The sequence below is a fragment of the Nonomuraea sp. NPDC048882 genome (genome assembly GCF_040649755.1).
Lineage (GTDB): Bacteria > Actinomycetota > Actinomycetes > Streptosporangiales > Streptosporangiaceae > Nonomuraea > Nonomuraea maheshkhaliensis.
Genome location: NZ_JBEZGB010000015.1, coordinates 1 through 56,537 on the forward strand (window position 1 = coordinate 1; position 56,537 = coordinate 56,537).

A 56,537-nucleotide genomic window follows, 5' to 3' on the forward strand; every position below is an offset into this window, starting at 1 on the left:
GTGATCGAGTCCCTGACCCCCGAACGCCTGCACAAGGTCCTGGCATCCAAGGCCGTCGCCGCCTGGAACCTGCACGAACTGGCCGGCGACGTGGACGCCTTCATCCTCTACTCCTCCGCCGCCTCCCTCCTCTCCCCAGCAGGCCAGTCCGCCTACTCGGCCGCCAACGCGGCCCTGGACGCCCTCGCCGCCCACCGCACCGCCCGCGGCCTGCCCGCGCAGTCCCTCGCCTGGGGACTCTGGGAGGAACGCAGTGGTATGACCGCACACCTGGGAGACGTCGAGATCGACCGCATCGGCCGCTCCGGTCTCGGCACGCTCACCACCGACAAGGCACTCGCCCTCTTCGACGCCGCCTGGAACGTGGCCGAGCCGCTCCTCGTGGCCACCCCGCTCGACCTGGCCGCCTACCGTTCCGGGCCGGGCCCGCTGCCCACCCTGCTCGCGGGCCTCGTCACCGCCCGCGCCGCCCGCGCCGCCGCCGGATCCTCCGCCGTACGCGACCTCGCCGCGATGAGCGAGGCCGACCTCACCCGGCTCGTGTGCGAGCAGGCCGCCGGAGTGCTCGGGCACACGGGCCCCGACGCGGTACGGCCGGATCGGGCGTTCAACGAGATCGGGTTCGACTCGCTCACCGGCGTGGACCTGCGCAACCGGCTCAACGCCGCCACCGGCCTGCGGCTGCCGTCCACCCTCGTCTTCGACCACCCCACACCCCGCCTGCTCGCGGCCCGGCTCCTCGCGGAGCTCGCGCCGGAGACGCGCGCCGACCCGGCGCAGGACGTACTGGACGAGGTGGACCGCCTGGAGTCGGCCCTGGCCGCGGTGCCCGGCGACGACGCCGCCCGCGTGATCGCGCGGCTGCGGATCCTGCTGCGCCGGTGGAGCGACGCCCACGAGGCCGACGCGGACGACGTACAGGAGTTCGACCCGGACAACGACGAAGAGCTGTTCGGCATCCTCGACGACGAGCTCGGCATCCAACCATGAGGCAGGACAGCATGGCCAACGACGACAAGCTCCGCGACTACCTCAAGCGCGCAACCGCCGACCTGCGCCGCGCCAACCGCCGGCTGCGCGAGTGGGAGGAGCGGGCGCACGAGCCGATCGCCATCGTGTCCATGAGCTGCCGCCTGCCCGGCGGCGTGCGCAGCCCCGAGGACCTGTGGCGGGTGCTGGAGTCTGAGCGGTCGGTCATCACGCCGTTCCCCGCCGACCGAGGCTGGGACCTGGAGCGCCTGTCCGACCCCGACCCCGACGCCACCGGAACCACGTACGTCACCCGAGGCGGATTCGTCGAGGACGTCGCCGGCTTCGACGCCGAGTTCTTCGGCATGAGCCCGCGCGAGGCGCTCGCCTCCGACCCGCAGCAGCGGCTGCTGCTGGAGAGCTCGTGGGAGCTGTTCGAACGGGCCGGCATCAGGCCCGGCGCGCTGCGCGGCAGCGACACCGGCGTGTTCATCGGCGCGGCCTCCAGCGGCTACGGCCTCGGCGCCGCCCCCGCCGGGGTCGAGGGCCACCTGCTCACCGGCGCGTCCACGGCCGTCATGTCCGGACGGCTGGCGTACGCGTTCGGCCTGCGCGGCCCCGCTGTGACCGTCGACACCGCCTGCTCGTCGTCGTTGGTGGCGTTGCATCTGGCGTGTGAGGCGTTGCGGCGCGGTGAGTGCTCGCTGGCGTTGGCGGGCGGGGTGACGGTGTTGTCCACGCCTGAGGTGTTCGTGGAGTTCTCGCGGCAGCGTGGGCTGGCGGGAGACGGGCGGATCAAGGCTTTTGCCGAGGCTGCTGACGGGACGGTGTTCTCAGAGGGCGCGGGCATGGTGCTGGTGGAGCCGTTGTCGCGGGCTCGGGAGTTGGGGCATCGGGTGCTGGCGGTGGTTCGTGCTTCGGCCCTGAACCAGGACGGCGCCTCCAACGGGCTGACCGCCCCCTCCCAGGTGGCGCAGCGGGAGGTGCTGACCACCGCGCTGGCCAAGGCCCGGCTGAGCGCAAGCGAGGTGGACGTGGTCGAAGGTCACGGGACCGGCACGATGCTGGGGGATCCGATCGAGGTGCAGGCGTTGCTGGGGGTGTACGGGCAGGGGCGGCAGGTGCCGCTCTGGCTCGGCTCGGTCAAGTCGAACATCGGCCACACGCAGGCCGCCGCCGGTGTCGCCGGGGTGATCAAGATGGTGCTGGCGCTGCGGCACGGCGTCATCCCCGCGACGCTGGGCGTCGACGAGCCCACCACTCACGTGGACTGGACGCGGGGCGACATCCGGCTGCCCGAGCACGCCGTGGAGTGGCCGGAGCTGGGGCGCCCGCGCAGGGGTGGGGTGTCGTCGTTCGGCATCAGCGGTACCAACGCGCACATCATCCTCGAACAGGCGCCCCCTGAGACACCTGCCGAGCAGCCGCAGCCTGTGGGGGACGCGCTGGTGCCGGTGGTGCTGTCGGCTCGGAGCGAATCCGGTCTCGCGGCCGTCACCGAGCAACTACGCGCGGCATTGTCCGAGGTGTCGTTGCGGGACGTGACGCCTGCCGACGTGGGGTATTCGCTCGTGACCAGCCGGGACGTGCTGGAGCGGCGCGGTGTGTTGGTGGCCGCTGATCGTGGGGAACTGGGGTCGGCTCCGGTGGTGGTGGAGTCGGTGGTGGAGGGGAAGACGGGGTGGCTGTTCGCGGGGCAGGGGAGTCAGCGGCTGGGGATGGGCCGGGAACTGGCGGAAGCGTTCCCGGTCTTTCGGGACGTGTTCGAGGAGGTGCTGGCGGGCTTCGGCGATGAGCTGGTGCGTGAGGTGATCTGGTCGGATCCGGAGCGGGTGGATCAGACGCGGTTCGCACAAGCCGGGTTGTTCGCGGTGGAGGTGGCGTCGGCGCGGTTGCTGGAGTCGTGGGGGATGTCGGCGGATGTGCTGCTGGGGCATTCGATCGGCGAAGTAGCAGCGGCGCATGTCGCAGGGGTGTTGTCGTTGCGGGATGCCTGTGCTCTGGTGGCGGCTCGGGGCCGGTTGATGCAGGAGCTTCCTGCTGGTGGGGTGATGGTTCAGGTGTCGGCTGGCTTGGAGGCGGTACGTCCGCTGCTGGGCGCGGGGGTGGAGCTTGCCGCGATCAACGGCCCGGCGGCGCTGGTGCTGTCCGGTCCCGAATCCGAGGTGCTGGCCGCCGCCGACCGGCTCACCGCGCAAGGGGTGCGCTGCCGTCGCCTGTCGGTGAGTCATGCGTTCCATTCGGCGCTGATGGAGCCGATGCTGGACGAGTTCCGCGCGGTGGCCGAGACGCTGACCTTTCACGCCCCTCGCATTCCGGTGATCTCGAACCTGGATGGGCAACCGGCCGGGGAGCGGATGGCTGATCCGGAGTATTGGGTGGCGCAGGTGCGGCAGACGGTCCGCTTCGCCGACGGGATCTCGGCTTTGGAGCAGGCCGGAGTGGTGACGTGTCTGGAGTTGGGTCCGGGCCGGGTGTTGTCGGGTCTGGGTCCGCAGATCTCCGGCGACAAGGTCGCATATATCCCGACTTCGGGCCGCCGTGACGATTCCCAGGCACGCGCGCTGGTGGCGGCGGTCGGTCGGGCTTACGCCCGGGGCACGGACGTGGACTGGGAAGCCTTCTACGCTCCGCTGCGGCCCAGACGGGTCGATCTGCCGACATATCCGTTCCAGCACCGTCGCTACTGGCTGACCCCGGAACCCACCGGCACAGGCGAGGTCGCGAGTCTGGGCCAGGTGGCCGGCGGCCACGCGCTGGCGGGAGCGCTGGTCCCGGTTCCCGACGGCGATGCGCTGGTCCTGACCGGCCAGGTGTCGCTGAAGAGCCATCCGTGGCTGGCCGATCACGCCATCATGGGCACGGCGTTGCTGCCCGGGACCGCGTTCGTCGACCTGGCCCTGCACGCCGGTGTCCAAGCAGGCAGCCCGGCTTTGCGGGAGCTGACCCTGCACGCGCCACTTCCTGTCACGCACGAGGGCACGGCTCTGCACGTGTCGGTGGCGGCAGCCGACGAGGACGGCAGCCGTCCCTTGGCCATCCACTCCCGCACCGGCGACGACGTCTGGACCCGCCACGCGACAGGAATCCTGACCGCAGAAGCCGCACCGCCAACCCCGATCGGATCCTGGCCACCGCCCGAGGCGTCCCCCATCGATCTGGACGGCTTCTACGACCGTCTGGCCGAACAAGGCGTCGCCTACGGACCGGCATTCCGGGGCGTGACGAAAGCGTGGTCAGCCTCCGACGGCAGTGTCTACGCCGAAGTGGACCTGCCTGACCAGGCCGGGGAAGGGTTCGGCATCCACCCGGCGCTGCTGGACGCCGCCCTGCACGGCATCGACCTCGCCAACCCGAGCATCGACGCCGTCGAGCTGCCGTTCGCCTGGACCGACGTCACCCTGCACGCCACCGGCGCCACCAAACTCCTCGTCCATCTCACCCCCGGCCCCCACGCCGTGAGCATCGAGGCGGCGGACGAGGCGGGCAACCCCGTGGTGTCGATCGGCTCGCTGGCCCTGCGCGAGGTGTCGGCCGACCAGCTCACCAGGCGTCCGACCTCCCTCTACCACCTCGAATGGGTCCCCGTGCTCCCCGCCCAGCCCGGCGGCGGGCACCGCTGGATCTCCGCCGGCGACGGCATTCCGTCCGATCCGGCCGAGAACGAGACGCTCCTCGTACGGGTGGACGGCGACCTGCCACGGACGCTCGCCCTGCTCCAGACCTGGATCGCCGCGGACCGCCCGCAAGGAGCCAAGCTGGCCATCATCACCGGCGACAGCGCCGATCCGGACATCGCCGCCGTGTGGGGCCTGATCAAATCAGCCCAGGCCGAGCATCCCGGCCTGTTCCTCCTGGCCGAGCACTCCGAACCCGGTGACGCCCCCGGCGAACACCTCGACGCCGAACCGCTGCTGTCCGCGTTCGCCGTAGGAGAGCACCAGATCCGCATCCGCGAAGGCAAGGCACAGGCGGCCCGGCTCGCCCGTGTGCCCGCCGCACTCACCGTTCCGGCCGACGCGTGGCGGGTGGACAGCGAGGACAAGGGCAGCCTCGACCGCCTCACCGCCGTACCCGCCCCCGAAGCGATCGCGCCGCTGACGGACGGCCAGGTACGGATCGCCGTCCGCGCGGCGGGAGTCAACTTCCGCGACGTGCTCAACGCCCTCGGCATGTACCCGGGGGAGGCCGGCCCCATGGGCCTGGAGGGCGCCGGCGTCGTCACCGAGGTCGGCCCAGGCGTGACCGGCGTGGCCGTGGGCGAGTGGGTGATGGGCATGTTCGACGGCGGCGCGTTCGGCCCGCTGGCGATCACTGACCACCGTCAGCTCGCGTCCATCCCCGAGGGGTGGTCGTTCGCGGAGGCGGCGGCGGTGCCGGTGGCGTTCCTGACCGCGTACTACGGCCTGGTGGACCTGGCCGGCCTCCAACCAGGGGAGAAGGTGCTGATCCACGCGGCGGCGGGCGGCGTCGGCATGGCGGCGGTGCAGATCGCCCGCCACCTCGGCGCGGAGGTCTACGGCACCGCCGGCCCCGCCAAATGGCCGGCCACCGGCCTGGACGAAGACCACCTGGCAAGCTCCCGCACCCTGGAGTTCGCCGACCGCTTCCCACAGATGGACGTCGTCCTGAACTCCCTGGCCGGAGACTTCACCGACGCCTCACTCAACCTCCTCAAACCCGACGGCCGCTTCATCGAAATGGGCAAAACCGACCTCCGCCCAAGCACCCCCGGCTACACCGCCTTCGACCTGGGCGAGGCCGGGCCGGCCAGGATCGGCGAGATGCTCCGTCACCTCCTGGAGCTGTTCGCCGACGGACACCTCCGCCACCACCCGCGCACCTGCTGGGACGTCCGGCAGGCCAAGGACGCCTTCCGGCACATGCAGCAGGCCAGGCACATCGGCAAGGTCGTCCTCACCGTCCCCGCCCCGCTCGACCCCGACGGCACCGTCCTCATCACCGGCGGCACCGGCGGGCTCGGCGGCGCCGTGGCCAGGCACCTGGCCGGCACGCACGGCGTACGGCGGCTGCTGCTCACCAGCCGCTCAGGCCCCGACGCGCCGGGCGCGCAGAAGCTGCTCGCCGAGCTGTCGGAGCTGGGCGCCGACGCCGAGATCGCCGCCGCCGACGCCGGCGACCGCGAGGCGCTGGCCGACCTCATCGACGGCCGCGAACTCACCGCCGTCGTGCACTGCGCGGGCGTACTCGACGACGGCGTGATCGCCGCGCTCACCCCCGAACGCCTCGACCGCGTCCTGCGTCCGAAGGCCACGGCCGCGCGGCACCTGTACGAGCTCACCCGAGGCCACGACCTGCGCGCCTTCGTCCTCTTCTCGTCCCTGGCCGGCACGGCGGGCAGCACCGGCCAGGGCAACTACGCCGCCGCCAACGCCTACCTCGACGCGTTCGCCCGCCGACACCACGCCGCCGGGCACCCCGTGCGCTCCCTGGCCTGGGGGCCGTGGGCGGGCGGCATGCTCGACGGGCTCGACGAGAACGAGCTGGCCATGATGGCCCGCGAAGGGCTCGTACCGCTGCCGGTCCAGGACGGGCTCGCCCTGCTCGACGCCGCGCTGGCCCGGCCGGAGCCCGTACTCGTGCCGGCCGCGTTCGACGTCAAGGCGCTGGCCGCGCGCGGCGACGCGCTGCCGCCGCTGCTGCGCGCGCTGCCGCCCGGCAGTCGCACCCGCAGGGCCGCCGCCGTCCGCCGCGACCAGGCCGGCCTCGCGGACCGGCTGGCCGCGCTGGGCGAGGAGGAACGCCGTGCGCTCGTCCACGACCTGGTGCTCGGCCAGGTCGCGGTGGTGCTCGGGCACGGCTCGGCCGAAGAGGTGGCGGCGGACCAGACGTTCGAGCACCTCGGCGTCGACTCGCTCACCGCCGTCGAACTGCGCAACGGGCTCAGCGCGGCCACCGGCAGGCAACTGCCGTCCACGCTCGTCTTCGACCACGCGACCCCCGCCGCCCTGGCCGAACACCTGCTGGGCGAGCTGGCGCCCGCCGCGCCCAAGGGCGAGCAGGTGCTGCGCGAGCTGGACCGGATCGCCGTCCTGCTGGCCGGGCTCGACGCCGACGCGGAGACCAGGTCCATCGTCACGGACCGGCTCGACGGCCTGCTCACGCGCTGGCGCGGGGAACGGCCCGCCGCCGCGGGAACCGGCGCCGGCATCGAGACCGCCAGCGCCGACGAGTTGCTCGCGCTGATCGACAAAGGGCTCTGAACCTCTCGGAAGGTGAGACGACGTGGCGGATGAACAGCGGCTCCTCGACTACCTCAGGCGGGTCACCGCCGACCTCCAGGGCGCCAGGCAGCGGCTGCGCGAGATCGAGCAGGAAAGCCGCGAGCCCATCGCGATCGTGGCGATGAGCTGCCGCTTCCCCGGCGGCGTACAGGACCCTGAAGGGTTGTGGCGGCTCGTCGCGGAGGGCAGGCACGCCATCGGCGCCTTCCCCGAGGACCGCGGCTGGGACCTCGACGCCCTGTACGACCCGGACGGCCGCGCCCCCGGCACCAGCTACACCAGGGAAGGCGGCTTCGTGCACGGCGCGGGCGACTTCGACGCCGGCTTCTTCGGCATCTCGCCGCGCGAGGCGCTGGCCGCCGACCCGCAGCAGCGCATGCTCCTGGAGGTGGCGCACGAGACGTTCGAACGCGCCGGGCTCGACGTGGCCGCGCTCAAGGGCGACCAGGTCGGCGTGTTCGTCGGCGCCTTCGACAGCGGGTACGGCACCGCCGCCGGCGCCGAGGCCGAAGGCCACCTGCTCACCGGCAACGCCACGTCGGTCATCTCCGGCCGGATCTCGTACGTGTTCGGGCTCAAAGGCCCGGCCATCACCATCGACACCGCCTGCTCCTCCTCACTGGTGGCCGTCCACCTGGCCTGCGAGTCGCTGCGCCGAGGCGAGAGCACGATGGCGCTGGCCGGCGGCGTGACCGTGATGTCCACACCGGACGTGTTCGTCGAGTTCAGCCGCCAGCGCGGGCTGTCGGCCGACGGCCTGTGCCGGGCGTTCTCCGACGACGCTGACGGCACCGGCTGGGGCGAAGGCGCCGGCCTGGTGCTGCTGGAACGCCTCTCCGACGCCCGCCGGCACGGCCACCCCGTGCTGGCGCTGGTCAGCGGCACGGCGGTCACCCAGGACGGCGCCAGCAACGGCCTGTCGGCGCCCAACGGCGTGTCCCAGCAGCGGGTCATCCGCCGCGCCCTGACCAACGCCGGGCTCGGCCCCGCCGACGTCGACCTGGTCGAGGCGCACGGGACCGGCACGACCCTGGGCGACCCGATCGAGGCGCACGCGGTGCTGGCCACGTACGGGCAGGACCGGCCCGAGGACCGGCCGCTCTGGCTCGGCTCGATCAAGTCCAACATCGGTCACACCCAGGCGGCGGCCGGCATCGCCGGGATCATCAAGACCGTCCTCGCGCTGCGCGCCGGGGTGCTGCCGCCCACGCTGCACGTCAGCGCGCCGTCGTCGCACGTGGACTGGTCGGCGGGGCACGTACGCCTGCTCACCGAGGCCCGGCCCTGGCCCGACCTGGACCGGCCGCGCCGGGCGGGCGTCTCCTCCTTCGGAGTCAGCGGCACCAACGCCCACCTCATCCTCGAACACCCCGACCCCGCGCCCGCAGCCGTGGTGGCGAACGGGCCCGCCGGCGAGGCCGCGGACCGGCGCTCCGACGGGCGCCTCGGCGGGTTCGCAGCCGAGCAGGCCGAGGGGCTCATGGCGGGACCTGTCGTGTGGATGTTGTCAGGCAAGACCGAACAGGCGCTGCGCGACCAGGCCGGGCGGCTGGCCGACCATCTCGATCGGCACCCGGAGCTCTCTCCGGCCGACGTCGCCCACACCCTGGCGACCAGAACCCCGTACCGTCACCGCGCCGTCCTCATCGCCCCGGAACCGCCCAGCCCCACCACCGACCTCCTCGCCGGCCTGCGGACGCTCGCCGAGGGCGGAGAGGCGGGTGTACGCGGCACCGCCGACGCTCGCGGCAAGATCGCGCTCGTCTTCCCCGGCCAGGGATCCCAATGGACGGGCATGGCCGCCGAACTGCTCGACCGGTCGCCGGCCTTCGCCGAACGGTTCAAGGCCTGCTCGCGGGCGCTGGAGCCGTACGTGGAGTGGGGCAAGGTCGAGGACGTACTGGGCGACGAGGAGGCGCTGCGCCGGGTCGACATCGTGCAGCCCGCGCTGTGGGCGGTCATGGTGGCACTGGCCGGTCTGTGGCGCTCGTACGGCGTGCGCCCCGACGCGGTCGTCGGCCACTCGCAGGGCGAGATCGCCGCCGCTGTCGTCGCCGGCGCCCTGTCCTTGGAGGACGGCGCCCGCGTGGCGGCCCTGCGCAGCAAGGCGATCCGCGACGTGCTCGCCGGACGCGGCGGCATGGTCTCGGTAGCCCTACCTGCAGAGGAACTGGCGCCCAGACTCGGCGGCCTCTCGCTCGCCGTCGTGAACGGCGCCCGCTCGGCCGTGGTCTCCGGCCCGCCCGAGGCGCTGGACCAGCTCGTCGCCGACCTCACCGCCGAGGGCGTCAGGGCCAGGCACGTGCCCGTCGACTACGCCTCCCACTCGGCCCAGGTGGAGGAACTCCGCGACCGGCTGCTCCGCGAACTCGCCCCCATCCGCCCGCGCGTCACCACGCTGCCGATGTTCTCGACCGTCACGGGAGAGTGGTGCGACGGCACCGGCCTGGACGCCGCCTACTGGTACGAAAACCTGCGCCACACCGTCCGCTTCCACGAAGCCGTCACGACCCTGGCCGGCCAGGGCTACGGCGTCTTCATCGAGTCCAGCCCCCACCCGGTGCTCACCGGCAGCATCCAGGAGACCTTGCACGAACTGGGCCAGGACACCGCCGTGGTCACCGGCACCCTCCGCAGAGACGAAGGCGGCCCCACCCGAGCCCTCATCTCCGCCGCCACCCTCCACACCAACGGCGTCAACCTAACCCTCCCACCCACCGCCTCCGCCCTTGGTGCCACCGCCGGTCCCGCCAACGGGTCCACCAGCGGCTCGACCAGCGAGTCCGCTGTTGGGCGAGCCGTGGGCCGGCTGGTCGAGCTGCCGACTTATGCCTTTCAGCACACCCGCTACTGGCTCACCCCCGCCAAACCGCAGGCGGCGGCCGAGGGGCCGGGGGATGCGGAGTTCTGGGCCGCCGCCGAGCGTGGCGATCTCGAGGTGGCGCTGGAGCCGGAGATCGTCGGCAAGGTGCTGCCCGCCCTCACCGACTGGCGCCGCCGTCGTCGTGAGGCGGACGTGCTCGGGTCGTGGCGTTACCGCACGTCCTGGCGCCTGCTCCAGGACCGGCCACCCACCCCGCTCACCGGGCACTGGCTCGTCATCACCCCCTCCGGCGAGGCATCGGGCCTCGGTGCCAGGCTGGCTGCGATCATGGGGGAACGCGGCGCCACCATAACCGTCGCGGAGGCCCCTGCCGAGCCCACCTTGCACGCGCGTGCCGAAACCGCCAGGGTCACCCTCCCGGACGCGACCGCCGAGTCCGTCCCAGCCGCCCTCCGGGACGCGGTGCGCGACGGTGTCTTTGACGGGGTGCTGTCGCTGGTCGCCATGGACGACCGGCCCGACCCCGCGCATCCCGTGCTCGCCCGTGGCACCGTCGCCACGCTCGCCGTCGCCCAGGAGCTCGCCGGCGCCGGTGTCACCGCCCCGCTCTGGGCCGTCACCGGTGGTGCCGTCGCCACCGAACGCCCCGGCGAGGTGACGGCGCCGTACCAGGCCGCCGTCTGGGGGCTCGGCACCGTGCTGGCCCTCGACCACCCCGCCACCTGGGGCGGCCTGATCGACCTGCCCGCCGCCCCCACCGCCGCCGACATCGACGCCCTGGTCACCGCTCTCACCGGCGACGAGGACCAGCTCGCGCTCAGGGACGGCAAGGCGTATGGCAGGCGTCTGATCCGTGCCGGCACCACGGCTCACGCGGGCGACGCAGTTCGCTCCCGCGACGCAGGTCCGGCGAGCGACGCCGGGCGTCTGCACGGCGCAGGCTCGACGGGCGGCGCCAGTCGCTCTCACGGCGCAGGCTCGGTAGGTGAGGCCCGGCACCCCTACGACGCTGGCCCGGCCGGGGATGTCTGGCGGCCCCACGGCACGGTCGTCGTCACTGGTGGCACCGGTGGGGTCGGCGCTCACGTGGCGCGCCGCTTGGCCGAAAGTGGTGCTGGGCACATCGTGCTCCTTGGTCGCCGGGGCCCGGCGGCTCCCGGGGCCGCTGAGCTGGAGGCCGAGCTGGTCGACCTGGGTGCCCGTGTCACGATCGCAGCCTGCGACGTGGCCGACCGCCCCGCCCTGGCCGCCGCGCTCGACGGTCTCGCGCCCACCGCGGTGTTCCACGCCGCCGGAGTCGTGCACGACAGTGCCGCGCTCGCCGACCTCACCCCCCGCGAGCTCGCCGCCGTGGCCGACGCCAAGGTCGCGGGCGCGGCCAACCTCGACGCCCTGTTCCCCGGTGACGCGCTCGAACGGTTCGTGCTGTTCTCCTCGGGCGCGGCCGTCTGGGGCCAGGCCGGGCAGGCGGCGTACGCGGCGGCCAACGCCGTGCTGGACGCGCTCGCCGACGCCCGCCGCGCCAGGGGCGGCCACGCGCTGTCGATCGCCTGGGGCGCCTGGGACGGCGGCGGGATGGCGGACGGCGAGATCGGCGAGTGGCTGCGCCGCCTCGGCCTGCGCGCCATGGACCCGGGCCGGGCCACGGCCGTGCTCGAAAGCGCCCTGGGCCACGACGAGACGCACCTGGTGGTGGCCGACATCGACTGGGCCAAATTCGCCCCCGCGTACACGCTGGCCAGGCCCCGCCCGCTGCTGCGCGCGTTGCCCGAGGTGCGGGAGATCCTCGCCGCGGAGGCCGAGGGCGACGACGGCGGGGACGGCGACTCCGGGCTCGCCGCGCTGCCCGAGGAGGAGCGCCTGCCCAAGCTGCGCGACCTCGTCAGGACCCACGCGGCCAGGATCCTGGGCCACGCCGGCCCCGAGGCGCTCGACGCCGGCCAGAACTTCCTGGAGGCCGGCTTCGACTCGCTCACCTCCGTGGAGCTGCGCAACGCCCTGAGCAAGGCGATCGGAGTGCGCCTGCCGACCGCCGTCGTCTTCGACCACCCCAGCCCGTCCGCGCTGGCCGCCCACCTGTCCGGCCGGCTCGGACGGACGGGGGAGCAGGGCGGGCTCAGCACGCTGCTGCGCCGGGCGATGCGCGACCATCGCGTCCACGAGAGCCTGGTGCTGCTCGAAGCCGCCGCCGGCCTGCGCGACTCGTTCGGCTCGCCCGCCGAGCTGCCCGCGCTCCCGGCCGCGCTCAAGCTGGCCGAGGGCCCCGGCGGGATGCCGCTGTTCTGCATGAGCACCCCCATGGCGCTCGGCGGCGCGGCCCAGTTCGCCCGGCTCGGCGCCGCCTTCCGCGGCATCAGGGACCTGTACGCGCTGCCGGTGCACGGCTACGCCGAGAACGAGGGCCTGCCGGCCGATGTCGAGGCCGCCGTCTCCCTGTGGGCCGAGATCGTGGCCGCGAACGTCCCGCCCGGCGGCCCGTACGCGCTGCTCGGCTACTGCGCCGGCGGCAACTTCGCGCACAAGGTGGCCACTCTCCTGGAGCGGCGCGGCCTCCCGCCGACGGGGCTCGTGCTGCTGGACACCTTCCTGCCGGACGACGCCCTCATCGACGATCTGGGCGAGGACATGATGCGGGGCATGTTCGACCGGGAGGAGAAGTTCGGCCCGTTCTCGGACGCCCGGCTGTCCGCCATGGGCCGCTACTACCGGCTCTTCCGTGAGACGACGTTGGAGGAGGTGGCGGCGCCGATCCTGTTCATCACCCCGGACACGCCGCTGTCACAGCCCGCTCCCGAACGGTGGCGGTCGTCGTGGCCGGCCGCCCAGTGCGCCAAGGAGGTCAAGGGCGACCACTTCACCATGCTGGAGGAGATGGCCCCGTCCATGACGGAGGCGATCGAAGGCTGGCTGGGCACCCTCGGCCGCTGACAACATCCGACGAACCGACCGACCGACGCTGCCGCGCGAGAAGATCGCGCGGCCGGCGAAACGATGGGTTACTCTCGTTTTGAGGGGACGCGGTCTTACGGGAGGCGGTCGACGAAGTCCGTCCGGGGCCGGTTCCGCACGGGAGATGACATGAGCGAACCTCTGACGTTGCCCCTGCACATGCGGCGCGACGTGTTCGATCCCGACCCCGAGCTGTCGGCGGTGCGCGACGAGGAGGGCGTGCGGCGCATGCCCACCCCGTTTGGCGTCGACGCCTGGCTCGTCAGCCGCTACGCCGACGTCCGCGAGGTGCTCGGTGACGCCGCGCGCTTCAGCAACGCCCAGAACATGGCGTTCCGGCTGGGCTCCGCCGCGCAATACAGCGAGGAGCAGCTCCGGCGGCTGCGGGCGGGCAACCTGCTGGCCTTCGACCCGCCCGAGCACACCCGGCTGCGCCGCTTCCTGACGCCGGAGTTCACCATGCGCCGGATGCGCCGCCTGGAGCCGCGCATCCACGAGATCGTCAAGGAGCACCTCGACGCGATGGAGCGCGCGGGCTCCCCGGCCGATCTGGTCACCGCCTTCGCCCTGCCGATCCCCTCGCTGGTCATCTGCGAGCTGCTCGGCGTCCCGTACGCGGACCGCGACGGGTTCCAGCGGCGTACCGGCAAGGTGCTGGACATCTCGCTCCCGGTCGAGGAGCGGACGGCGGCCAACCTGGAACAGCGCGCCTACATGACCGAGCTCGTCGCCCGCGCCAAGGCCGAGCCGGGCGACGACATGCTCGGCATGCTCGTACGCGAGCACGGCGACGACCTGGCCGACGAGGAGCTGGTGGGCATCGCCGCCCTGCTGCTGCTGGCCGGCCACGAGACCACCTCCAACATGCTCGGGCTCGGCACCCTGGCCCTGCTGCGTCACCCCGACCAGCTCGACCTGCTCAGGAAGGACCCCGAGCGGATCGGCGCCACGGTGGAGGAGCTGCTGCGCTGGCTCAGCATCGTGCACTCCGGCACGGGCAAGGTCACCATGACCGACGTCGAGCTGTCCGGCGTCCGCATCCCGGCCGGCGAGCTGGTGATGTGCGCGCTGCCGGCGGCCAACCGCGACCCGGCGTTCATCTCCGAGCCCGACCGCCTCGACATCACCCGCGGCGACCTCGGCCACGTCGCCTTCGGCCACGGCGTGCACCACTGCCTGGGCGCGCCGCTGGCCAGGATGGAGATGCGCATCGCCTTCCCGGCGCTGTTCGAGCGCTTCCCCGAGCTGCGCGAGACCGGCACCTCGCCCGAGTTCCGCGCGTTCAACGTCGTCTACGGTCTGACCTCCTTCGAAGTCGCCTGGTGAGTGTGCAGGAACAGCGGCAGCGGGCCGACGCGGTACGCAACGCCGACAGGATCGTCCGGGCCGCGATCGAGATCTTCCGCGAACGCGGCCCGGAGGCCCCCCTCGACGAGATCGCCCGGCGGGCGGGAATCGGCAGCGCCACCGTCTACCGGCGCTTCGGCGACCGCGACGGCGTGATCAGAGCGGCCTTCCAGACGTACTTCGCCGAGGAGGTCGAGCCCCTGGCCCTGACCGCCGGCGACGCCCCCGACGCCGGGGCCGCGCTGGCCGGGGCGCTGGCGGGGGCGGTCGACACCCTGGTCGCCCATCAGGGGCTGCTGAAGGCAGTCAAGCAGTCGGGCGTGTTCCCCGTCGACATCGTGGAGCGGTTCATGGGGCCGCTCAGCGCCGTGCTGGCCCGCGCCCAGGAGGCGGGCCAGGTGCGGGACGACGTGTCGGTACGGGACCTGGCGGCCATCGTCATCATGGCGCTGGCCACCGCCCATCCGGGCGATCCCGACCAGCGCGACCCGCGCCGCTACCTGACCCTGCTGCTGTCGAGCCTGAGGCCGACCGATGACCGCCTGCCCGAGCCGTCCTGGCAGCACTTCATCGACCGCGCCTCCGGGGGCTGCTAGCCCGGTGCCCGGCCTAGCCCTGGGGTTCTTCGGCCGGGCAACGGGCGTCCGGCGCGGGCACGGTCAGCGAGATGAGGTACGCGTCCATGGCGGCCGTGGTGCAGGTCGTCATGCCGTAGACGCCGTGGCCCCAGCCCTCGTACGTGAGCAGCGTGGCCTTGCCGCCGAGCTGGCGGGCCACGTTCGCCGACCACCCGTACGGCGTCTCGGGGTCGTGCAGGGAGGTGGCGACCAGCAGTGGCGCGTCACCCGTGTACCGCAGCGGATGCCGCGGGTTGCCGGGCCGGCGGCCCTGGCAGATCGGCATGTCGCCCATCGGCATCGGGTTGTAGCGCATGTCGGGAGCCACCGCGTTCGCGGCGCGCATCACCCCGGCGTACTCGGCGTAGTCCCGCAGCGACAGGTCGAAGTCCTCGCAGAGGATCGCGGTCGGGAGCTCGGCGAACTCGCCGTACGCGGGCCCGTTGCCGGGAGGATCCGGCATGTCGCCCGGCACAGGACCACCGGCCAGGGCGCGCAGCACCGCGGCCAGCCGCCGCCAGGCGGGCGCCTCGTTGAGCACCACGCCCAGCCAGAGCAGGTCGTGGGCGCTCACCGCGCGGCCGAACAGGCCCGGCCAGGTCAGCTCGCCGCGCCCCGCCCGCTCCAGCAGCCCTCGCCACAGCGCCCGTACGTCCCGACCGCGCAGGACGCAGCCGGCGTCCCGCGCGCACCAGGCGACGAACTCCTCGAAGCTGTCCTGGACCGCGGCCGCCTCGCTCACCTGGAACTCCTCGACGGTCAGGCTGTGGTCCATGTTGCCGTCCAGCACCATGGCCCTGACCCGGCCGGGGAACAGCTCGGCGTACAGCTGCTGGGCGAGCGTGCCGTAGGAGACGCCGTACGAGGTCAGCCGCTCCTCGCCGAGCGCCGAACGGATCGCGTCCATGTCGCGCGCGACGTCGGCCGCGTCGAGGTGGTCGTACAGGGGGCCGGTGAGCTCGCGGCAGCCGGCGTGCAGCCTCTTGCCGTACGCGACCCACGCGCGGAAGGCGGCCTCGCTCGTCACGACCGGGTCGGGCATCTCGTTGTAGACCGAGGCCAGGCAGGTCACCGAGCCGCTGCGGGCGACACCCCGGGGGTCGTGGCCGACGATGTCGAACCGCCGCCTGACCTCCTCGCTGAAGCCGGAGGGGTTGCGCAGGACGTCGTCCACGCCGGAGTTGCCCGGCCCGCCCGGATTGGCCAGCAGGGCTCCGATCCGGGCGGCGGGGTCGCCGGCCCTGCGCCGGGCGAGCGCCAGCCTGACGACGGGCCCGTTCGGCCTGGACCAGTCGATCGGCACGGCCAACGTGCCGCACTCGACGTCCGGCTCTCCCTCGCACGGCCGCCAGGTGATGCCGCGCCCGCCGACCTCGTCCGTGACGTCGGGCCCGGTCACGAACGCCCGCGCCACATACGCCGCCGGGGCGGTCAGCAGCGTGGCCGCCAGCATGAGGGCGGTGGCGATCAGAGAGATTCTTCGTGGCACGCCGCTCCTGCCGTCGATCGGCCGCCGGAGCCGCTCACCCGGCACCCGCCCGGCCCCACCGCGACGCCTTTCTCGATCATGACCTCGAAATCCTACCGGCGGCCGCCGCCGAGGCCGGGCCAGGGGAGGGCGGCGGCCGCGCGAGGTCAGGCGATCGACCTCCAGAAGGCGCACTGGTGATCGGCGGTGTAACCGACGGGCTTGACGGCGTCCGGCACCAGGCTCAGCACGGGCCCCTGCCCGGTGAAGCGGGACCAGCGCGGCGCATCCTTCACGTTGGGGTCGCCGGTCCTGGCGAACGCGGTCCAGTAGCCGACCATGCGCGCGCCGAGCCGCTGCTGCGCCGGCGTCGGGAGGGCGTACACGCCGCCCAGGTCGAACAGGGACGGCAGATCCGTGGCGTGGGTCGCGCCCAGGGGGAAGCCGGGGACCTCGATGCCGTTGACGTTCGGCGCGTCGGGGTCGCCGAACTCGTAGGCGTAGACGTCGGCGCGGCGGGCGAGCAGCCGGTCGCCCTCCAGCGTGGGGCAGGCCCAGGCCCCGTCGGTGATCACGGCCGCCCACGCCAGCGCCGGCGAGGCGTACGCGGAGAGCGGATAACGGGCCGCCATCGCCGCCGCCTTCTCGCCGAACGCCTCGCGCAGCAGCTCAGGGTAGCGCTCGGGGGTGAACTTCTGGCCGGCCATGATCGCGCCGCCGATGAAGGAACGCATCTCGTCGCGGGTGCCGCCGGAGATCACCGGCACCCGGTGGAACGTTCCCTTCCGCAGCGCGGCGGCGTTGCGCCGCGTCCAGCGCAGCGCGGCGATCTGGTCGGCCATGGCGAACGTGCCCGAGCCCGCCAGCTCCTCGTGCCCGAAGTAGCCGAACACGCCGAGCCGGTAGTTCACCGTCACCACGATGACGTCGCCCTGCGTGGCCAGGCGCTTGGCGTCGTATTGGCTGCCGGCTCCGGTGGTGAACCCGCCGCCGTGGAGCCACACCATCACGGGCAGCCGCCTGCCGCCGGTGTCACGCGGCATGGTGACGTTGAGGTACAGGCAGTCCTCACTGGTCGGGGGCACGCCGGGGAGCTGCGCCTGGGGGCAGGCGGCGCCGGGCTTGGTGGCGTCGGCCACGCCGGGCCACGGCTCGGGGGCCTTGGGCGGTGCCCAGCGCAGGCGGCCGACCGGCGGCTGCGCGTAACGGATGCCGGAGAACGTACGGACCGCGCCCTGGTCGAGGCCGCGGACGCGCCCGGAGGACAGGCGCACGACCGGCGAGCCGGTCGCGGACGCCGAAGAGCTGGGCGTAGGGGTTGACCGCCCGGTCAGGTGTCCGCGCGGGTGGCCGCTCGAACAAAGTCACCAGCTCCCGGGCGTAGGCCCGCAGATCGAGCGTCGCGTCGCCGGCGAGCAGGAAGTTCGGCCCCTCGACCGAACGCTGCACGCTCGTCGCCATCACCCGGACGTCGAAGCCGCGGAACTCGCCCGACTCCTGCCCCCAGCGCAGGATCTGCTCCAGGGGCGACACGGCGGTGCGCTCCTTCGACTCGTCGTAGTCGATGCCGCCGTTGACGAAGATGTCGAGCAACGCCTTCATCTGCACCGGGTGCGTCGCGGAGAACTCGACGTTTCCCTCGATGTAGGCGCGCAGGGCGGCCGAGGCCGTCGTGTGCCCTTCCATCCGCTGGGTCATGAACGCGGTGATCTCGCCGTAGATCTGCAGCACAGCCTGCTCGAACAGCTCGGCCTTGCTCGCGAAGTGGTACGAGATCAGGCCCGTGCTGGACAGGCCCGCGCGCTTGGCGATCTGGGCGAACGAGGTACGGTGTACCCCAGATCGGCGATCGTCTCGATCGCGGCGGCCACGATCTGCGCCCGGCGCCCGACCTCCGTGAAGGTCCGGCCGGGCTCACGCGGCGGCGTGTTCGCTGGCATGAGCGAACAATGGCTTACTCAAGCAAATCCCGCGACACGGGCGTCCTGACCGCCCCTGACCGGCGGCTTTCAGCTGAACCGGTCAGGGGCGGTCAGGGGCGCCGGCGGTCACGTAAGCGCGTCAGCGCCGGCGGCCCCCTCCCACGTGCGCAGGTACGACTCGGCGCCCGCCGCCAGGTCCCGCACCAGGTCAGGGCCGGCCAGCAGGCGCATGTCCTCGATCCAGTCCGGGACCAGGCCGTAGTTGGCCACGCCGTCCACGTTGACGTCCCAGGTGCGCTGCCCGGTCCGCAACCGGTCCATGATCTGGGAGCCGTCGTGGGAGGTGAACGGGTACGTCACCGGGTTCGCGGCGTTGCCAGGACGCGGCGCGGGCAGCCGGCCCAGGCCGTTGGCGTCCAGGCCGTAGCCGTACCCCGGCACCTGGTACTGCTGCCGCAGCGGCGCCGTGCGCCGCCACTCCGCGACGAAGTGCTCGGCGTCGTGGCCGTACTGCGTGACCATGCCGCCCAGCGCGTAGATGCGCGCCAGGAACGCCGGGTCCGACCAGCTGTGGGAGGAGACCACGCCCGGATAGCCCGCCGCCTCCAGCAGGTCGAGCGTGCGGTCGGCGGCCTTGACGCTCATGTGGTCGACCTCGACGAGCATGCCGCGCCGCATCATGCCCCGCACCGTGTACTCGCCCAGCGCGGTCAGCCCCCGGGTGTTGCAGTGCGGCGCCGGGGGATAGAGCGGCAGGGAGACGCCAGGGGGCAGCAGCCGCGCGATCTGCGACGGGAGCACGCCGGCCGGGTCGATGGTGTTGTCGTGCTCGGGTCCGGTGCAGGTGCGGGCCTGCCAGAACGAGCCGGTGGCGAGCAGGTTGCCGACGTTGACGACGGCGCCCTGGGTGCCGGAGTCGAACCGGACGCCGCACAGCGCGTTGTCGTACTTGTGGCAGACGAACATGCTGCGCACGCCGAGCGCGTGCAGCTCGTCGAGCCCGCGGTCGATCTGGGCCCGCGTGCACGCGGGGATCCCGAGGACCTGCCGGCAGCCGAACGGCTCCGAGGTCTCGACCCCGAGCACGACGGCGAGCTTGCCCGCCCCGATCACCCGCCGGGCCTCGGCCGGATCGGCCACGATGCGGAACCAGCCCAGACCGGGCCCGCCGGCTTCGGCGTCGATGTGGTCCTGCAGCTCGCGGGCGCGCTGGGCCTGCCGCCTGATGGCGGACATCTCGTCGCAGCCGTACCTGCGCAGCGGATAGATGGCGCACAGCTGTCGGTTGGCCACCAGATGGTTGACCAGCACCCGCAGCCCGCCCCGCCAGGCCCGCTCGACCCACGTGTAGTACGTCTGCTGGTGGGTCAGCGAGTCGTGCGCCGGCCAGTCGCGGAACGTAGGCCAGCCGGTCGGGTCGTGGGTGCCGGTGGGGGAGCCGGTGCGGGTGAAGTTCTCGAACCAGGCCAGCTCGCCGTTGGGGTAGTGGTCGGGGCAGTCGGTCAGGGCCGCCTCGATGCCGCCGGGGTCGAACGGCTTGCCGCACAAGAGCCTGCCGCCGAAGGCCTCGTACGAGAAGAGATGACTGTGACCGTCCACGAACCCGCTCACGGGAGCGCTCGTGGGAGCGGCGTTCGTCGGGACGGCTGCGTGTGCGGTGGGCGGCGCGATCAGGACGCTGGACAGCACGAGGACGGCCGCGGCCGCCCTTCGGGTGAGGTGGAGGAGCACGGGACGACCTCCCAGCCTGCGGTACCGGGGTTGCCGCCAGCATCCACCGCCTGGGACGCCGCATCAAGACCGAACATGAGCCGATCTCATCTCAGTGGCTCCCTCGGCGCGGAGGCTCGCCTCAGTGCGGATGCTCACCTGAGTGCCGACGAAGCCGCGCCGAAGCCGCCCGTGGGTAGAGTCACGCCTTGTGGAGGTCTACCTGCTGATCCTCGGGGATCACCTGCCGGATCCACGCACCGGTCGCGCGCCCTCCGAGCCCGAGCGCGTCCGCGCCATGGTCGACCAGGCGTACGCGTCGTTCGCCAGCCCGTGGCGCGGCGACGGCCGGGCGATCGACGTCGACGCGCTGATGGAGGGCGCGGCGATCTGCGGCGAACCCAGCGAGGTGGCCGACCGGCTCAACGCCCAGCAGAAGCTGCTCGGGCTCGACGCGCACCTGGTGCTGATCGACATCGGCGGCCTGCCCCCCGACGAGGTGCTCGCCGCGATCCGGCTGTTCGGCGAGAAGGTCATCCCCCAGCTCACCGGCTGACGCCCCGCGACCCGGCCGGTCACGACCTCGCCGCCGGCTCGGGCCGGTCAGGACCAGGTGACCGGCAGCGAGCGCACGCCGAAGATCAGCATCTCGTCGCGTACCGGCACCTGCTCGGCCGGCACCGCCAGCCGCAGGCCAGGCAGGCGGGTGATCAGCTCGCCCAGCCCGATCCGCAGCTCGATCCTGGCCAGCTGCTGCCCCAGGCACTGGTGCACCCCGTGCCCGAACGCCAGGTGCGCGGCACGCGGGCGGCGCAGGTCGAGCACGTCGGGATCGGACCACTGCCGTGGGTCCCTGTTCACCTCCGGCGTGGCGATCACGACCGTCGCGCCGGCCGGAAGCTCCACCCCGCCCAGCGTCACCGGCTCGGTGGTGACCCGGCTGACGCCGAGCTGGATGATCGACAGGTAACGCAGCAGCTCCTCCACCGCGCCGTCGATCAGGCCGGGGTCGGCCCGCAGCTCCGCGAGCCGAACCGGGTGCTCAAGCAGCGCGAACGTGCTCAGGCTCAGCATGTTCGCGGTGGTCTCGTGGCCCGCGTTGAGCAGGCCGAGCGCGATGTCGGTCAGCTGCCTGTCCGTGAGGGGCGGGTCGGCGTCGTGGACCAGTCCGGACAGCAGGTCGACGGCGGGGTCGGCGGGGTCGGCGCGCTTGAGCGCGACGAGGCGGCGCATGAACGCGTACAGCCCGGCCCGCGCCGCGCCCTGCTCCTCCGGGGTCGCGCTCGCGTTGAGCGCCACCGCCGTGCGCTCCTGGAACTCCGCGCGGTCGGCGTAGTCCACCCCCAGCAGCTCGCAGATGACCAGCGACGGCAGCGGCAGCGCGAACGCCGGCACCAGGTCGGCCTGCGGGCCCGCCGCCCGCATCGCCTCGACGTGCTCGACCGCGATCTCCCTGACCCGCGACTCCAGCCGCCGCATCCGCCGCACCGTGAACTGGCCCGTCAGCGCCCGCCGCAGCCAGGTGTGCTCGGGCGGGTCCATGAACACGAACATCCCGTCCTCGCGCGCCGCCGTCCCCGTCCCGGCCGGCGCGGGCGGCCTGGGCGAGGTCGCGTCGTGGTGACGGAGCTTGTCGGCGCTGAACCGCGCGTCCGACAGCACCGTACGAGCCTCGTCGAACCCCGTCACCAGCCACGCCCGCGTGCCGTTGAGCAGGTCCACCGGCCGCACCGCGCCCTGACCGCGCAGGCCCGGCGGCGGATCGAACGGACAGCGCCCCCGCTCCACCAGGTCCACCGGCAGGATCCGCCGCATCGCCATAGTGCTCACGCTCGCCGAGCTGTCGGCTGCCATCAGCATGTCCCGCTTTCTCATAAAGTACGCGACTGTATCTAATGGTGGTCACCGTAGATCACCGCGATAAGATACGCAAGTGAATCTCAACCGCACCCGTCCGCCGTCCGAAGGCTCGTCGCGGGACGGCGGTGCGACGCGGCGGCGCGGTGCGAAGCTGGAGGACGCGATCCTCGACGCCGCAGGGGAGGTGCTGACCGAGCACGGCTACCACGGCTTCACCTACGAGGCCATCGCCGCCCGCGCCGGCACCAGCCGCCCCGTGCTCTACCGGCGCTGGCCCCGGCGCCAGGACCTGCTGCTGGCCACGCTCAGCAAGTTCTGGCGGCTGATCGACGTGCCCGACACCGGCAGCCTGCGCGAGGACGCGATCGGCTTCCTGCGCAACGCCGACGCCGACCGCGCGGGCATGATCACGCTGATGAGCGTGCAGTTGGAGGAGTACTTCCGCGACACGGGAACGAGCCTCGGCGAGCTGCGCGACACCCTCCTCCCGCCGGGCCTGCCGAGCGCGTTCGAGACGATCGTCGCCCGCGCGGTCGAACGCGGTGAGCTGCCGGACGAGCCGCGCTCGCCCCGCGTGCTGAACCTGCCGCTCGACCTGCTACGCCACGACCTGCTGCTGACGATGCGCCCCGTGCCGGACGAGACGATCACCGAGATCGTGGACGAGGTCTGGCTGCCGCTCCTCGGTCGTCCGGCTCAGGCCAGCCCGGGGAAACGTCCGACGGGGAACGTCTCCACCTGAGGGCTGCGCTGCTGCACGAGCACTCCGCCGTCCACCACGAGCGTCGCGCCGGTGACGTACGCGGACTCGTCCCCGGCGAGGAAGACGGCCGGCCCGACCAGGTCCTCCGCCACCCCGCCCCGCCCGAGCGGGACGGTCTCGTCACGCAGCCGCCGCGCCTCCGGCTCGAAGTGGGCCGGCCTCGTCGCGATCAGCCCGGGAACGAGCGCGTTGACGCGGATCCCGTACGGGCCGAGGTCGAGCGCCATCGACCGGGTGAGTCCCTCCACGCCCCCCTTGGAGGCGTCGTACGCGACCATGCCCCGGTGCGCCCGGGTGGCCCCGCCGCTGGACATGTTGATGATGCTGCCCGCCCGCCGGGGCGCCATCACGGCGGCGGCGCGCCGGCCGCACAGGTACTGGCTCTTGAGGTTGGTGTCCAGGAAGTGGTCCCACCACTCCTCGTCGGAGTCCAGGAAGTGCCGCTGAACGGTCACGTCGCCGGCGTTGTTGACCAGGATGTCGAGGGCGCCGTGGGCGGAGAGCGTGGCGTCGAAGAGCCGGTCCACGTCCGCGGCACGGCCGACGTCCGCGCCGAGCCCGACGGCCGTGCCGCCCGCCGCGACGACCTCGGCGGCGGCCTTCTCCGCGGCGGCGCCGTCGAGGTCCGCGATGACGACGGCGGCCCCCTCGGCGGCGAACCCGCCGGCGATGGCGCGGCCGATCCCGTGTGCGGCGCCGGTGACGATCGCCACCCGGCCCGCGAGCCGCCCCGCTCCGCCACTCATGCGACCCGGCCCTCCGTCACGGTGAAGTGGAGGGCGGCGCCGTCGGCGTGCTCGGCGTAGCGGCGTGCCCCCTCAGGGGTGGCGGACGCCTTCCAGGCTCTGGCGATCATCGACGCTCCTCTTCCACTGCTCAGATCACGAACTTCTCGGGACGTACGGCGCCCGCGCCGAACCGCCCGGCGGAGAACGGCGACAGGTCCAGGCTCACGGGCAGGCCGAGCACCCGTTGCGCGAGGTGCTCGCCGACGGCCGGCGACTGCTGGAAGCCGTGGCCGGAGAACCCGGTCGCGTAGTGGAAGCCGTCCACCGGGCCTGAGCCGATCATCGCGTTGTGGTCGGGGCTCATGTCGTAGTAGCCCCACCACGACGACTCGATCGGCAGCCCGGCCAGCACGGGCAGCCGTCTGGTCGCGGGCTCGCCGAGGTCTTCGAGCTCGCGCTGCCGGCCGCCGAAGACCATCCCCGGGCCCTCGCGGTGGAAGTAGAACCCCGACGCGAAGTCCACGGTGAGCGGGGCCGAGCCGGGGACGCCGCCGTCGCGGCCGGTGTAGTGCATCGCGCGGGCCTCGCCGCGTACCGGAAGCTCGATCCCGATGCCGCTCGCGAGCCCGGCCGAGTGCACCCCGGCGGCGCAGATGACGGTGGGGGCCGCGATCGGCCCTTCGGCGGTGTCGACGCCGGTGACCCTGCCGTTCTCGGCGCGGATGGCGGTGACCGCGCGCCCGGTCTCGATGCGGACGCCGAGCCGCCGCGCCGCCGTCGCGTAGCCCTGCACCACCGCCTCCGGCGTCGCGTACCCCTCGCTCGGGCAGAACGTGGCGCCGACGAGGTCGTCCGTGGCCAGTTGCGGGACGAACTCGCGCACCGCCGCCACGTCCACCATCTCGCTCGGGATGCCGAGGCCCTGCTGGACGCGTACCGCCCGGCGGAAGGCGTCGAGGTCGGCGGTCGAGCTGAGCACGAACAGGTAGCCCACCTGCTTGAAGCCGATCGGTACGCCGGTGAGCTCCTCGAAGCGCAGGAACTCCGCCAGCGAGCGGCGTACGAGCAGGGAGTTGAGCTCGTCGGCGTGCTGCAGCCGGATTCCTCCCGCGGCCTTGCCGGTCGAGCCTGAGCCCAGCGCGTCCGCCTCCAGCAGGACGACGTCCGTGCACCCGGACGCGGCCAGATGGTAGGCGACGCTGGTTCCGACGCAGCCGCCACCGATGATCACGACCTCGGCTGTCCGCATCCGGCCCTCCTCATCGGATCCGAAAAGGCATGATTGAGCCTAGATCGTCCACATTCGTCGTGTAAAGCGGGAAATATGGGATCCGAGAATTCAGTATCGTGACCTCAGCCCGACCCCGATCGGAGGCACGGCGATGAACGGAGAGCGGCGCGTGACGGCGGACCGGACGCGGACGGACGCCGGCGGGGAGCCTCCGGAGCCTGACCTCGGCCCGCAGACGGTGCCGTCGGGCGGAGCCGGCGATGTGGCGGTCACCACGAAGGCCGACCAGATCGCGCAGGCCATCGAGGAGCTGATCATCGCCGGCCGACTCGCGCCCGGCACGGTGCTGCGCCAGGACGAGCTGTCGCGCCGCTTCGGCGTCAGCCGCACCCCGATCAGGGAGGCGCTGCGGCAGCTCGCGGCGGTGGGCCTGGTGTCGTTCACGCCCAACAGGGGCGTACGGGTGCGGGCGCTCGACCGTGACGAATGGACGCAGACGTTCCTCGCCAGGGCCGCGCTGGAGGGCGCCGCCGCCGAGCTGGCCGCGCGACGCCTGACGGACGCGCAACTCGCCGAGCTGGACGCGGCCAACGCCGAGTTCGGCCGCCAGACCGCCGTCTTGCGCGACCCCGGGGCGCCGGCGATCGAGCGGGAACGGGCCTCGTTCGCCTGGATCGCCGCCAACGAGGACTTCCACACCACGATCATCAGAGCCGCGGGCGCGCCCCTGTTCGAGCGGCTGATCGCCGGCCTGCGGCGGGTCTTCTCCGGCGAGGCCCTGTGGGCCCCCGGCTCGCCCGCCGACCGGCTCTACGAGATCAACCTGCGCCAGCACGAGGCGATCCGCCAGGCGCTCGCCGTACGCAACGGCCCGGCCGCCCGCATCCTGGTCCAGGACCACATCATGGACTCCTGGCGGCTGCTGCAGGCCGTCCTGGACGAGCCGCGCGCATAGACCGGGGCGCGTCAGACCGAGGGAACGCGGATCACAGGGGAGAGACGCCGGCCTTCAGCTTCCGATGCGCGCGGTTGATGTCGATGATCACGTCGAGGGCCTGGCGAGCCTGGGCCAGCTCCCGCATGTGCCGGTCGATCCGCTCCCGCTCCTCCATCAGCCGTTCGAACGCCTCGTCGCTGGTCTTCTCACTGGGCGAGTCGACGCACGGCAGCACCTCGGCGATCGTCCGGCTGGACAGCCCGGCCGCGTAGAGCCGCTGGATGAGCCGTACCCGGTCGACCTCCTCGGCGGTGTAGCGGCGCTGCCCGCTGGCGCTGCGCGTGCTGCTGAGCAGGCCCTGCTCCTCGTAGTAACGCAGCGACCGGACACTCACCCCGGCCTGCGACGCCAGCTCGCCGATCCGCATCGCCCGTCCCTTCCAGAGGGGATCTCCGCCAGACACTCACGTCTGACGTCAAGGTCAGCATCCAGCGTACGGTCTCAGCCGGTGGCGTCGGTTCGCGCCGCGCCGCCGACGTGGTCGCCCACCTGCGCGCCGGCGCCGACCCCGAGGACGGGCGCCTGCACGCGCTGATCGGCGAGCTGTCGCTCAAGAGCGAGCGGTTCCGGCGGCTGTGGGCGCGGCACGACGTGCGCACGGCTCGTCCCGGCGTGTTCTCGATCCGGCACCCCCGGGCCGGCGACCTGGAGCTGATGGTCGAGAAGTTCGCCGTGACCGGCACGGACGGGCTGGAGGTGCTGCTCCTGCACGCCGAGCCCGGCTCACGTTCGGCTCGCGCGCTGGAGATGCTGGGCGAGCGGCCCGCTTGCTTGAGCGGCGCCGGGCCGCTGACGCGCGTCCCTCTCAGGCGCTGGCCGCCGACCGCCAGCGGTCGAGGATGGCCGCGTCGTCGAGGTCGCCGCGCCAGGCCACCTCTTCAGGGACGGCGAACGGCAGCCAGTCTCCGTAGTCGGGGGCGCCGGGCGTGATGTCGCGGGTGCAGTCGACGCGGGTGCCGTCGGGCAGGGTGATCGGCTCGATGACGCGAAGAACTCCGCCGGTCAGCATGAGGGCGGTCATGAGGGGAATCCCTTCCGTCTCGCACGTCACCTTTCCCCGCTCAGCATAGCGCGGGCCCGTGAACGTGGGGGAGTGGCGGGCCATCAGCCGATCCCGTACCGGCCGGCCAGCCAGGTGTAGGCCTGCTGGGCGGCGTGCTCGTCGCCGAACAGGCCGATCAGCCGGCGGGCCCGGCGGGTGAGCACGCAGGCGAAGGCCTCGGCGAAGAGCTCGGCGGCGTCCTCGCGGTACGGCGGCGGCAGGTGGCGGGCGCGTACGGCGTGCAGCCTGGCCCAGGTGTCGCCCCGCGACGGCATGCCGTCCAGGTGGTCGGTGGCGTGCCCGAGCTCGTGGCCGGCCACGCTGACGGAGGGGGAGGGCGTGCTGCCCACGCCGATGCGGCGCCGGTGCGGGTCGTAGACGCCGGCGCTGCGCTCCCAGCCGCCCTGCTGGACCGGCAGGGGCACCCCGCGTAGCGCCTCGAACCCGGGCAGGTCCGGCACGGCGCCGGGCCCGACGACGATCCCGCCGTCGAGGTGGGCGGCCAGGCGGGTGCCCAGCGGGCGCGGCACCGCGCTGAACGTCATGATCGCCAGCAGCACGGCGGCCGGAGGGAAGGTGCCGGGGAACCAGGCGCGGGTGAGGCGGTGTTCGAGCGCGCCGACGTGCAACCAGCCCGGCCGTCCTCTGCTCTGGCTGGCCACACCCGTCTCCCTGATGAGTCGCTGGGACGGCGGCCGGACCGGCTCCGTCCGCCGCCCGGTCGCACGACGTAAATCTACAAAGTAAAGGCGCTCGATTTCTACGGTTTGCCCTTTTTCGCCCCTCAAAAGACCACCCATTTCGTCGACGACACCGGATGATCATCTCAATCCGCGAGAGCGGTCGCGACGCGAAAGCGGCCGGCGGGGGCGCCGCGAGCCCCCGCCGGCCGCGTGCGCTGAGTGATGCCGGGGCTGGGCGACACCTGCGGTGAGTTGAGCATTCCGCTGTGCTCGTCACTCTCCGTGCATATACGTTTCCCCAATGGAGTTGTTCACCCCGACGCTGGACTGGAGTTCCGAGGTCTGGGCATCGCTGGTGTGGATCGCCACGGCGTGGGTGATCGCGGCGGTGTGCACCTTGGGGGTCCTGGCGCTGGTCGGGTTCTTCACGGAGTGGGGCAGGCAGTTCTGGCGCATCACCGGCGACTACTTCACCGGGCGCGGGAGTGTCAGGGCCTGGCTCTGGCTGTCGGCCCTGCTGCTGTCGGTGATCGCCGGTGTCCGGCTGGACGTGCTGTTCAGTTATCAGGGCAATGACATGTTGTCCAGCCTTCAGGTGGCGGTGCAGGGCATGGCCGTGAACGAGCCGGCGGTGCGGGCGTCCGGTGAGGGCGGGTTCTGGACCTCGCTGGCGGTCTTCTGTGTGCTGGCGGCGATACACATCGCCCGGTTGTTGCTGGATCTGTTCCTGTTGCAGCGGTTCGTGCTGGCGTGGCGGGTGTGGCTGACCGACAGGCTGACGGGGGATTGGCTGAAGGGCCGGGCGTATTACCGGTCGCGGTTCATCGACGACACGATCGACAACCCGGATCAGCGGATCCAGTCCGACATCGATGTGGTGACCGGCGGCTTCGGGCCGTTGCCGAATCTGCCGAGCAATGGGGGGACGGGCAACACGCTGTTGTTCGGGGGGATTTCGGCGGTGGCGTCGATGGTGTCGTTCACGGCGATTCTGTGGAGTCTGTCGGGGACGTTGTCGATCTTCGGTTTGGATATTCCGCGGGCGATGTTCTGGATCGGTCTGGTCTATGTGGTCATCGCGACGGTGGTGGCGTTCTGGATCGGGCGGCCGATCATCTGGCTGGCGTTCCGTAACGAGAAGACCAACGCGGCGTTCCGGTATGCGCTGGTGCGGTTGCGGGATGCGGCGGAGGCGGTGGCGTTCTATCGGGGTGAGGTGGCCGAGCGGTCGGGGTTGCGGCGGTTGTTCGCGCCGGTGGTGCGGAATTACAAGCGGTATCTGAACCGGACGATCGGGTTCAACGGCTGGAATTACGCGATCAGTCAGAGCATCGTGCCGTTGCCGTATGTGTTGCAGGCGCCGCGGTTGTTCGCGGGGGAGTTGCGGCTGGGTGATCTGACGCAGTCGGCGTCGGCGTTCAATGCGATTCAGAACGGGTTGTCGTTCTTCCGTAATGCTTACGACGCGTTCGCGGGGTATCGGGCGGCGATCATCCGGTTGCACGGGTTGGTGGTGGCGAATGAGGAGGCGCGGGCGTTGCCGGTGGTGACGACGTTGCCGTGTGTCGATGGGGCGGTGGCGTTGAAGGATGTGGAGGTGCGCACGCCTGATGGGCGGCAGTTGATCAAGCCGTTGGATCTGCGGTTGGAGGTGGGGGACACGTTGGTGGTGACGGGGCCGTCGGGGAGTGGGAAGACGACGTTGTTGCGGAGTCTGGCGGAGTTGTGGCCGTTCACGAGCGGTACGTTGACGCGGCCGTGCGGGCCGGAGGAGACGATGTTCCTGTCGCAGTTGCCGTATGTGCCGCTGGGCGATCTGCGTGCGGTGGTCTCTTATCCGGGTGGTGAGGGTGCGTTCGGTGACGAGGTGCTGCGTGGTGTGCTGGACCGGGTGTCGCTGCCGCATCTGGTGGATCGGCTGGACGAGGTGCAGGACTGGGCGAAGGTGTTGTCGCCGGGGGAGCAGCAGCGGGTCGCGTTCGCGCGGATTCTGCTGACGCGGCCGAAGGTGGTGTTCATGGACGAGTCGACGTCGGCGTTGGACGAGGGGTTGGAGTTCGAGCTGTATCGGCTGGTGCGGACGGAGTTGCCGGAGACGATCGTGGTGAGTGTGAGTCATCGTTCGACGGTGGAGCGGCATCACACGCATGAGCTGCAGTTGCTCGGCCGGGGTGAGTGGCGTTTCGGCGCGTTGGGGGACGGTGCGCAGGAGCCCGCTCCGGCGTGACGGCCCTTGGGGCCCTGGCGTGTCGGGCCGTTGTCCGGTACGGGTGGTGCATGACGTTCGAGATTCGTCCCGTCGCGGTCGTGGAGTCGTCGCTGACGGATCCGGGGGGTGCTCCGAAGCAGGGGGTGGAGGGTGCGCCGGATGCCTGGTTGCGGTTCGATCCGGCGGTGGCCGAGGGGATCGGTGATCTGGCGGCGGGCGACGAGGTATTCGTGCTGACGTGGCTGCATCTCGCCGATCGGTCCGTGCTCGCGGTGCATCCGCGTGATGACGTGCGTAATCCGTTGACGGGGGTGTTCAGCACGCGTTCGGCCGATCGGCCGAATCCGGTCGGGTTGCATCGGGTGCGGGTGCTGGCGGTCGAGGGGTTGCGGGTGCGGGTGGCCGATCTGGAGGCGGTGGACGGTACGCCGGTCGTGGATGTGAAGCCGGTGCTGGACGCGGCGCGGTGAGCGGGGGCGCCGGCTGGTCGGGGGTTATGAGGGTTTCTGGTCGATGAAGGCGGTGATCTTCGGCCGGTCGCGGGCGAAGGCTTCGTAGGTGCGCCGTCCGAGCAGCAGGGCGATCTTCATCGTGTGGTGGCCTCGGTGAGTGCGGCCAGTTGGGCGGTGACGGTGCCCCAGCCGTCGGCGAAGCCGAGTTTGTCGTGGTGGGCGCGTGATTCGGGGTCGCCGTGGCGGACGAGGACGCGGTAGTCGGTGCCGTCGGGGTGGTCGGCGAAGGTGATGGTGGCGGTCATGGCGACGGGGGCCGGGTGGGCGGGGCGCCAGTCGCTGGTGATGGCGTTGGTGAAGACGATGCGTTCGAGATCGTCCACGGCGAGGAAGCAGGCGTCGAGGTGGGGGGCGAAGTCCGCGCCGCCTTCGCTCATGCGGGTCACGAACGCGCCTCCCGGTCGCGGGTCGAGGCGGTCGACCCGGCAGGCCAGCGGGGCGGGGATCCACCACCGTTCCAGGCGGGCGGGGTCGGTCCAGGCGTTCCAGACGGTGGTGCGGGGGGCGCGGATGACGCGCTCCACGGTGAGGTCGAGGTCGGGGTTCACGGGGTGTTCTCCTGTGGGTCGGTGACGAATCGTTCGAGGCGGTCGGTGTGGTCCTCCCAGAGGCGGCGCTGCTCTTCGAGCCAGTCGCCGAGGAGGGTGAGGCGTTCGCGGTTGAGCACGCAGGTGCGGACCCGGCCGGACTTCGTGGTGTGGATGAGTCCGTTGGCTTCGAGGGTTCGTACGTGCTTCATGAACGAGGGGAGGGTCATGGGGAATTCGCGGGCGAGGTCGCCGACGCTGGTGGGGCCGTGGCCGAGGCGGCGGACGACGGCGCGGCGGGTGGGGTCGGCGAGGGCGACGAAGACGCCGTCCAGCTGCGCCGAATGGTGTGCCATGCGGCTAAGTGTTGCGGATGGGTGATGGTTAGCGCAAGGGCTAAGTTTTGGCTGGGGTGCGGTGCGGGGCTGAGCCGGTGAGCTGCGGTGCTGCCTGATGGCGGGTGCGGGCGTTTGCGTAGGGTGGGCGGCGTGAGCGAGACAGTGAGCGTGCGGCGTGTCGGCATCATCGGGGTCGGGGAGATCGGCCGGGCCATCGTGACGGGCCTGTGCGAGGGGGCCGGTGAGCCGCTCGAGGTGTTCCTGTCGCCCCGTGGCGCCCGTACGGCCGCCGAGTTGTCCGCTCGTGATGACAACGTGCGGGTGTGTGCCGGTAACCAGGAGGTGGTGGACCGGTCCGAGCTGGTGATCATCGCTGTGCGTCCTCGTGACCGGCACGAGGCGCTGGCGGGACTGCGCGTGGACGACGACACGATCGTGGTGAACCTGATGGCCGGGGTCGGTGACGACGAGCTGCGCCGGATCCTGGGCACCGGTGCTCCGCTGGTGCGGGCCATCCCGTTGCCCGCCGTTCGTGAGCGCGACTCCGTCACGGTGACGTGCCCGGCCCATCCTGCGGTGGAGGCCCTCTTCGCGCGCCTGGGCGGGACGCTGCCGGTCGGGGACGAGGCGGCGTTCAACGTGTTCTCCGCCCTGACGGGGACGCTGACCACCCATTTCGGATATCTGGCCGCGCTCACGTCGTGGGCCGTCGGTCACGGCGTTCCGGCCGAGGTGGCCTCGCGTTATGTGCGCGGCCTGTTCCAGGGCGTCGGGCGTGCGCTGGGTGATGAGAGCCGGTCGCTGCAGCAGCTGGCCGCCGACCATGAGACGCCGAACGGGAGCAACGAACGCGTGCGCACCACCTGGTTCTCCCCGGCCAACAACGCGGCTCTGGACCGCGTGCTCGACGACCTCCTCGCCGACCTCGCCCGGCCCGCGCCCCAGCCTGGGGACGAGCCCGAGGACAGGCCCGGTCATGCGGCGGACGGTGAGGCGGCGGACGGTCAGGAGAAGCGGCGGCCCTCGTCGCGGCGGTAGGCCCAGGCGGCGGCGGCCGCCATGGCGACGGTCCAGCCGGCCAGCATGACCAGCGAGATCGCGCTCGGCCGGGCGTCGGCGACGGCCCACCAGATCAGCTCGGCCGCGCCCCTGGTCGGCACGTACGAGGACACGTCCTGCACGAACTGCGGCAGCACCTGGGGCGGGAGCAGCAGCCCGCCGAGGATGGCCATCGGGAAGAACAGCAGCTGCGACACCGCCATGGCCGCCTTGGAAGCGAGCCTGAAGCCGACGAACAGCCCCATCAGCATGAACGGCACGACCCCGGCGATCAGCGCGCCGAGCCCCAGCAGCAGCCGGGCCGGGGTGATCGCGGCCTCCGTGAACAGCGTCGCCACCACGAGCACGGGGATCGTCGAGAAGAGCATGACGGCGAGCGTGGACAGGATCCGCCCGGCGAACCGCGGGAGCGGGCCGGCGGGCAGGGTGCGCAGGTACGGGTTCCAGGGCAGCTCGCGCTCCTGCGAGACCGAGGTGCCGAGCCCGATGAGCGCGGCCGACATGGCGCCGAAGAACATCAGCGAGCCCGTCGCCGTCGTGGCGGCCACCGGGTCCTGGCCCGCGAACGGCACCACGAACGCCAGCATCGAGATGGCCGGGAAGAACGCGCTGGCCAGGATGGCGATCGGCACCCTGATCTGCTCGATCAGCAGGTAGCGGGTGTGGGCGAGGACCAGGCTGGACATCGAGGTCTCCTTCGGGGCGGGGGCTGGGGGCGCGCTCTTCGCCGAGGTGGGGGATGGGCGAGCGGGCGCGCTCTTCTGCGAGGTCGGGGCCGGGCGTGCGGGCGCGTTCTTCTCCGGGGTGAGGCCGGGGACCGGGTCAGGCATGCGCGGGTGTCTTCGAGGTGAGGGCGAGGAGGGCTTCCTCCAGGGTGGCGGGCCTGATCTCCAGGCCGGAGAACGGCGCCCCGCTGCGTACCAGCTCCACGACCAGCCGGTCGGGATCGTTGACGACCAGGTCGAACCGGTCGCCCGAGCGTTCCGTGGCGAGCACGCCGGGCAGCTCGGGCAGGTGGCCGGCGACGAGGGAGACGCGGCGGGTGCCGACCAGGCCGCGTACGGCGCCGACGGTGTCGTCGGCCAGGAGGCGGCCGGAGCCGACGACCACGACCCGCTCGGCCAGCGCCTCGATCTCCTCCAGGTAGTGGCTGGTGAGCAGCACGGTGCCGCCCTCCGCGTGGAAGGACCTGATGCCGTCCCACAGCGCCCGCCGCGCCTCGACGTCCAGGCCGGTGGTCGGCTCGTCGAGGAACACCAGCTTCGGCCGGCCGGCGAACGCCAGCGCCACGGCCAGCCGCCGTCGCTGCCCGCCGGACAGCCCGCCGACCTGCCGCCTGGCCAGGTCGTCCAGGCCGAACCTGGCCAGCAGCTCCGTCGTTCCGACCGGGTCGGGGAAGTGCGCGGAGACGAAGCGGGTGATCTCGCCGACGCGCAGCGACTCGGGCAGCCCGGTCTCCTGGGGCGTGACGCCGATGCCGCGCCGCATGACCGGGTTCAGCGGCGAGCCGCCGAACAGCTCGACCGTGCCCGACGTAGGCCGGCGCAACCCGGCGAACAGGTTGATCAGAGTGGACTTGCCGGCGCCGTTGGGGCCAAGCAGGCCGACCAGTTCGCCCGCCCGGATGTCGAGTGAGACGTGGTCGAGCGCGAGCACGTCGCCGTAGCGGCGGGTGACGTCGGTCGTTCGGGCGAGGACTGTCATGTCAGCTCTCCTGTGGGGGTGGCGTGGGTGAAGGGCGCGTGCGGGGGGCGTTCAGCGCCGGGTCAGGCCCAGGACGACGACGGAGCCGACGACCAGGTGCATCAGGAGCAGCACCAGCGTCGCGGCGGTGCCGGTGGCGCTGCCGAGGGGGCCGGTCAGGGACAGGGCGAGCACGGCCAGGGCGGTGATCGTCCAGATCCGGCGGGCCTTGGCGGTGAAGCGTTCGAGCACGGCGAGCAGCGCCCAGCCGGCCAGCCCGGCCGCCAGGCTCGCGAGCACGACCATCACCGGCCCGACCGGCTGCGGGCCGGCGCCCATCCGCGCGCTCAGGTCGGTTCCGGCCACCGGGACCGCCAGGGCCCAGACGGCGAGAGCGGCCGCGGCGGCACCGATCACGGTGAGCAGCCGCTCCACACGGGACCGAGCGGGGGACTGGGCGCGCGACTGGGTGGGGGACTGGGCGGCGGTCGGCTGGGAGTTCGGGGTGGTGTTCATGCCGCCAAGCCTCGCCCGCCGGCCTGCCCGGCACATCGGGCGCACGGTCGCGCCGTGTCCTTCCCGGGTGGGGTACGCCTCCGACTTTGGTAGGTGATGGGCCCGCCGTACCGGCGGTTAGCCTGGGCCGATGAGCCAGAGCCGACGCCCGCACCCCTTCGCCGTGGCAGGCGTGATCCTCGCCATGGGCGCGCTGACCGCCCTGGCGCTGTGGGGGCAGGCGGGCCGGTCCAGCTGGGGGCTGGACGTGGCGCTCGCGGTGGTGAGCCTGGCCGCGGCACTCGCCCAGCTGTGGTGGCCGGTCCACGGCGCGCTGGTCGCCACGGTGCTGGCCACGCTGTCCCCGGTGGCCACCCCCGCGGCGACCATGGGGGCGCTGCAGGTGTCGCTGCGCAGGCGGTTTCCCGTCGCGGCCGCGGTGACCGCCGCGGGCATGGCGGCTCATGTGGTGCAGGGGTGGTGGCGGCCCAACTCCGGCATCTCGCTGTCATGGTGGCTGCTGCTCATCTGCGCCTCCTACGGCGCGCTGCTCGGCTGGGGCTCGTGGGCCCGCTCCCGCCGCGCCCTGCTCATCTCTTTGCGCGAACGGGCCCGCCGCGCCGAGGCCGAGCAGGGCAGGCGGGTGGCCGAGGCGCGCATGGCCGAACGGCGGCGGCTGGCCAGGGACATGCACGACGTACTGGCTCACCGGCTGTCCCTGGTGGCCACCCACGCGGGGGCGCTGGAATACCGTCCCGACTCCTCACCCGACCGGCTCGCCGCCGCCGCGGGCGTGGTCCGCGCGGGCGTGCACCAGGCGCTGGAGGAGCTGCGCCAGGTGATCGGCCTGCTCCGCGAGCAGGACGACGAGTCCGACGAGCTCGCGCCCCGGCCGGGCCTGGCCGACCTGCCCGACCTCGTCGCCGACGCCCGCCAGGCGGGCCAGCCGGTACGACTGGACGAGCGGGCCGGCGACACCGCCGCCCTGCCGCCGGCCGTGTCCATGACCGCCTACCGGGTCGTCCAGGAAGGGCTGACGAACGCCCGCAAACACGCCCCCGGCGAGCCGGTCGAGGTGACGCTGAGCGGCGCGCCCGGCGACACCCTGCAGATCGACGTGCGCAACCCGGCGCCCCCGGCGGACGCCGCCCCGCTCGTGCCCGGCAGCGGACTCGGCCTGGTCGGGCTCACCGAACGGGTCCGGCTGGCCGGCGGGCAGCTCGACCACCAGGAGACCGGGGGTGAGTTCCTGCTGCGGGCCCGGCTACCATGGCCCGGGTGATCCGCGTGCTTCTGGTCGACGACGACGCCCTGGTCCGTGCCGGGCTGTCCATGATGCTCGACGGCTCCGGCGGCATCAGCGTGGTCGCCGAGGCGGCCGACGGCCAGGAGGCCATCACCGCCACCGACGCCCACGCGCCCGACGTCGTCCTGATGGACCTGCGCATGCCCCGCGTCGACGGCATCACCGCGACCCGCCGGCTGCGCGCCCGTGCCCGGCCGCCCGAGGTGATCGTGCTGACCACGTTCGACACCGACGAGAACGTGCTGCACGCGCTCCGCGCCGGCGCCGCCGGGTTCCTGCTCAAGGACACCTCGCCGGCGCAGATCGTGGAGGCGGTCACCCGGGTCGCCGCGGGCGATCCGATCCTGTCGCCGCGCATCACCCGGCGGCTGATGGAGCGCACCGTCGCCCAGGCCGGCGCCTACGAGCGCGCCCGCGCCGCCCTGGCGGCCCTCACGCCGCGCGAGCACGAGGTGGCCCTGGCCATCGCCCAGGGCAGGACGAACGCCGACATCGCCGCCGACCTCACCATGGGCGTCACGACCGTGAAGGCCCACGTGTCCAGCATCCTGACCAAGCTCGCCCTGGACAACCGCACCCAGATCGCCCTCCTGGCCCACGACGCCGGCCTCACCTGACCCCGACGCCTCAGCCCTCCGCCCCACGCCTCAACCCCTGGGCCATCCCTCATCGGGGTCAGCCCCCGCCCGATCCTTCACCCCTCGTCCGGCAGGCCAGCTCCCGCCCGGTGCTCCGTCCGGCGAGTCGGCCGCGCCCCGCCCGACGTCCGGCAGGTCAGCCCCCGCCCGGTGCTCCGTCCGGCGAGTCGGCCCGCCCTCCGGAGGGCCAGCTCCCGCCCTGCCCTTCGGCCCTCGCCCGGAGGGTCAGCCTCCGCCTCCTCCTTCGCCCGGGTTGGACGGGTGGCCGGTGATGGCCTCGTCCTGGCGCTGGAGGATCTCCAGGAAGTCCGGCAACTCGTCGTAGTTGCTGAGGACGACGCCGGTCCAGCCGGAGTCCAGGTAGACGGTCCAGCTCGTGGAGATGCCGCCGCTGCCGCCGCCGCGGTTGAACTCCCACTGGCCGCCGCTGATGCGGATCGGGCCGGCGTACGAGGCGAAGGACGGGCTGCCGAGCCGGTCGCCGGGGCCGGGGCGCTTGGCCCCGGTGTAGAGGTCGGCATAGGGCGGCTCCAGCACCGTGCCGCCGCTCAGCGCGTGGGCGAACCTGGCCAGGTCCGGCGCGGTGGCGAAGACGTTGCCGACGAAGGCGCGGCCCGGGTTCTCGCCCGGCCCCTGCCGGCTCATGCTGTCCTTGTCCAGGTTGCGGACGCCGTCCACCCGGCCGCCGTCCGGCTGGCGCATGTAGGGGTGGGCGATGCGCTCGTCGGCGAGCCACTGCGTCCTGGTGTAGTACGCCGAGCCGCGCATGCCGGCGCGGGCGAAGACGTGCTCGTGCATGTAGTCCCAGTACGTCGTGCCGGTGACGGCCTCCACGATCTGCGCGGTGACGGCGGAGGCGGCGCCGCCGCCGGCGGTGTGGCCGTTGGCGGCGTCGTTCGAGCCGGGGGCCGCCCTCAGCGTCGCCTGCCCGGCCCACTGCCGGTGGTACTCGCGCACCTCTTCCCGGCTGGTGAAGACCCGGTGCACGTCCGGTGCCGGCGCGTCGATCCCGGACATGCCGGTGAGCAGGTGGTGGATGCTCACCTGCGCGGCGAGGTCGGCGGCCAGGCCGTTCAGGTGGGTGCCCACCGTGTCGGAGAGTTTCACCTGGCCCCGCTGCACCAGTTGCAGGACGGCCACGGGCAGGAACGGCCCGCCCGCCGAGGAGAGGTTGAACGCGACGTTCTCGTGATTGCGGATCCCCTTCTCCTTGTCGGCCATGCCGTGGGCGCGCGACAGGACCGTCCGGCCCCGGTACGACAGCAGCACGACGCCGGAGAACCTGTCCTGGGCGGCCAGTTCCGCCACGAACCGGTCGTAGGCGCCGCCGGGGAGGGTGTCCGGCGGGAGCCGGTCCTGCCAGGACGCCCCTGCCGCTGATGCCCCTGCCGCTGATGCCTCGGCCGCTGACGCCTCGGCCGCGGTGGCGGGGGCGCTGCCGAGCACGACGCCCGCCAGCGGCCCGCCGGCCGCCACCGCACCGGCGGCCAGCCCGCCCCATCCGAGCAGCCGCCGCCGCCCGACCTTTCGCACGGAATCGGTGTCCATTCCGCCTGCGTGGTCCTGGTCCCTGTCGTGCCCGGTCATCGCGCTCCCTGGGCGAGGCGGGAGGCGGGTGTTCGGAGAAGGGCGCGTTGATCGCGCGCGCTGTTGGTCATGGCTGCGATGTTTCAGGGCGAATGTCACCGGCTCGTACGCATGACGCGACCGTTCGTCGACGGACCGCTGCTCCTGGCTGGGTCGACGGGCCTCCGCTCCCGCCCGCGCCGACGGACCTCCGCTCCGTGCCGGAACGCCGCGACCAGCGGTGTCGGCTGGAGCGTCGCGACGAGCGGTGCCGCAGCCGTCCCGGGATGCGGGCGCGCGGGTTGGGCGACGGCCGTCTGGGGTGCGGGCGCGCGGGTAGGGGCATCGGCCATGAAAAAGACACGTGCCACCACCCTGCTCGCCACCGCCCTGGCCACCGCGGCCACCGCCGCCGCCTGGCCACCACGTCGGGTTCCGCCTGGTACCGGCGGCTCAGCAAACCCTCCTGGCAGCCGCCCGCCCGCGCGTTCCCGCTGGTGTGGACGCCCCTGTACGGGCTGATCGCCTACGGTGGGGCCAGAGCGCTGTCACGCGCGGACGAGGAAGACCGGGCCGCGCTCGGCCGGGCGCTGGCGGTGAACCTGGCAACGTGCGACCGGCCCGCAACAGACTCGGTGCCCGGCCGAGCGCCCGGCCGAGCGCCCGGCCGGACGAGCGGCCGGGCGGGAGGTCGCGGGGTCAGCCGGAGGTGCGTTCCGAGGCGGCCTGGCGGAGCTGGACGGCGCGGACCCGTTCGATGTCGAGCTTGGTCGTCCGGTCGAAGCGGTAGATGCCGTTCTCCTCCTGGAACACGTCGGTCAGCTGGGTGTAGCAGTAGCCGAACATGCCCGGATCGTCCAGCAGTGCGTCGGTCAGGCCGGCGAAGCGGGCGTGGAACTCCTCTTCGCTGCGCACGCGCTGGCCGTACCCCCAGGAGCTGACCCGGGCGGCGTCCTGCGTGGTGCCGGCGAGCTCGGGGTTCCACCAGATGCCACCGTACTCGCTGACGAAGTACGGCTGGCCGCGGTAGGGGACGGAGATGTCCTGCCCGGATTCGTCGTTGACGTACGGTTCGTCCTTGGCCAGGCCGCTGAGCTGGCCGGCGAACTCGGCGGGTTCCTGCTCGTAGTTGTGGGAGTCGTAGATGTCGGTCTCGGGGACGCGGTGGCTGTAGCCGGAGGCGTCGATGACCGGGCGGGTGGGGTCGGTGAGCTTGGTGGCCAGGAACATGCCGCGGGTGACGTCGTCGAGCTGGGTGAGGTGGTCGTGGATGGGCTGGCGGGTCTCGTTGAGCGGGCACCAGCCGATGATCGACGGGTGGGAGACGTCGCGTTCGAGGACCTCCAGCCACTGGGTGATGAAGGAGGCGGAGGGCTGCTGCTCGCGGCCGTCGTGGGCGCCCCAGTCGCCGAACTCGCCCCACACCAGGTAGCCCAGCCGGTCGGCGTGGTAGAGGAAGCGCTCTTCGAACACCTTCTGGTGCAGGCGGGCGCCGTTGAAGCCGGCTTGCACCGACAGTTCGATGTCGCGCAGCAGCGCGGCGTCGGTGGGGGCGGTCATGAGGCCGTCGGGGTAGTAGCCCTGGTCCAGGACGAGCCGCTGGAAGACGGGGCGGCCGTTGATGAGCACGCGCTTGCCGTCGATGGCGATCGAGCGCAGCCCGGCGTAGCTGTCCACGGTGTCGGTGACGGCGCCGGAGGCGTCGAGCAGTTCGATCGTGACGTCGTAGAGGAAGCCGTCGCCCGGCTCCCACAGGCGTACCCGGTCGGCCGGCAGCTCGACGCGCAGTGAGGGGGCGAGGTCGACGTCGGCGCGGGTGGTGGCGGTGGCGACGGTTCCGGCGCCGTCGGAGACGGTGACGCGGACCGTGTCGCCGGGGCGGTTGCCGGACAGCGGGGTGACGACGGTGAAGGAGGAGGTGGCGACGTCAGGGGTGATGCGCGGGCGGCGCAGGTGCACGTCGGGGACCGGCTCCAGCCAGACCGTCTGCCAGATGCCGGTGGTGCGGGTGTAGAGGCACTCGTAGTTGTGGTACCTGGCCGACTGCTTGCCGCGCGCCTGCGGGCCGCGCCGGGAGTCGCGGGCGCGGACCACGATCGTGGCCTGCTCGCCGGGCCGGGCCGCGGCCGACAGGTCGGCGGTGAAGGGGGAGAAGCCGCCGCGGTGGCGGGCCACCTCGACGCCGTTCACCCAGACCGTCGCGTCGTGGTCCACGGCGCCGAAGTGCAGCAGCGTCCTGCGGCCCGTCCACGCGGCCGGGATCGTCACGGTACGGCGGTACCACACCGCCTCCATGAAGTCGGTGTGCCCGAGCCCGGACAGGTCGGACTCCGGCGCGAAGGGCACGGTGATGGTGCCGGCGAGCTCGCGTTCGCGCAGTCCGCGCTCCAGGCCGGAGTCCGAGGCGTCGATCTCGAACTGCCAGGGGCCGTTGAGGGTGAGCCAGTCGGGGCGGACCATCTGCGGGCGGGGATATTCCGGGCGTGGCACGTCAAGGGGAACGGTGCTCATCAGACAACCTAACAATTCGCAAGTTTCGGGAGAAGTCAAGTCCTTTTGCTACGTAGCAGAGTGTGCCACACTCCCTCCAACCGGAGCCAACATCCGGCTACCCACCGCTGTGCGGGCCGCCGGATCCTCTGCAAGGAACCACTAATGAGCAAGTCGCCCAATATCCGGCTCTCCCGCCGTAGGGTGCTGCAAGCCGCAGGCCTCTCGGCGCTGCTGGCCGGTTGCGGCACGGGGCCCGCGAGCCGAAGTTCGCAGGAGATCACGTTCTGGCATCTGCTCACCGGCGGTGACGGCGAGCGCATGAACGCGATCGTGAACAAAGCCGACGCGGAACTGCCGGACGCGCATATCAAGCAGATCGTCCTGTCCTGGGGCGCCCCCTACTACACCAAGCTCGCCATGTCCGCCGCCGGCGGCCGGGCGCCCGACCTGGGCATCGCGCACATGTCGCGCCTGGCCGGATACGCGCCCGGCGGCCTGCTGGACCCCTGGGACCTGAACCGGCTGGCCCGCTACGGCATCACGGAGCAGTCGTTCACCGCCCCGGCCTGGAAGAGCTCCATGGTCGACGGCAAGACCTTCGCCCTGGCCCTGGATTCGCACACGTTCGTGGCGTTCTTCAACACCGAGCTGGCCGGCAAGGCCGGGGTGCTCGAATCCGGCGACAAGCTGCCGGAGATCAAGACCCTGGAGGACATGAAGAACCTCGGCCGGGAGTTCAAGAAGGTCACCGGCAAGCCGTACGGGCTGTCCTACGGCTTCCTCGGCGACGGCGCCCAGGTGTGGCGGCTGTTCTGGACCTTGTACACCCAGCACGGCGCCACCTTCGACCTGACCGGCGACAAGTTCGTCTACGACGCCGAAGCGTTCGGCGCGTCGGTCGAGGCGATGCGCAGCCTGGTCGACGGCGACGTGGCCTCCAAGAGCGCCGACTACGCCACCGCCAGCTCCACCTTCCTCAACGGGGACTCCGGACTGGTCTTCTCCGGCGTCTGGGAGCTGCCGCAGTACCAGGACGCCAAGGTGCCGCTGGGCGCCATGCCCATCCCGAACATGTTCGGCACCGGCGTCAACGCCAACTGGGGCGACTCGCACACCTTCGTGCTGCCGCACCAGGACAACCCGGACGAGCACCGGCGCGAGCTGGCCTACCAGGCGGTGGCCGCCATCCTGAAGAACTCGCTGCCCTGGGGCGGCGCCGGGCACACCCCCGCCTACCAGCCCGTCGTCAACAGCCCGGAGTTCAAGGCGCTGCGGCCGAACAGGGACTACGCGGTCACCGCGACGTACCTGCACTACGACCCGCCGTCCTCCTTCACCGGGGCGGCCTCCAGCTTCATGACCCAGTTCGGCAGCATCGTGCAGAACGTGCTGATCGGCCAGACGTCGGTCAAGGACGCCGTCGCCGCTTTCGCCGAGAGAGTCAGCGTCCTCATGTCCAAGGCGGTGCAGCGATGACGTCGGCCACCCTCAGCAAACCGGGCGCCGTGGGCAAGACCGCCGCGACCCGCGCGAAGACGACCAGGAGCCGGGGCGGCCTGCTGTACGTGCTGCCGTTCTTCGTGGCCTTCGCCCTCTTCCTGCTGTGGCCCCTGGTGTACGGCCTGTGGATGAGCTTCACCGACCGCGACCTCGCCGCCGGCGCCTCGCCGCGGGTGGTCGGGTTCGCCAACTACGCCGAGGCCCTCACCGACCCGATGGTGTGGACCACGTTCGGCAACACCGTGCTGTTCACCGTGATGACCACGATCCCGCTGGTCGTGCTGGCCCTGGCGGCGGCGCTGCTGGTCAACATGGGGCTGCCGGGGCAGTGGGTGTGGCGGATGGCGTTCTTCCTGCCGTACCTGCTGGCCTCGACCGTGGTCAGCCTCTTCTGGGAGTGGATCTACAACCCCGAGCTCGGCCTGATCAACGCGGTGCTCGGCGTGTTCGGCATCGAGGGGCAGTCCTGGCTGCAGGACCCCGACTTCGCCATGGCGGCCATCGCGGTGGCCACCACCTGGTGGACGCTCGGCTTCAACTTCCTGCTCTATCTGGCCGCGCTGCAGAACATCCCCGCCACGGTCTACGAGGCCGCCTCGATCGACGGGGCGGGCAAGTGGCGGCAGCTGTTCTCCGTCACGCTGCCGCTGCTGCGCAACATCACCATGCTCATCCTCGTGCTGCAGGTGCTGGCCTCGCTGAAGGTGTTCGACCAGATCTACCAGATGACGGCCGGCGGCCCCGACAACTCCACCCGCTCGATCCTGATGTACGTCTACGACACCGGCTTCACCGGTTACCGGCTCGGCTACGCCTCGGCGATCTCGTACGTCTTCTTCGCCATCATCCTGATTCTGTCGCTGCTGCAGCTGCGGTTCGCCCGGAGGTCCGACCAGTCATGAGAACCAGCTTCGCCGGGCGTGCCGTGGCCCTCGCGGTATTGGCCCTGTTCAGCCTGCTGATGCTGGCGCCGTTCCTGTGGGCGGTGAACACCTCGTTCAAGACCGAGGCGGACGCTGGCGCGAGCCCCGTGACGATCCTGCCCAAGACCGGCTACACCTGGGACATCTACGCGAACCTGTTCCGGCTGGGCAGCATCCCCACCTGGATGGTCAACAGCGTCCTCGTGGCCGCCGCGGTCACGATCATCACGCTGGTGATCTCCACGCTGGCGGGGTACGCGTTCTCGCGGCTGGACTTCACCGGCCGCAAGGTGCTCCTGGGCCTCACCGTCGCCTCGATCATGGTCCCCGGGACGATCTTCATCGTGCCGCTGTTCGACGAGATGCTCGCCTTCAACATGGTCGACACCTACTGGGGGATCATCCTGCCGCAGGTGGTCGCGCCGGTGATGGTGTTCATCCTCAAGCGGTTCTTCGACAGCATCCCGCGCGAGCTGGAGGAGGCCGCGCGGGTGGACGGGGCGGGGTCGCTGCGCATCTTCCTGCGGATCGTGCTGCCGCTGTCGCGGCCGATCATCGCGGCGGTGGCGATCTTCACGTTCGTGGGCGCGTGGAACAACTTCCTGTGGCCGTTCATCGTGACGAACGATCCCGACCTGATGACGCTGCCGGTCGGGCTGGAGACGGTCTCCACCGGCTTCGGCGTCGTCTTCGCCGAGAACATGGCCAAGTCGGTGCTGGCCGCGCTGCCGCTGATCGTGGTGTTCCTGTTCTTCCAGCGCCAGATCATCAAGGGCATCGCGACGACCGGCCTCGGCGGCCAGTAGCGGCGCCGCCGGACTAGGGGCCCGCCCGGCCGGGCGGGCCTCACTGGCTCGACTCACGCACCCGCAGGTGGAAGTCGACCGTGATGTGCGGCTCGCGCCCGCTCGGCTTGCCGGTGATCTGCTCGTGCAGCATGGCGACCGCGTGGGCGGCCATCGCCTCCAGGTCGGGGGAGACGGACGTCAGCGACGGCGTGGAGTAGCGGGCCTCCTCCACGTCGTCGAACCCCACCAGCGCGACCTCCTGCGGCACGAGGACGCCGCGCTCGCGCAGCGCCCTCAGCGCGCCGAGCGCCAGGGAGTCGTTCATCGCGAAGATGGCGTCGGGCAGCGGGCGCCCCGAGCCGATGTGCTCCTCGATCGCCTGCCGGCCGCGCGCGCGGGACCAGTCGGCCGCGACCATCAGGGCCTCGTCGGCGGGCAGCCCCGCCTCGGCCAGTCCGTCGAGGAAGCCGCGCAGGCGCATGCTCGCCGTCTCACTGCCGTGGGGGCCGTGGCCGAGCAGCATCAGCCGCCGCCGGCCCGTGCTCACCAGATGGCGGACCACGGCCAGGGACGCCTCCCGGTTGGGGATGGCGACATGGTGGATGTCGCCTTCCAGCACGTGGTCGCCCATGAGCACGAGCGGAAAGCCGGGGCGGCGGTGCCGCCCGTCCTCCGGCCGCAGGGACAGCGCCATCATGATCGCGCCGTCGGTGAGCTGGTTGCGGCCGCCCGTCAGGACCTGCAGCTCGCGCTCGCGGTCGGAGTCGGTCACCTCGATCAGCACCCGGTGGCCGAGCGCCTCGGCCTCGCGCACGACCGGGCCGGCGAGGTCGGCGAAGATGCGCGCCCGAAAGTCGGGGACGACGAGCGCGATGAGCCCCGTACGGGAGCGCCGCAGGCTGCGGGCGGCCGCGTTGGGCACGTAACCGAGCTCCTCCATGGCCTCCAGCACCCGCTGGCGCGTCTCAGGGCGGACATAGGCGTAGTCGTTGACGACGTTGGACACCGTGCGCTGGGAGACGCCGGCCGCGCGGGCGACGTCGTGCATGCTCACGGCCATGACGGCACGCCCCCCGGCATGCCCTCGGGTACGCCTCCCGGCGCGGCTCTCCCGGCGCGGCGGGCGGCGCCGGCCGAGGCGGGTCGCCCCGCCGCACGGTCGTCGTCGCCGCCGCCGGGTCCGGCGGCCAGGTCGAAGATCACCACTTCATGGTACTGGCGGGGTGCCGGAGCCCGCCTCCGATTAACCGGGCCGCGCCCCCGGCTACCGGCCGCCGCCGCCCATCAGGCCGCCACTCTCGCCGTTCGGCCCATCGCCGTTCAGGCCATCCTTGTTGAGTGTGTCCGCGTTCAGTACGTCCCCGTTCGGGCCGTCGGCGCGGCGTAGCTCCTCGTCCAGGATGGGCGCGCCCTCGGTCACCGTGTGGATGCCGATGACGCTGACGATGGCCAGCACCTCCATGATCTCCTCCGCGGTGGCGCCGAGGCCGAGGGCGTTGCGCATGTGCAGCTTCAGCCCCGGCTCGTACAGATGCGTGGCGGAGGCGTCGAAGGCGATGTAGATGAGCTCCTTGACCTTCGGCTCCAGCACGCCGGTAGTCCAGGGCACGCCGGAGAAGTCGAGATAGGCCTCGAACAGGTCCGGGTCCAGCTCCAGCAGCCCGTCCCAGAAGCTGTGCCAGTAGCCGCGCCGGCGGGTGAAGTCGGCCTTCAGCTCCTCGCGGCGCTCGTCGAGCGGTTCGGGGCCGTCGCGCAGCCCCTCCTCTTCCAGCACCTCCAGCAGCAGCGGCACGCCGATGTTGCAGGCGTGGATGCCGAGGGTGGCGGTCAGCTGCAGCACCTCCATGATCTCCTCGGCGCTCGCGCCGTAGCCGAGGGCGGCGCGGACGTGCTGGCGGATGCCGGGAGTGTAGAGGTGGGTGGCCGCGGCGTCCATCGCGATGTAGACGAACTCCTTGACCTTGGGCGGCAGGCGGTCCCTGTTCCAGGGCACCGCCGACAGGCGCAGATAGGACTCCAGGAATCCGGGGTCGAGCCGCAGCATGCTCTCCCACGCCTCGCCCCAGGTGCCGCGCACCCGGACGAACTCGTCCTTGATCTCCTGCTGGCGGGTGGTGAGCGTCATGTCGTGTGTTCTCCTCGCATCGTCGGCCGACCGGCCGGCGTCAGTGGTCCGGCGTCAGGTGGCCCGTTCGTCAGTTGTCCGGCGTCCAGGCGCCCGCGCCGCCGCCGCGGGTCACCGTGTTGACCATGAACGCCCCGCCGTCGGCGGAGACGACCTCTCCCGTGACGTACGCGGCGTCGTCGCCGAGCAGGAAGGCGACCACCCCGGCGATCTCCTCGGGCGTGCCGACCCGCCGCATGGGGACGGTGCCGCCGCGCCGCTCCATCGTCTTGGCGCGCGAGGCGTCGTCGGAGGAGGCGAACAGGCCGGTCGGGATGAGGCCGGGGGCGACCGCGTTCACGCGCACGCCGCGCGGCCCGCCGTACATGGCGGCGCCGCGCACCAGCCCGAGCACGCCGTGCTTGGAGGTCTGGTACGGCACCTGGTCGTCGGCCCCGCGCAGCGAGGAGATCGAGGCGGTCACGACCACGGCGCCGGCGCTGCTCTGCTCGCGGTAGCGGCGGAAGGCGGCCCGCAGCCCGAGGAAGACCCCGCGCAGGTTGACCGCGATCACGTAGTCGAAGTCGGCCGCGGCCACGTCCGGCAGCGGCGCCAGGGTGCCGAGCACGCCGGCGTTAAGGTGGTGCAGGTCGATCCGGCCGAAGCGGGTCAGCGCCGCCTCGACGTAGGCGTCCACGCCCTTCTCGGTGGACACGTCGGCGTGCACCGCGAGGGCCGGGCCAGGAAGGGAGGCGGCGACAGCATCGGCGGAGTCGCCGTCGGCGTCCACGACGACGACGTGCGCTCCGTCACCCGACAGCCGCCGGGCGCTGGCGGCGCCGATCCCGCTGCCGCCGCCGGTCACCACCGCGACCCGAGGGCCGGAGGCGGGCACAGAGGGGGGAGGGGTGTTCTCAGCCAACGCGCACCACCTGTTCACCGGCGCCCGGCAGCAGGGGGAAGCGGGTCATCACGCCGGCGTCGTGCCCGGCCACCAGGGCGCTGCCGGGCGCCTGGGTCATCTCGCGCAGCAGGTCGTAGGCGCGGTACGTGCCGGTGAGGTCGGTGAGGTAGGTGAACGGGCGGTCCAGTTCCACCTCCTCGTAGAAGTGCACGGCGTCGGAGGCGAGCACGGCCTGGCCGGACTCGGTCGCGACCTGGACGACGACCTGTCCCGGCGTGTGGCCGCCGACGGGGATCACCTCGATGCCGGGCGCGATCTGGGTGGCGCCGTCGATCAGGGTGGCACGGCCCTCGTCGCGCACCTGGCGCAGGTGCTCCAGCTCCTCCGGCTCGGTGGTGTAGGAGAACTGGCGGCGCCCGGCGTACGGGCCGGTCCAGAACTCGAACTCCGCCCTGGCCAGGACGACCTCGGAGGAGGGGAAGGCGTGCAGGTTGCCGATGTGGTCGTAGTGGGCGTGGGTCACGATCACCTGAGGGGAGTCCTCCGGCAGCACGCCCAGGGCGGCCAGGGCCTCGACCGGGGCCGACAGGTCCTTGCGCGGCGCGCGGTGGCCCTTGGACGCGGCGCTGTAGCCGGTGTCGACGATCACCGTGCGCTGCTCGTTGCGCGCCACCCACAGGTAGAAGTCCATGTCGATGGGGCTGTCGGGCTCGCCGTACAGGTGGTGGTTGAGGAACGTCTGGGCGCGGGAGGTCGAGCGGGTGGCGTAGCGGATCGCCAGTACCTCGTACGTCGCGGGGCCGCTCATCGGTTCACCAGCCCGGAGGCGTTGGCGCCGAGCATGCGGCGGATGTCGGCCTCGGGCAGCCCGGCGTCCAGCAGGCCGCGCGCGCCCCGGCGGAACAGGGTGACGGGCAGCGGGTTGTTGCGCTGCCCGGAGTCCGACGACAGCACGGTCCGCTCGGGACCGACGGCCTTGATGAAGGCGAGCAGCTCGTCGAGCTCGCGGCGGCGCTCGGGCCGGCCGAAGTACATGACCAGGCAGTGCTCGATGTGGGCGCCCTGCCTGGACCACTCGGCGGCCTGCTCGACGGAGGCGCCGACGACGAAGCAGGGGTGGTTGACCAGGATGCGCTCGATGCCGGCGCCGCGCGCGGCGGCGATCAGCTTGGTGGTCTCCTCCACGCCCAGGTGGCCGCAGGTGAGGATGGCCTGCTCGGCCGCGATGATCGACAGGATGTCGTGCACCTCGGGCAGCACCTCGCCGTCTTCGCCGAGGATGCTGAGCACCTCGTTCTGGCGCAGCTCCACGACCGGGGTGGGGAAGCCGGTGTCGTGGTCGCGGTGGTGGTCGATGTGCGCCGCCGAGGACAGGGTGGGGAACCAGACGATGCGCCCGCCCATGCGCAGGGCCAGCTCGACCGCGTACGGGTTCAGGCCGCCGACGCTCTGGTTGAGCGCGATACCGCCGCGCACCTCCACCGGCAGGTCGTCCAGGCCGGCCGGGCCGAGCGCCAGGATGTCGGTGACCATGCTGTGGTGGTGGGACTTGGCCACGATGACCTCGAACCCGGCGTCGGACGCGTCCCTGGCGGCGTCCAGCAGGCTCATGCGCCGGGGGAACGGGCTCGGCCCGGGGTGCTGGTGCAGGTCGACGGCGCCGACGAGCAGCGCGTCGGCCTCGGCGTCGGGGGTGGCGCGGTCGCCGTCGAGCTCGGGGTCGAGCAGTTCCGAGGGGGCGTGGGTCATGCGGTCTCCTTGACAGTGCGGGGTTCGGGGGTCTCGGCGGCGGGCTCGGGGGCCGCCTCGTCCGGCGGGGTGACCAGCACCTGGTGGGCGGGGTCCCAGTAGGCGGTCACGCGGCCGCCGGGCCTGATGCCGTTGGTGGCGTCGGGCGGCAGCACGGCGCTGCCCGTGGTGCCGTCGCCGTAGTCGAGTTCGGCGCGCTGGTGCGTGCCCTGGAAGGACAGCGTGGTCACGGTCGCCGGGATGCTGTTGGCGCCGTCCGGCACGTCGGCGGAGGTGGCGGCCAGGCTCAGGCGTTCGGGGCGGACGATGAGGTCGCGCCCGGCGGGCAGGCCGTCGGCGTCGGCCACGGCCCACTTGTGGCCCGCCCACTCGTACACGCCGCCGGGCCGCAGCCGGCCGGGGAAGAGGTTGGACTCGCCGAGGAAGCGGGCCACGAACCGGGTGCCGGGGTTGCGGTAGAGGTCGGCCGGGGTGCCGATGCGTTCCACCCGGCCGGCGTTGAAGACCGCGATGCGGTCCGACAGCGACATGGCCTCGTCCTGGTCGTGCGTGACGAACACGAACGTCAGCTTCAGCTCCTGGTGCAGGCGCTTGATCTCCTGCTGCAGGCTCTGGCGCAGCTTGCGGTCCAGGGCGCTGAGCGGCTCGTCGAGCAGCAGCACGCTGGGGGAGAAGACGACGGCCCTGGCCAGGGCGACGCGCTGCTGCTGGCCGCCCGACAGCTCGTCGGGGCGCCGGCCGCCCATGCCCTCCAGGTCCACCAGCCGCAGCGTCTCCTCCACCCGCCGGGCCGTCTCGTCCTTGGCCACCTTGCGCTCGCGCAGGGGGAAGGCGACGTTCTGGGCGACCGTCATGTGCGGGAAGAGCGCGTAGTTCTGGAACACCATGCCGAACTCGCGCCGGTGCGGGGGCAGCGGCGCGATGTCGCGGCCGCCCAGCTTGATGGAGCCCGAGGTGATGTCGGTGAAGCCGGCGATCATGTTGAGCGTGGTGGTCTTGCCCGAGCCGCTCGGCCCGAGCAGGGTGATGAACTCGCCGGGGGCGATGTCGATGCTGACGTGATCCACCACGAGGGGGCCGGAGCCGTACCTCTTGCACAGGTCCGTCAGCTCGATCCGGCCGCCGCCGCTCTCCGTTGCGCTCATCGTTGCCTACCTGCCTTTCCTCGGCGCGCGCCGATCACCTGCGCCAGCAGGATGGGAACGCTGACCAGCACCACCATCAGGCTCGACGCCGCCGAGATGGTGGGGTCGATCTGCACGGTCACGCTGTTGAACATCTGGACGGGAAGAGTGAGCGCGGACGGCGACTGCAGGAACAGCGCGATCACCACCTCGTCGAAGGAGGAGATGAACGCCAGGACCGCGCCGGACAGCACGCCGGGCAACGCCAGCGGAAGAGTGATCTTCAAGAAGACGGAGAACGGGCCGGCGCCGAGGCTGCCGCCGGCCTTCTGCAGCGCCGGGTCCATGCCCTGCAGCCGCGCCGTCACCGCGATCACCACGAACGGCAGCGCCATCGCGGTGTGGGCCAGCGCGATGCCGGTCAGGGTGCCGCTGAGGCCGAGCCGCAGGAACGCCGAGAAGATCACCAGCGCGATGAGGATGTGCGGGATGATGATCGGCGACAGCAGCAGCCCGTTGGCCATGCCGCGGGTCCGCGGGCCGAGCCGCTGCAGGCCCAGCGCGGCGGCGGTGCCCAGCGTGGTGGCCAGCAGCATCGTCAGCAGCCCGACCTGGAGGGAGTTGACGATGGAGGTGCTCCACTCGGGCGCGGTGAACAGCCGCTCGTACCACTCCAGCGAGAAGCCTTCGGGCGGGAACCTGAACGTCTTGGACGCCGAGAAGCTCATGGGGATGACGACCAGCGTCGGCACCGTCAGGAACAGCCCGATGAGCACGGAGACGATCTTGAGCCAGGGGCGCGCGTTCATCGGCCGCCACCTCCCGCCATGACGTGGGCCGCGCCGCTGGCCGCGCCGGAGCCGGCCAGCCGCCGGCTGACTCCCAGCGAGATCAGCGTCACGACCAGGATGAAGATGCCCAGCGCGCCGGCGCCGCCGAAGTCCAGCAGCTCCCTGGTGCGCACCGCGATCACCTGGGCGATGAGCGCGTCCTGCGGCGAGCCGAGCAGCGCCGGGGTGACGTAGAAGCCGAGCGCCAGCACGAAGACGAGCGAGGCGCCGGAGACGACGCCCGGCAGCGACAGCGGCAGGTACACCTTGCGGAAGGCCGACAGCCGGCTCGCGCCCAGGCTCTGCCCGGCCAGCAGCAGGCGGCGGTCGATCTGCTGCATGACGCTGTACATGGGCAGCACCATGAACGGCAGCAGCACCTGGATCATCGAGACGGCCACGCCGGTCGTGGTGCCGAGCAGCCTGACGCCGCCCAGCCCGACCAGGGACAGCATGCCCTGCACCACCCCGCCGTCCTGCATCAGCACCATCCACGCGAAGTTGCGCGCGAGCATGCTGGTCCAGAACGGCACCAGCACGACCGTCACCATGACGGCCCGCGTGGTGGGCGAGGCCAGCGTCATCATGTACGCGTACGGGTAGGCCAGCAGCACGCCGGCCACGGTGACGATCAGCCCGACCAGCAGCGTGCGGCCCAGCACGCGCAGCGTGTAGCCGTCGGTGAACAGCGACACGTAGTTGCCCAGCCCCGGCTCGGGGTCGGTGAAGCTGCGCATGAAGATGTCGAGCAGCGGCACCACGAAGAAGACGCCGAGCGCCACCAGCGCGGGCAGGAGCAGGAACAGGGCGGCCGCCCGGCGGCGGACCGCCGGGCGCGAGCGGGCAGGAGCCCGCCCGGCCGCGACCGCGGGCTGCGCGGTCTGAGGGGGTGCGGTTGGAGCCGGCATGACGGTTTCCTAGCTGACCTTCCAGCTCGTCCAGCGCTTGGTGACCATGTCGGTGTTCTTGATCCACCACGGCTTGTCCTGCTCCAGCAGGGTGCCGCGGTCGGGCAGGAAGGCGTTGAACGTCTTCTGCACGTCGCTGTAGCCGATCTTGTCGATGTCGACGTCTGCGCGGGCGGGCGCCGTGCCGGTCAGCTTGGCGTACGCCTCGGCCTGGGCCGGCTCGGTGATGAAGGCCAGCGCCTTCTGCGCCAGCGCCTTGTTGGGCGAGCCCTTGGGGATGACCAGGGCGCCGATGTCGGTGGTGGTGAAGTCCCAGACCGGCTTGAGGTTGGCGCCGCTCTGGGAGGTGACGATCGTGCGGGCCGTGACGGTGAGGACCATCGAGCCCTGGCGGTCCACCATCATCTGCTGGACCGCGCCGTAGCTGGGCGCGAACACCAGGGACGACTTGATGGTGTCGAGCTTGCGCAGCGCGCGCTCCAGGTCGAGGGGGTAGACCTTGTCGGGCGCCACGCCGTCGGCCACGAGGGCGGCCTCCAGCAGGCCGGACTTGGGGTAGTCCTGGACGATGCGCTTGCCGGGGAAGCGCTTGACGTCGAAGAAGTCGGCGATCTTGGTGGGCTGGTCGCCCTTGTAGATGTCGGCGTTGTAGCTGAAGACGTTGGCGTAGCGGTAGGTCGGCACGAAGCAGTCGTGGGTCGTTCCGGGCGGGAACTTGCTGCGGTCCAGCGCCGGGTCGTCCAGCTTCTCGTACTGCTGCCCGCAGTAGGCGCCGGCGTAGATCCAGCTCATGTTGGCCAGGTCCCACGTGGTCCGCCCGGCCGCCACCATGGCCTTGACCTGGGCGGCGTCGGCGGGGCTGACGTTGGCGAACGTGGTGCCCGTCTTGGCCGTGAACGGCTCCTGGAGGGCCTTCTTCTCGTCCTCCTGGAACTGGCCGCCCGTACTGGCCCAGGTGAGGGTCTTGGACGCGCTGGCCGTCGAGTCGGCGCCGGAGCCGCAGGCCGCCGTGGCGGTCAGCAGTGTGGCGACGGCGAGCAGGGAGCGAAGATATCTGTGCCTCATGTGATTTGCCTTTCTTGAGGGGAGAGCCGTGACGGCTGGGGGATGTCGCGGCTCCCGGTTCCACCCCCGTCATCACCGCCGCCGGGCCAAGGCCGGTCGGGGTGCGGAGAGCGGTCGATCACTCTCCCGCGCGCTCGAACGAGGCGCGTAATGCCTGGTTGATGGCCTGTGCGCCCTCGCGCAGGGTCATCACCACGTCGCTGTCGTCCTCCTCGGGAACGAGCTGGGTCACGCCGAGCACCGCGATGGCGGCCACGACGCGGTCGGCCGCGTCCCTGACGGGGACCGCCACGGCGCGCACGCCTTCGGAGGCGCTGGAGCGGATGGCGACGCCGGTCCTGCGGACCTCCTCCAGCCCGTCGGCCTCCAGCGCGAGGTCCACCGCCTCCTTGCGGAAGTGGTAGAAGGACTGGTCGTGGAAGGCGCGGAAAACGCAGTCCTGCGCCGTTCCCCGCCTCAAGGTGCTGCCGGCCCTTATCGAGACGTGGGCCGTGCGGCTGCTGTCCTCGTGGACCTGGGCCACGACCGCCTGGCGGCCGTTCCAGATCGTCAGGACGACGGTGTGCCGGACGCGCAGGCTGATCTGCTCCATGATCGGGCGGGCCACGTTGACGACCCCCAGCCGCGACAGCGCCATCGTGCCGAGCTCGGCCAGCAGCGGCCCGAACTCGTAGCGGTTGCGGTCACGGCGCTGGAGCAGGCCGTGGTTCTCCATCGAGGCCAGGTAACGGTGCGCGGTGGATTTGCCCACTCCGAGCTCCTGCGCTGCCGACACCAGGTCGATGGTCCCCGCCTCGCCCAGCAGCCGCAGCAACTGGACGACGCGAGCGACGACCTGAAGGTCGCCGCTGGGGATCTCGGGGGTGTTGGTGGTCACGTGCGGTCCTCCCGCCTGTAGTCCGGATCTGGCGCGTCCCGCATTGCGGAGCTTGCGTTCACGCATCCGGTACGCCGGACTGTAGAACACGCCCTACCGGGGCCGTCAAGGTTTCATGGGTATTTCGACTACGAGAAAGGTCCGTGTTCAGAACCGGACTCTTGACGCACAGCACCCGAAAGCCTACCGTCGCCTCATCCCGCTTAACAGAACTCACATCCCGAAATGAGGGACAGGAGGATCCATGCGTATGCTCCAACGGCTACGCGACACCGACACGTGCCTCGTCGGCACCTGGGTCAAGATCCCCGCGTTGGAGACCGTCGAGCTCTTGGCCCGGGCCGGCTTCGACTTCGTGGTGGCCGACATGGAGCACAGCCCCATGACCCTGGAGTCGACCTACCGCGCGATCGTCGTCGCCCAGGGACTCGGGATGAACGCCCTCGTCCGCGTTCCCGACGCGGGCGGCAGCCATCTGCAACGCGTCCTCGACGCGGGAGCCGACGGCATCCTCGTCCCGCACGTGACCGGCCCGGCCGACGCCCAGCGCGCGATGTCCGGCATGCTCTTTCCCCCGCGCGGCGGCCGCGGCCTCGGCACCACCTCCCGCGCCGGCACCTGGGGGCTCGACGCCACCGCCGACTACGTCCGGCGCGGCGACGAGGAGACCCTGCGCATCCCGCAGCTCGAAGACCTCAGCGCGCTGGAGCAGGCCGAGGAGATCCTCGACACCCCAGGACTGAACGCCGCCTTCCTCGGCATGGGCGACCTGACCATGTCCACCGGGCTCACCGCGAACGACCCGCTGCTGCAACGGCACAGCGAGAACCTGCTCAAGGCCGCCCGCGCCAGGAACATCCCGCTCGGCACCGCCTGCCGCGACGCCGCCGCCGCCCGCCAGGCCGCCGAACGCGGCTTCTCCTTCGTCATGATCGGCAACGACGCGGGCATCTTCGGCTCCGCCGCCGCCGAGCTCCGCCGCGCCGCCGGCTCCCTGCCCCGCGTCTGACGGCCGCGCCCCCTCCCCGGCGCGCACCCCTCTGACGTACGCGCCCCTTTGACGTACGCGCACCCCTCTGGCGTACGCACTGCCCCCACGAGAGGACCAGCAATGCCCTACGACCCGACCGACGCCCGCTCGGCACTGCCGACGGCGACCGCGCGGAAGCCGGCCGGCGCGCCCACGCCCGCGAGCCACGTCAAGTGGTACGAAGTGCCGCCCGCCACCACCGACGGCGACACCCGCACCTGGTACGGCCGCAGCCAGCACCTGATCATCGGCTACACCGACCTCGTCACCCCGACCGGCTTCACCGTGCCGGCCACGCACGCCGACGAATGCGCCGTCCTCATGCCCGACCCCGGCACCTCCGCCACCGTCTCAATCAACGGTGAGGCCACCGAGATCGGCGGGCAGACCCTGACCTTCATCCCGCCGGGCGCCGCCGACGTACGCCTGACCGGCACCGGCCGGGTCGTCACCATCTTCACCGCCCGCTCCGGCGTCGCCCCCGGCCCGGCCGCCAACGAGGACGCCTACACCGAGCCCCGCCCCGGCGTCGCCCCCCTGGTCAACTGGCCGGACCCGGTCGGCGGATTCCAACTGCGCACCTACGACCTCGACGTGCCGGGCCTGGCCGACCCGCCGTTCCGCATCTTCAGGTGCACCTCGTTCATGGTGAACTTCACCCACCCGCGCACCGGGCCGCGCGACACCAAGCGCATGTCGCCGCACACCCACGACGACTTCGAGCAGTGCTCGCTCATCATCGACGGCGAATACACCCACCACCTGCGCTACGCCTGGACCACCGACCTGAGCCAGTGGCTCGACGACGAGCACGAGAAGTGCGCCAGCCCGTCGCTCACCATCATCCCGCCCCCCGCCGAGCACACCAGCCAGGCCATCGCGGAGGGCGTCAACCACCTGATCGACATCTTCTCCCCGCCGCGCGCGGACTTCTCCCGCATGGACGGCTGGGTGCTGAACGCCGCCGACTACCCGATGCCCGAGGACGAGGCCACCGCATGAGCAGGATCGCCCCCATAGGTCCCGACGAGCTCGACGCCCGGCAGTGGCGCATCTACGACGCCCTGGTCAACGGCCGGCGCGCCGCCCAGCCCCGGCCGTTCCCCATCGTGGACGAGCAGGGCGCCCTGACCGGGCCGTGCAACGCCTGGCTGCTCAACTCCGCCATCGGCAGCGCGTTCGAGCAGCTCGGCGCGGCCGTACGGTTCGAGATCTCGCTGACCGCCCGCGACCGCGAGATCATCATCCTCAGCGTCGCCCAGCACCGCGACAGCCCGTACGAGATGTACGCCCACCGGCTCGCCGGCGCCGCCGCGGGACTGTCGGAGCTCGAGGTCGAGGCGCTGGCCACCGGCGCCGACCCCGGCCTCGCCGACGAGCACGAACGCGTCGTGCTCGACACCACCCGCCTCCTGCTGCGCACCGGCGGCCTCGACGACGACGCCTACGCACGGGCCGTCAAAGCCCTCGGCGCCCCCGGTCTGTTCGAGGTCACGGTGATCGTCGGCTGGTACAACCACCTGGCCACACAGCTGGCCGTGTTCGACGTCCGGCCGCCGGCCGAGACCGCCTGAACGGAAGCGAGGGAACAACGCGTGCCCGGAGGAACGCCCAGCGAGGTCGCGATCATCGGTGGCGGCTTCGGCGGCATCGCCGCGGCCGTCAAGCTCCAGCGGGCCGGGATCAACGACTTCACCATCTTCGAACAGTCGCCCGCCCCCGGCGGCACCTGGTGGGACAACCGCTACCCCGGCTGCGAGGTGGACATCCCCTCACACGCTTACAGCTTCTCCTTCATGCCCTACGACTGGCCGCGCACCCATGCGACCCAGCCGGAGCTGCAGGAGTACGCCGAGGCCGTGGTCGACCGCTTCGGGCTGCGCTCCCGCTTCCGGTTCGGCGTCAAGATCGCCTCGGTCGCCTGGGACGAGGCCGCCGCCCTGTACGTGGTGACCACCGCCGACGGCGAGCAGCACCGCTTCCGCTTCGTGATCAGCGCCGTCGGGCTGCTGAACGTGCCCCGCTACCCGTCCTGGCCCGGCCTGGACGAGTTCGGCGGCGTGTCCTTCCACACCGCCCGCTGGGACGCCGAAGTCGAGCTGACCGGCAAACGCGTCGCCATCGTCGGCACCGGCTCCACCGCGGTGCAGATCGTGCCCGCCATCGCCCCTGACGTCGAGCGGCTGGAGGTCTTCCAGCGCGAGCCCGGCTGGGTCGAGCCCAAGGGCGAGCGCGCCTTCACCCCGGCCGAGCGGGCCCGCTTCCGGCGCCTGCCCGCCTGGCGCCGCCTCTACCGGCTCAAGCTCTTCCACACCTCGATGCGCCGCTTCAAGGCCTACGACGCCAAGGGCCGCGAACAGCGCAGGATGCGCGAGCTGTGCCTGCGCTACATCGAGACCGCCATCCACGACCCGGCCACCCGCGCCGCCGTCACCCCCTCCTACCCCTGGGGCTGCAAGCGCCCCATCTACGCCAGCGGCTTCTACCCGGCGCTCAACCGGCCCAATGTCGACCTGGTGCCGCACGCCGTCACCAAGGTCACCGAGAAGGGCGT

General features: G+C 72.1%; 47 protein-coding genes and 3 pseudogenes (1 of these 50 running past the window's edge). 22 read left to right on the forward strand and 28 right to left on the reverse strand.

Annotated features, from left to right (window positions below; genetic code table 11):
- The 5 genes from AB0C27_RS41175 to AB0C27_RS41195 form a co-directional block, all read left to right on the forward strand.
- On the forward strand, window positions 1–990 hold a 990-nt coding region (locus AB0C27_RS41175), incomplete at its 5' end, for a KR domain-containing protein (protein ID WP_357856391.1).
- Complete coding sequence (locus tag AB0C27_RS41180; RefSeq protein WP_357856394.1) at window positions 987–7,193, forward strand: type I polyketide synthase; 6,207 nt, start codon at window positions 987–989, stop codon at window positions 7,191–7,193. The genes AB0C27_RS41175 and AB0C27_RS41180, both read left to right, overlap by 4 nt.
- Before the next feature lie 22 nt (window positions 7,194–7,215).
- Window positions 7,216–12,966, forward strand: a complete 5,751-nt coding sequence (locus AB0C27_RS41185; protein ID WP_357856397.1) for a type I polyketide synthase — start codon at window positions 7,216–7,218, stop codon at window positions 12,964–12,966.
- 150 nt (window positions 12,967–13,116) lie between these two features.
- Window positions 13,117–14,313, forward strand: coding sequence for a cytochrome P450 (locus AB0C27_RS41190; protein ID WP_357856400.1), 1,197 nt, complete (start codon window positions 13,117–13,119; stop codon window positions 14,311–14,313).
- Window positions 14,310–14,930 carry a helix-turn-helix domain-containing protein gene (locus AB0C27_RS41195; RefSeq protein ID WP_357856402.1) on the forward strand — a complete coding sequence of 207 codons (621 nt, stop codon included), beginning with the start codon at window positions 14,310–14,312 and terminating at the stop codon, window positions 14,928–14,930. The genes AB0C27_RS41190 and AB0C27_RS41195 overlap by 4 nt, the downstream gene beginning before the upstream one ends.
- Before the next feature lie 13 nt (window positions 14,931–14,943).
- Here the strand turns inward: AB0C27_RS41195 and AB0C27_RS41200 are convergent, their stop codons facing one another.
- The 4 genes and pseudogenes from AB0C27_RS41200 to AB0C27_RS41215 all read right to left on the reverse strand — a co-directional run bounded on the left by AB0C27_RS41200 (window position 14,944) and on the right by AB0C27_RS41215 (window position 20,072).
- A complete protein-coding gene (locus tag AB0C27_RS41200) occupies window positions 14,944–16,440 on the reverse strand; it encodes an alpha/beta fold hydrolase (protein WP_357856405.1) in 1,497 nt (498 codons plus the stop codon).
- A gap of 146 nt (window positions 16,441–16,586) precedes the next feature.
- Window positions 16,587–17,693: a carboxylesterase family protein gene (locus AB0C27_RS41205; RefSeq protein WP_357856408.1), complete on the reverse strand. Its 1,107-nt coding sequence runs from the start codon at window positions 17,691–17,693 to the stop codon at window positions 16,587–16,589.
- A 472-nt stretch (window positions 17,694–18,165) separates the two neighbouring features.
- Window positions 18,166–18,246: pseudogene (locus AB0C27_RS41210) on the reverse strand (TetR family transcriptional regulator); the annotation flags it as partial.
- A gap of 221 nt (window positions 18,247–18,467) precedes the next feature.
- Window positions 18,468–20,072 carry a Coagulation factor 5/8 type domain-containing protein gene (locus tag AB0C27_RS41215; RefSeq protein ID WP_357856411.1) on the reverse strand — a complete coding sequence of 535 codons (1,605 nt, stop codon included), beginning with the start codon at window positions 20,070–20,072 and terminating at the stop codon, window positions 18,468–18,470.
- A 190-nt stretch (window positions 20,073–20,262) separates the two neighbouring features.
- Between AB0C27_RS41215 and AB0C27_RS41220 the strand changes: the two genes are divergently transcribed.
- Window positions 20,263–20,607 carry a hypothetical protein gene (locus AB0C27_RS41220; protein WP_357856414.1) on the forward strand — a complete coding sequence of 115 codons (345 nt, stop codon included), beginning with the start codon at window positions 20,263–20,265 and terminating at the stop codon, window positions 20,605–20,607.
- 47 nt (window positions 20,608–20,654) lie between these two features.
- Here AB0C27_RS41220 and AB0C27_RS41225 read toward each other — a convergent pair whose 3' ends face one another.
- On the reverse strand, window positions 20,655–21,926 hold the full coding sequence (locus AB0C27_RS41225) for a cytochrome P450 (RefSeq protein WP_357856417.1): 1,272 nt from the start codon (window positions 21,924–21,926) through the stop codon (window positions 20,655–20,657).
- 58 nt (window positions 21,927–21,984) lie between these two features.
- Between AB0C27_RS41225 and AB0C27_RS41230 the strand changes: the two genes are divergently transcribed.
- Window positions 21,985–22,653, forward strand: a complete 669-nt coding sequence (locus tag AB0C27_RS41230; protein ID WP_357856420.1) for a TetR/AcrR family transcriptional regulator — start codon at window positions 21,985–21,987, stop codon at window positions 22,651–22,653.
- On the opposite strand, the gene AB0C27_RS41235 is transcribed toward AB0C27_RS41230, so the two are convergent.
- Window positions 22,608–23,420 carry a glucose 1-dehydrogenase gene (locus AB0C27_RS41235; protein ID WP_357856423.1) on the reverse strand — a complete coding sequence of 271 codons (813 nt, stop codon included), beginning with the start codon at window positions 23,418–23,420 and terminating at the stop codon, window positions 22,608–22,610. The genes AB0C27_RS41230 and AB0C27_RS41235 overlap by 46 nt on opposite strands.
- A 130-nt stretch (window positions 23,421–23,550) precedes the next feature.
- Window positions 23,551–24,651 (reverse strand): FAD-binding oxidoreductase, encoded by a 1,101-nt coding sequence (locus AB0C27_RS41240; protein WP_357856426.1) that lies wholly within the window; start codon window positions 24,649–24,651, stop codon window positions 23,551–23,553.
- A gap of 133 nt (window positions 24,652–24,784) precedes the next feature.
- On the opposite strand from AB0C27_RS41240, the gene AB0C27_RS41245 reads away from it, so the two are divergent.
- On the forward strand, window positions 24,785–25,588 hold the full coding sequence (locus AB0C27_RS41245) for a GntR family transcriptional regulator (RefSeq protein ID WP_357856429.1): 804 nt from the start codon (window positions 24,785–24,787) through the stop codon (window positions 25,586–25,588).
- Between the two features lie 31 nt (window positions 25,589–25,619).
- Here AB0C27_RS41245 and AB0C27_RS41250 read toward each other — a convergent pair whose 3' ends face one another.
- The gene (locus tag AB0C27_RS41250) at window positions 25,620–25,997 is read right to left on the reverse strand and encodes a MerR family transcriptional regulator (protein WP_357856432.1); all 378 of its coding nucleotides are present in this window, start codon (window positions 25,995–25,997) and stop codon (window positions 25,620–25,622) included.
- 110 nt (window positions 25,998–26,107) lie between these two features.
- Between AB0C27_RS41250 and AB0C27_RS41255 the strand changes: the two are divergent.
- A pseudogene (locus AB0C27_RS41255) lies at window positions 26,108–26,323 on the forward strand (transcriptional regulator); the annotation flags it as partial.
- A gap of 112 nt (window positions 26,324–26,435) precedes the next feature.
- Here the strand turns inward: AB0C27_RS41255 and AB0C27_RS41260 are convergent.
- Window positions 26,436–26,651: a hypothetical protein gene (locus AB0C27_RS41260; RefSeq protein ID WP_346114556.1), complete on the reverse strand. Its 216-nt coding sequence runs from the start codon at window positions 26,649–26,651 to the stop codon at window positions 26,436–26,438.
- Window positions 26,652–26,734: 83 nt separating this feature from the next.
- A complete protein-coding gene (locus AB0C27_RS41265; RefSeq protein WP_357856435.1) occupies window positions 26,735–27,334 on the reverse strand; it encodes a hypothetical protein in 600 nt (199 codons plus the stop codon).
- Between the two features lie 322 nt (window positions 27,335–27,656).
- Here AB0C27_RS41265 and AB0C27_RS41270 point away from each other — a divergent pair, with 322 nt between their 5' ends.
- Together AB0C27_RS41270 and tsaA are read left to right on the forward strand one after the other, a co-directional pair.
- Window positions 27,657–29,582, forward strand: a complete 1,926-nt coding sequence (locus AB0C27_RS41270; RefSeq protein ID WP_357856438.1) for an ABC transporter ATP-binding protein/permease — start codon at window positions 27,657–27,659, stop codon at window positions 29,580–29,582.
- A gap of 50 nt (window positions 29,583–29,632) precedes the next feature.
- On the forward strand, window positions 29,633–30,034 hold the full coding sequence (gene tsaA, locus AB0C27_RS41275; RefSeq protein ID WP_357856441.1) for a tRNA (N6-threonylcarbamoyladenosine(37)-N6)-methyltransferase TrmO: 402 nt from the start codon (window positions 29,633–29,635) through the stop codon (window positions 30,032–30,034).
- 116 nt (window positions 30,035–30,150) lie between these two features.
- On the opposite strand, the gene AB0C27_RS41280 is transcribed toward tsaA, so the two are convergent.
- Window positions 30,151–30,624, reverse strand: a complete 474-nt coding sequence (locus tag AB0C27_RS41280; protein WP_357856444.1) for an SRPBCC domain-containing protein — start codon at window positions 30,622–30,624, stop codon at window positions 30,151–30,153.
- On the reverse strand, window positions 30,621–30,959 hold the full coding sequence (locus AB0C27_RS41285; protein WP_357856447.1) for a metalloregulator ArsR/SmtB family transcription factor: 339 nt from the start codon (window positions 30,957–30,959) through the stop codon (window positions 30,621–30,623). Before AB0C27_RS41285 ends, AB0C27_RS41280 begins: the two co-directional genes overlap by 4 nt.
- Before the next feature lie 132 nt (window positions 30,960–31,091).
- Between AB0C27_RS41285 and AB0C27_RS41290 the strand changes: the two genes are divergently transcribed.
- Window positions 31,092–31,979 (forward strand): NAD(P)-binding domain-containing protein, encoded by an 888-nt coding sequence (locus AB0C27_RS41290; protein WP_357856450.1) that lies wholly within the window; start codon window positions 31,092–31,094, stop codon window positions 31,977–31,979.
- On the opposite strand, the gene AB0C27_RS41295 is transcribed toward AB0C27_RS41290, so the two are convergent.
- The 3 genes from AB0C27_RS41295 to AB0C27_RS41305 form a co-directional block, all read right to left on the reverse strand.
- Window positions 31,946–32,686 (reverse strand): ABC transporter permease, encoded by a 741-nt coding sequence (locus AB0C27_RS41295; protein WP_357856452.1) that lies wholly within the window; start codon window positions 32,684–32,686, stop codon window positions 31,946–31,948. The genes AB0C27_RS41290 and AB0C27_RS41295 overlap by 34 nt on opposite strands.
- Window positions 32,687–32,822: 136 nt before the next feature.
- On the reverse strand, window positions 32,823–33,704 hold the full coding sequence (locus AB0C27_RS41300; RefSeq protein ID WP_357856455.1) for an ABC transporter ATP-binding protein: 882 nt from the start codon (window positions 33,702–33,704) through the stop codon (window positions 32,823–32,825).
- A 51-nt stretch (window positions 33,705–33,755) separates the two neighbouring features.
- A complete protein-coding gene (locus tag AB0C27_RS41305; RefSeq protein ID WP_357856458.1) occupies window positions 33,756–34,199 on the reverse strand; it encodes a DUF6069 family protein in 444 nt (147 codons plus the stop codon).
- A gap of 130 nt (window positions 34,200–34,329) precedes the next feature.
- Here AB0C27_RS41305 and AB0C27_RS41310 point away from each other — a divergent pair, with 130 nt between their 5' ends.
- Window positions 34,330–35,460, forward strand: a complete 1,131-nt coding sequence (locus AB0C27_RS41310; protein WP_357856461.1) for a histidine kinase — start codon at window positions 34,330–34,332, stop codon at window positions 35,458–35,460.
- The gene (locus tag AB0C27_RS41315; RefSeq protein ID WP_346114238.1) at window positions 35,448–36,101 is read left to right on the forward strand and encodes a response regulator transcription factor; all 654 of its coding nucleotides are present in this window, start codon (window positions 35,448–35,450) and stop codon (window positions 36,099–36,101) included. The genes AB0C27_RS41310 and AB0C27_RS41315 overlap by 13 nt, the downstream gene beginning before the upstream one ends.
- A gap of 246 nt (window positions 36,102–36,347) precedes the next feature.
- Here the strand turns inward: AB0C27_RS41315 and AB0C27_RS41320 are convergent, their stop codons facing one another.
- Window positions 36,348–37,709: a serine hydrolase domain-containing protein gene (locus AB0C27_RS41320; RefSeq protein WP_357856465.1), complete on the reverse strand. Its 1,362-nt coding sequence runs from the start codon at window positions 37,707–37,709 to the stop codon at window positions 36,348–36,350.
- Window positions 37,710–37,975: 266 nt separating this feature from the next.
- Between AB0C27_RS41320 and AB0C27_RS41325 the strand changes: the two are divergent.
- Window positions 37,976–38,257 (forward strand): annotated as a pseudogene (locus tag AB0C27_RS41325) (TspO/MBR family protein); the annotation flags it as partial.
- Between the two features lie 130 nt (window positions 38,258–38,387).
- Here the strand turns inward: AB0C27_RS41325 and AB0C27_RS41330 are convergent.
- On the reverse strand, window positions 38,388–40,199 hold the full coding sequence (locus tag AB0C27_RS41330; RefSeq protein WP_357856468.1) for a sugar-binding domain-containing protein: 1,812 nt from the start codon (window positions 40,197–40,199) through the stop codon (window positions 38,388–38,390).
- 144 nt (window positions 40,200–40,343) lie between these two features.
- Between AB0C27_RS41330 and AB0C27_RS41335 the strand changes: the two genes are divergently transcribed.
- The 3 genes from AB0C27_RS41335 to AB0C27_RS41345 are packed head-to-tail and all read left to right on the forward strand — an operon-like array spanning window position 40,344 to window position 43,410.
- On the forward strand, window positions 40,344–41,657 hold the full coding sequence (locus tag AB0C27_RS41335; protein ID WP_357856471.1) for an extracellular solute-binding protein: 1,314 nt from the start codon (window positions 40,344–40,346) through the stop codon (window positions 41,655–41,657).
- A complete protein-coding gene (locus AB0C27_RS41340) occupies window positions 41,654–42,583 on the forward strand; it encodes a sugar ABC transporter permease (RefSeq protein WP_357856474.1) in 930 nt (309 codons plus the stop codon). The genes AB0C27_RS41335 and AB0C27_RS41340 overlap by 4 nt, the downstream gene beginning before the upstream one ends.
- A complete protein-coding gene (locus tag AB0C27_RS41345) occupies window positions 42,580–43,410 on the forward strand; it encodes a carbohydrate ABC transporter permease (protein WP_357856477.1) in 831 nt (276 codons plus the stop codon). The genes AB0C27_RS41340 and AB0C27_RS41345 overlap by 4 nt, the downstream gene beginning before the upstream one ends.
- A gap of 40 nt (window positions 43,411–43,450) precedes the next feature.
- Here AB0C27_RS41345 and AB0C27_RS41350 read toward each other — a convergent pair whose 3' ends face one another.
- From AB0C27_RS41350 to AB0C27_RS41400, 11 genes are all read right to left on the reverse strand, one after another.
- Complete coding sequence (locus AB0C27_RS41350; protein WP_357857136.1) at window positions 43,451–44,440, reverse strand: LacI family DNA-binding transcriptional regulator; 990 nt, start codon at window positions 44,438–44,440, stop codon at window positions 43,451–43,453.
- Window positions 44,441–44,442: 2 nt separating this feature from the next.
- On the reverse strand, window positions 44,443–44,595 hold the full coding sequence (locus AB0C27_RS41355) for a hypothetical protein (RefSeq protein ID WP_357856480.1): 153 nt from the start codon (window positions 44,593–44,595) through the stop codon (window positions 44,443–44,445).
- Between the two features lie 61 nt (window positions 44,596–44,656).
- Entirely contained in the window at window positions 44,657–45,517 is an 861-nt protein-coding gene (locus AB0C27_RS41360; RefSeq protein ID WP_357856483.1) for a carboxymuconolactone decarboxylase family protein, read from the reverse strand.
- A 70-nt stretch (window positions 45,518–45,587) separates the two neighbouring features.
- Entirely contained in the window at window positions 45,588–46,418 is an 831-nt protein-coding gene (locus AB0C27_RS41365) for an SDR family NAD(P)-dependent oxidoreductase (protein WP_357856486.1), read from the reverse strand.
- A complete protein-coding gene (locus tag AB0C27_RS41370; protein ID WP_357856489.1) occupies window positions 46,411–47,208 on the reverse strand; it encodes an N-acyl homoserine lactonase family protein in 798 nt (265 codons plus the stop codon). The genes AB0C27_RS41365 and AB0C27_RS41370 overlap by 8 nt, the downstream gene beginning before the upstream one ends.
- Window positions 47,205–48,149: a DUF6282 family protein gene (locus AB0C27_RS41375; RefSeq protein ID WP_357856492.1), complete on the reverse strand. Its 945-nt coding sequence runs from the start codon at window positions 48,147–48,149 to the stop codon at window positions 47,205–47,207. The genes AB0C27_RS41370 and AB0C27_RS41375 overlap by 4 nt, the downstream gene beginning before the upstream one ends.
- Window positions 48,146–49,294, reverse strand: a complete 1,149-nt coding sequence (locus AB0C27_RS41380; RefSeq protein ID WP_357856495.1) for an ABC transporter ATP-binding protein — start codon at window positions 49,292–49,294, stop codon at window positions 48,146–48,148. The genes AB0C27_RS41375 and AB0C27_RS41380 overlap by 4 nt, the downstream gene beginning before the upstream one ends.
- A complete protein-coding gene (locus AB0C27_RS41385) occupies window positions 49,291–50,082 on the reverse strand; it encodes an ABC transporter permease (RefSeq protein ID WP_357856498.1) in 792 nt (263 codons plus the stop codon). The genes AB0C27_RS41380 and AB0C27_RS41385 overlap by 4 nt, the downstream gene beginning before the upstream one ends.
- Entirely contained in the window at window positions 50,079–51,011 is a 933-nt protein-coding gene (locus AB0C27_RS41390) for an ABC transporter permease (protein WP_357856501.1), read from the reverse strand. Before AB0C27_RS41390 ends, AB0C27_RS41385 begins: the two co-directional genes overlap by 4 nt.
- A 9-nt stretch (window positions 51,012–51,020) precedes the next feature.
- Complete coding sequence (locus AB0C27_RS41395) at window positions 51,021–52,076, reverse strand: extracellular solute-binding protein (RefSeq protein ID WP_357856504.1); 1,056 nt, start codon at window positions 52,074–52,076, stop codon at window positions 51,021–51,023.
- Between the two features lie 118 nt (window positions 52,077–52,194).
- The gene (locus AB0C27_RS41400) at window positions 52,195–52,953 is read right to left on the reverse strand and encodes an IclR family transcriptional regulator (RefSeq protein WP_357856507.1); all 759 of its coding nucleotides are present in this window, start codon (window positions 52,951–52,953) and stop codon (window positions 52,195–52,197) included.
- Window positions 52,954–53,197: 244 nt separating this feature from the next.
- Between AB0C27_RS41400 and AB0C27_RS41405 the strand changes: the two genes are divergently transcribed.
- The 4 genes from AB0C27_RS41405 to AB0C27_RS41420 form a co-directional block, all read left to right on the forward strand.
- Window positions 53,198–53,962 carry an aldolase/citrate lyase family protein gene (locus AB0C27_RS41405; RefSeq protein ID WP_357856510.1) on the forward strand — a complete coding sequence of 255 codons (765 nt, stop codon included), beginning with the start codon at window positions 53,198–53,200 and terminating at the stop codon, window positions 53,960–53,962.
- 102 nt (window positions 53,963–54,064) lie between these two features.
- The gene (locus AB0C27_RS41410; RefSeq protein WP_357856513.1) at window positions 54,065–54,985 is read left to right on the forward strand and encodes a hypothetical protein; all 921 of its coding nucleotides are present in this window, start codon (window positions 54,065–54,067) and stop codon (window positions 54,983–54,985) included.
- On the forward strand, window positions 54,982–55,557 hold the full coding sequence (locus tag AB0C27_RS41415; RefSeq protein WP_357856516.1) for a carboxymuconolactone decarboxylase family protein: 576 nt from the start codon (window positions 54,982–54,984) through the stop codon (window positions 55,555–55,557). Before AB0C27_RS41410 ends, AB0C27_RS41415 begins: the two co-directional genes overlap by 4 nt.
- Before the next feature lie 21 nt (window positions 55,558–55,578).
- Window positions 55,579–56,537, forward strand: the 5' portion of a protein-coding gene (locus AB0C27_RS41420) for an NAD(P)/FAD-dependent oxidoreductase (protein ID WP_357856518.1). The gene runs 532 nt beyond the window's last position; only the first 959 of its 1,491 coding nucleotides appear in the window; it begins with the start codon at window positions 55,579–55,581; its stop codon lies beyond the right edge, outside the window.

Excerpts from the sequence above, each read along its gene's own strand:
- AB0C27_RS41245 (WP_357856429.1), top strand. The coding sequence starts at position 24,785 with ATGAACGGAGAGCGGCGCGTGACGGCGGACCGGACGCGGACGGACGCC.
- AB0C27_RS41260 (WP_346114556.1), bottom strand. The coding sequence starts at position 26,651 with ATGACCGCCCTCATGCTGACCGGCGGAGTTCTTCGCGTCATCGAGCCG.
- AB0C27_RS41180 (WP_357856394.1), top strand. The coding sequence starts at position 987 with ATGAGGCAGGACAGCATGGCCAACGACGACAAGCTCCGCGACTACCTC.
- AB0C27_RS41330 (WP_357856468.1), bottom strand. The coding sequence starts at position 40,199 with ATGAGCACCGTTCCCCTTGACGTGCCACGCCCGGAATATCCCCGCCCG.
- AB0C27_RS41225 (WP_357856417.1), bottom strand. The coding sequence starts at position 21,926 with ATGAGAAAGCGGGACATGCTGATGGCAGCCGACAGCTCGGCGAGCGTG.
- AB0C27_RS41405 (WP_357856510.1), top strand. The coding sequence starts at position 53,198 with ATGCGTATGCTCCAACGGCTACGCGACACCGACACGTGCCTCGTCGGC.
- AB0C27_RS41300 (WP_357856455.1), bottom strand. The coding sequence starts at position 33,704 with ATGACAGTCCTCGCCCGAACGACCGACGTCACCCGCCGCTACGGCGAC.
- AB0C27_RS41190 (WP_357856400.1), top strand. The coding sequence starts at position 13,117 with ATGAGCGAACCTCTGACGTTGCCCCTGCACATGCGGCGCGACGTGTTC.
- AB0C27_RS41250 (WP_357856432.1), bottom strand. The coding sequence starts at position 25,997 with ATGCGGATCGGCGAGCTGGCGTCGCAGGCCGGGGTGAGTGTCCGGTCG.
- AB0C27_RS41335 (WP_357856471.1), top strand. The coding sequence starts at position 40,344 with ATGAGCAAGTCGCCCAATATCCGGCTCTCCCGCCGTAGGGTGCTGCAA.
- AB0C27_RS41370 (WP_357856489.1), bottom strand. The coding sequence starts at position 47,208 with ATGAGCGGCCCCGCGACGTACGAGGTACTGGCGATCCGCTACGCCACC.
- AB0C27_RS41235 (WP_357856423.1), bottom strand. The coding sequence starts at position 23,420 with ATGAGTGGCGGAGCGGGGCGGCTCGCGGGCCGGGTGGCGATCGTCACC.
- AB0C27_RS41375 (WP_357856492.1), bottom strand. The coding sequence starts at position 48,149 with ATGACCCACGCCCCCTCGGAACTGCTCGACCCCGAGCTCGACGGCGAC.
- AB0C27_RS41340 (WP_357856474.1), top strand. The coding sequence starts at position 41,654 with ATGACGTCGGCCACCCTCAGCAAACCGGGCGCCGTGGGCAAGACCGCC.
- AB0C27_RS41385 (WP_357856498.1), bottom strand. The coding sequence starts at position 50,082 with ATGAACGCGCGCCCCTGGCTCAAGATCGTCTCCGTGCTCATCGGGCTG.
- AB0C27_RS41345 (WP_357856477.1), top strand. The coding sequence starts at position 42,580 with ATGAGAACCAGCTTCGCCGGGCGTGCCGTGGCCCTCGCGGTATTGGCC.
- AB0C27_RS41360 (WP_357856483.1), bottom strand. The coding sequence starts at position 45,517 with ATGACGCTCACCACCCGCCAGCAGGAGATCAAGGACGAGTTCGTCCGG.
- AB0C27_RS41310 (WP_357856461.1), top strand. The coding sequence starts at position 34,330 with ATGAGCCAGAGCCGACGCCCGCACCCCTTCGCCGTGGCAGGCGTGATC.
- AB0C27_RS41285 (WP_357856447.1), bottom strand. The coding sequence starts at position 30,959 with ATGGCACACCATTCGGCGCAGCTGGACGGCGTCTTCGTCGCCCTCGCC.
- AB0C27_RS41415 (WP_357856516.1), top strand. The coding sequence starts at position 54,982 with ATGAGCAGGATCGCCCCCATAGGTCCCGACGAGCTCGACGCCCGGCAG.
- AB0C27_RS41295 (WP_357856452.1), bottom strand. The coding sequence starts at position 32,686 with ATGTCCAGCCTGGTCCTCGCCCACACCCGCTACCTGCTGATCGAGCAG.
- AB0C27_RS41270 (WP_357856438.1), top strand. The coding sequence starts at position 27,657 with ATGGAGTTGTTCACCCCGACGCTGGACTGGAGTTCCGAGGTCTGGGCA.
- AB0C27_RS41315 (WP_346114238.1), top strand. The coding sequence starts at position 35,448 with ATGGCCCGGGTGATCCGCGTGCTTCTGGTCGACGACGACGCCCTGGTC.
- AB0C27_RS41320 (WP_357856465.1), bottom strand. The coding sequence starts at position 37,709 with ATGACCGGGCACGACAGGGACCAGGACCACGCAGGCGGAATGGACACC.
- AB0C27_RS41305 (WP_357856458.1), bottom strand. The coding sequence starts at position 34,199 with ATGAACACCACCCCGAACTCCCAGCCGACCGCCGCCCAGTCCCCCACC.
- AB0C27_RS41350 (WP_357857136.1), bottom strand. The coding sequence starts at position 44,440 with ATGCACGACGTCGCCCGCGCGGCCGGCGTCTCCCAGCGCACGGTGTCC.
- AB0C27_RS41390 (WP_357856501.1), bottom strand. The coding sequence starts at position 51,011 with ATGCCGGCTCCAACCGCACCCCCTCAGACCGCGCAGCCCGCGGTCGCG.
- AB0C27_RS41240 (WP_357856426.1), bottom strand. The coding sequence starts at position 24,651 with ATGCGGACAGCCGAGGTCGTGATCATCGGTGGCGGCTGCGTCGGAACC.
- AB0C27_RS41410 (WP_357856513.1), top strand. The coding sequence starts at position 54,065 with ATGCCCTACGACCCGACCGACGCCCGCTCGGCACTGCCGACGGCGACC.
- AB0C27_RS41395 (WP_357856504.1), bottom strand. The coding sequence starts at position 52,076 with ATGAGGCACAGATATCTTCGCTCCCTGCTCGCCGTCGCCACACTGCTG.
- tsaA (WP_357856441.1), top strand. The coding sequence starts at position 29,633 with ATGACGTTCGAGATTCGTCCCGTCGCGGTCGTGGAGTCGTCGCTGACG.
- AB0C27_RS41380 (WP_357856495.1), bottom strand. The coding sequence starts at position 49,294 with ATGAGCGCAACGGAGAGCGGCGGCGGCCGGATCGAGCTGACGGACCTG.